Origin of the sequence: Achromobacter sp. RTa, from assembly GCF_000757485.1 — a bacterium.
Classification (GTDB): Bacteria; Pseudomonadota; Gammaproteobacteria; order Burkholderiales; family Burkholderiaceae_B; genus Achromobacter.
The window spans coordinates 1-56,955 of sequence record NZ_JPYO01000002.1 but is presented as its reverse complement, the minus strand read 5'-3'; the positions used below and the strand labels follow the sequence as shown (position 1 = coordinate 56,955).

At 66.3% G+C, this 56,955-nt stretch carries 50 protein-coding genes (1 of these 50 only partly in view); 21 read left to right on the top strand and 29 right to left on the bottom strand.

What is annotated here, in order from left to right:
* From JL37_RS01250 to panD, 5 genes are all read right to left on the bottom strand, one after another.
* Positions 1-322, bottom strand: the 5' portion of a protein-coding gene (locus tag JL37_RS01250) for a TcpQ domain-containing protein (protein WP_043541435.1). 545 nt of this gene lie to the left of the window's left edge; only the first 322 of its 867 coding nucleotides appear in the window; it begins with the start codon at positions 320-322; its stop codon lies beyond the left edge, outside the window.
* Between the two features lie 211 nt (positions 323-533).
* The gene (locus JL37_RS01245) at positions 534-1,874 is read right to left on the bottom strand and encodes an extracellular solute-binding protein (RefSeq protein ID WP_043541434.1); all 1,341 of its coding nucleotides are present in this window, start codon (positions 1,872-1,874) and stop codon (positions 534-536) included.
* A gap of 4 nt (positions 1,875-1,878) precedes the next feature.
* Positions 1,879-3,135: a D-amino acid dehydrogenase gene (locus JL37_RS01240; RefSeq protein WP_043541433.1), complete on the bottom strand. Its 1,257-nt coding sequence runs from the start codon at positions 3,133-3,135 to the stop codon at positions 1,879-1,881.
* A 188-nt stretch (positions 3,136-3,323) separates the two neighbouring features.
* Complete coding sequence (locus JL37_RS01235) at positions 3,324-4,370, bottom strand: CDP-6-deoxy-delta-3,4-glucoseen reductase (RefSeq protein ID WP_043541432.1); 1,047 nt, start codon at positions 4,368-4,370, stop codon at positions 3,324-3,326.
* Positions 4,371-4,434: 64 nt separating this feature from the next.
* Positions 4,435-4,803: an aspartate 1-decarboxylase gene (gene panD / locus JL37_RS01230; RefSeq protein WP_043541431.1), complete on the bottom strand. Its 369-nt coding sequence runs from the start codon at positions 4,801-4,803 to the stop codon at positions 4,435-4,437.
* A 208-nt stretch (positions 4,804-5,011) separates the two neighbouring features.
* Here panD and sugE point away from each other — a divergent pair, with 208 nt between their 5' ends.
* Positions 5,012-5,329, top strand: a complete 318-nt coding sequence (sugE, locus tag JL37_RS01225) for a quaternary ammonium compound efflux SMR transporter SugE (RefSeq protein ID WP_043541430.1) — start codon at positions 5,012-5,014, stop codon at positions 5,327-5,329.
* Between the two features lie 23 nt (positions 5,330-5,352).
* On the opposite strand, the gene JL37_RS01220 is transcribed toward sugE, so the two are convergent.
* The 6 genes from JL37_RS01220 to JL37_RS01195 form a co-directional block, all read right to left on the bottom strand.
* A complete protein-coding gene (locus JL37_RS01220; RefSeq protein WP_043541429.1) occupies positions 5,353-6,228 on the bottom strand; it encodes an MOSC domain-containing protein in 876 nt (291 codons plus the stop codon).
* A 156-nt stretch (positions 6,229-6,384) separates the two neighbouring features.
* On the bottom strand, positions 6,385-7,311 hold the full coding sequence (thpD, locus tag JL37_RS01215; RefSeq protein WP_043541427.1) for an ectoine hydroxylase: 927 nt from the start codon (positions 7,309-7,311) through the stop codon (positions 6,385-6,387).
* A gap of 15 nt (positions 7,312-7,326) precedes the next feature.
* Complete coding sequence (locus tag JL37_RS01210) at positions 7,327-7,731, bottom strand: ectoine synthase (protein ID WP_043541425.1); 405 nt, start codon at positions 7,729-7,731, stop codon at positions 7,327-7,329.
* Positions 7,728-9,035, bottom strand: a complete 1,308-nt coding sequence (ectB, locus tag JL37_RS01205) for a diaminobutyrate--2-oxoglutarate transaminase (protein ID WP_043541423.1) — start codon at positions 9,033-9,035, stop codon at positions 7,728-7,730. The genes JL37_RS01210 and ectB overlap by 4 nt, the downstream gene beginning before the upstream one ends.
* Before the next feature lie 123 nt (positions 9,036-9,158).
* The gene (ectA, locus tag JL37_RS01200) at positions 9,159-9,719 is read right to left on the bottom strand and encodes a diaminobutyrate acetyltransferase (RefSeq protein ID WP_043541422.1); all 561 of its coding nucleotides are present in this window, start codon (positions 9,717-9,719) and stop codon (positions 9,159-9,161) included.
* A complete protein-coding gene (locus tag JL37_RS01195) occupies positions 9,716-10,264 on the bottom strand; it encodes a MarR family winged helix-turn-helix transcriptional regulator (protein ID WP_043541419.1) in 549 nt (182 codons plus the stop codon). Before JL37_RS01195 ends, ectA begins: the two co-directional genes overlap by 4 nt.
* A 265-nt stretch (positions 10,265-10,529) precedes the next feature.
* Between JL37_RS01195 and JL37_RS01190 the strand changes: the two genes are divergently transcribed.
* The 4 genes from JL37_RS01190 to JL37_RS01175 all read left to right on the top strand — a co-directional run bounded on the left by JL37_RS01190 (position 10,530) and on the right by JL37_RS01175 (position 16,774).
* Positions 10,530-11,462, top strand: coding sequence for a MurR/RpiR family transcriptional regulator (locus JL37_RS01190; RefSeq protein WP_043541418.1), 933 nt, complete (start codon positions 10,530-10,532; stop codon positions 11,460-11,462).
* A 42-nt stretch (positions 11,463-11,504) separates the two neighbouring features.
* Positions 11,505-12,845, top strand: coding sequence for an aspartate aminotransferase family protein (locus JL37_RS01185; RefSeq protein ID WP_043541417.1), 1,341 nt, complete (start codon positions 11,505-11,507; stop codon positions 12,843-12,845).
* Positions 12,846-13,005: 160 nt separating this feature from the next.
* Positions 13,006-14,010, top strand: a complete 1,005-nt coding sequence (locus JL37_RS01180; protein ID WP_043541416.1) for a TAXI family TRAP transporter solute-binding subunit — start codon at positions 13,006-13,008, stop codon at positions 14,008-14,010.
* Positions 14,011-14,155: 145 nt separating this feature from the next.
* Positions 14,156-16,774: a TRAP transporter fused permease subunit gene (locus JL37_RS01175; protein WP_043541415.1), complete on the top strand. Its 2,619-nt coding sequence runs from the start codon at positions 14,156-14,158 to the stop codon at positions 16,772-16,774.
* Here JL37_RS01175 and JL37_RS01170 read toward each other — a convergent pair whose 3' ends face one another.
* From JL37_RS01170 to parE, 4 genes are read right to left on the bottom strand one after another with little or no spacing between them, the layout of a single operon-like run.
* Positions 16,775-17,992: a DUF418 domain-containing protein gene (locus JL37_RS01170; RefSeq protein ID WP_081954941.1), complete on the bottom strand. Its 1,218-nt coding sequence runs from the start codon at positions 17,990-17,992 to the stop codon at positions 16,775-16,777.
* A gap of 6 nt (positions 17,993-17,998) precedes the next feature.
* On the bottom strand, positions 17,999-20,329 hold the full coding sequence (parC, locus tag JL37_RS01165; protein ID WP_043541413.1) for a DNA topoisomerase IV subunit A: 2,331 nt from the start codon (positions 20,327-20,329) through the stop codon (positions 17,999-18,001).
* A gap of 35 nt (positions 20,330-20,364) precedes the next feature.
* Complete coding sequence (locus tag JL37_RS01160) at positions 20,365-20,970, bottom strand: YcxB family protein (protein ID WP_043541412.1); 606 nt, start codon at positions 20,968-20,970, stop codon at positions 20,365-20,367.
* Entirely contained in the window at positions 20,970-22,931 is a 1,962-nt protein-coding gene (gene parE / locus JL37_RS01155) for a DNA topoisomerase IV subunit B (protein WP_043541411.1), read from the bottom strand. Before parE ends, JL37_RS01160 begins: the two co-directional genes overlap by 1 nt.
* Before the next feature lie 328 nt (positions 22,932-23,259).
* On the opposite strand from parE, the gene trxA reads away from it, so the two are divergent.
* Both trxA and rho read left to right on the top strand, forming a co-directional pair.
* A complete protein-coding gene (trxA, locus tag JL37_RS01150; protein WP_006387817.1) occupies positions 23,260-23,586 on the top strand; it encodes a thioredoxin TrxA in 327 nt (108 codons plus the stop codon).
* 117 nt (positions 23,587-23,703) lie between these two features.
* The gene (rho, locus tag JL37_RS01145) at positions 23,704-24,963 is read left to right on the top strand and encodes a transcription termination factor Rho (protein WP_043541410.1); all 1,260 of its coding nucleotides are present in this window, start codon (positions 23,704-23,706) and stop codon (positions 24,961-24,963) included.
* A gap of 131 nt (positions 24,964-25,094) precedes the next feature.
* Here the strand turns inward: rho and JL37_RS01140 are convergent, their stop codons facing one another.
* Positions 25,095-28,721, bottom strand: a complete 3,627-nt coding sequence (locus tag JL37_RS01140) for a YhdP family protein (RefSeq protein ID WP_369798510.1) — start codon at positions 28,719-28,721, stop codon at positions 25,095-25,097.
* A 201-nt stretch (positions 28,722-28,922) separates the two neighbouring features.
* Between JL37_RS01140 and glnE the strand changes: the two genes are divergently transcribed.
* Both glnE and JL37_RS01130 read left to right on the top strand, forming a co-directional pair.
* A complete protein-coding gene (gene glnE, locus JL37_RS01135) occupies positions 28,923-31,703 on the top strand; it encodes a bifunctional [glutamate--ammonia ligase]-adenylyl-L-tyrosine phosphorylase/[glutamate--ammonia-ligase] adenylyltransferase (RefSeq protein WP_043541409.1) in 2,781 nt (926 codons plus the stop codon).
* 90 nt (positions 31,704-31,793) lie between these two features.
* Complete coding sequence (locus JL37_RS01130) at positions 31,794-32,468, top strand: epoxyqueuosine reductase QueH (protein ID WP_043541407.1); 675 nt, start codon at positions 31,794-31,796, stop codon at positions 32,466-32,468.
* 48 nt (positions 32,469-32,516) lie between these two features.
* Here JL37_RS01130 and JL37_RS01125 read toward each other — a convergent pair whose 3' ends face one another.
* The 10 genes from JL37_RS01125 to JL37_RS01080 all read right to left on the bottom strand — a co-directional run bounded on the left by JL37_RS01125 (position 32,517) and on the right by JL37_RS01080 (position 41,720).
* Positions 32,517-33,470, bottom strand: coding sequence for a helix-turn-helix domain-containing protein (locus tag JL37_RS01125; protein WP_043541406.1), 954 nt, complete (start codon positions 33,468-33,470; stop codon positions 32,517-32,519).
* An 80-nt stretch (positions 33,471-33,550) separates the two neighbouring features.
* Entirely contained in the window at positions 33,551-34,075 is a 525-nt protein-coding gene (locus JL37_RS01120) for a cytochrome c (RefSeq protein ID WP_052096733.1), read from the bottom strand.
* Positions 34,072-34,593 carry a methylamine dehydrogenase light chain gene (locus tag JL37_RS01115; RefSeq protein ID WP_043541405.1) on the bottom strand — a complete coding sequence of 174 codons (522 nt, stop codon included), beginning with the start codon at positions 34,591-34,593 and terminating at the stop codon, positions 34,072-34,074. The genes JL37_RS01120 and JL37_RS01115 overlap by 4 nt, the downstream gene beginning before the upstream one ends.
* A complete protein-coding gene (gene mauD / locus JL37_RS01110; RefSeq protein WP_043541404.1) occupies positions 34,577-35,215 on the bottom strand; it encodes a methylamine dehydrogenase accessory protein MauD in 639 nt (212 codons plus the stop codon). Before mauD ends, JL37_RS01115 begins: the two co-directional genes overlap by 17 nt.
* 11 nt (positions 35,216-35,226) lie before the next feature.
* Positions 35,227-35,784, bottom strand: coding sequence for a MauE/DoxX family redox-associated membrane protein (locus JL37_RS01105; RefSeq protein WP_043541402.1), 558 nt, complete (start codon positions 35,782-35,784; stop codon positions 35,227-35,229).
* Positions 35,781-36,971 carry an amine dehydrogenase large subunit gene (locus JL37_RS01100; protein ID WP_043541401.1) on the bottom strand — a complete coding sequence of 397 codons (1,191 nt, stop codon included), beginning with the start codon at positions 36,969-36,971 and terminating at the stop codon, positions 35,781-35,783. Before JL37_RS01100 ends, JL37_RS01105 begins: the two co-directional genes overlap by 4 nt.
* A gap of 31 nt (positions 36,972-37,002) precedes the next feature.
* A complete protein-coding gene (locus JL37_RS01095; RefSeq protein WP_043541400.1) occupies positions 37,003-37,884 on the bottom strand; it encodes a transporter in 882 nt (293 codons plus the stop codon).
* A gap of 72 nt (positions 37,885-37,956) precedes the next feature.
* Positions 37,957-39,468 (bottom strand): phenylacetaldehyde dehydrogenase StyD, encoded by a 1,512-nt coding sequence (gene styD, locus JL37_RS01090; protein ID WP_043541399.1) that lies wholly within the window; start codon positions 39,466-39,468, stop codon positions 37,957-37,959.
* 233 nt (positions 39,469-39,701) lie between these two features.
* Positions 39,702-40,691: a quinone oxidoreductase gene (locus JL37_RS01085; protein WP_043541398.1), complete on the bottom strand. Its 990-nt coding sequence runs from the start codon at positions 40,689-40,691 to the stop codon at positions 39,702-39,704.
* Between the two features lie 51 nt (positions 40,692-40,742).
* Positions 40,743-41,720, bottom strand: a complete 978-nt coding sequence (locus tag JL37_RS01080; RefSeq protein ID WP_043541397.1) for a DMT family transporter — start codon at positions 41,718-41,720, stop codon at positions 40,743-40,745.
* Positions 41,721-41,781: 61 nt separating this feature from the next.
* On the opposite strand from JL37_RS01080, the gene JL37_RS01075 reads away from it, so the two are divergent.
* The 5 genes from JL37_RS01075 (at position 41,782) to JL37_RS01055 (ending at position 47,556) form a co-directional block, all read left to right on the top strand.
* The gene (locus tag JL37_RS01075) at positions 41,782-42,678 is read left to right on the top strand and encodes a DMT family transporter (protein WP_043541396.1); all 897 of its coding nucleotides are present in this window, start codon (positions 41,782-41,784) and stop codon (positions 42,676-42,678) included.
* Between the two features lie 31 nt (positions 42,679-42,709).
* Positions 42,710-43,204, top strand: a complete 495-nt coding sequence (locus JL37_RS01070) for a MarR family winged helix-turn-helix transcriptional regulator (RefSeq protein WP_043541395.1) — start codon at positions 42,710-42,712, stop codon at positions 43,202-43,204.
* A 104-nt stretch (positions 43,205-43,308) separates the two neighbouring features.
* Positions 43,309-44,730: an efflux transporter outer membrane subunit gene (locus JL37_RS01065; protein ID WP_043541394.1), complete on the top strand. Its 1,422-nt coding sequence runs from the start codon at positions 43,309-43,311 to the stop codon at positions 44,728-44,730.
* A gap of 22 nt (positions 44,731-44,752) precedes the next feature.
* Complete coding sequence (locus tag JL37_RS01060) at positions 44,753-45,946, top strand: HlyD family efflux transporter periplasmic adaptor subunit (protein ID WP_043541393.1); 1,194 nt, start codon at positions 44,753-44,755, stop codon at positions 45,944-45,946.
* Positions 45,943-47,556 (top strand): DHA2 family efflux MFS transporter permease subunit, encoded by a 1,614-nt coding sequence (locus tag JL37_RS01055; RefSeq protein ID WP_043541391.1) that lies wholly within the window; start codon positions 45,943-45,945, stop codon positions 47,554-47,556. Before JL37_RS01060 ends, JL37_RS01055 begins: the two co-directional genes overlap by 4 nt.
* A 48-nt stretch (positions 47,557-47,604) precedes the next feature.
* Here the strand turns inward: JL37_RS01055 and JL37_RS01050 are convergent, their stop codons facing one another.
* From JL37_RS01050 to JL37_RS01040, 3 genes are all read right to left on the bottom strand, one after another.
* Positions 47,605-48,564, bottom strand: a complete 960-nt coding sequence (locus tag JL37_RS01050) for a hypothetical protein (protein WP_043541389.1) — start codon at positions 48,562-48,564, stop codon at positions 47,605-47,607.
* Between the two features lie 34 nt (positions 48,565-48,598).
* The gene (locus tag JL37_RS01045) at positions 48,599-49,666 is read right to left on the bottom strand and encodes a tartrate dehydrogenase (protein WP_043541388.1); all 1,068 of its coding nucleotides are present in this window, start codon (positions 49,664-49,666) and stop codon (positions 48,599-48,601) included.
* A 168-nt stretch (positions 49,667-49,834) separates the two neighbouring features.
* Positions 49,835-51,358 carry a helicase HerA-like C-terminal domain-containing protein gene (locus JL37_RS01040; RefSeq protein WP_043541386.1) on the bottom strand — a complete coding sequence of 508 codons (1,524 nt, stop codon included), beginning with the start codon at positions 51,356-51,358 and terminating at the stop codon, positions 49,835-49,837.
* Between the two features lie 161 nt (positions 51,359-51,519).
* Between JL37_RS01040 and JL37_RS01035 the strand changes: the two genes are divergently transcribed.
* The 7 genes from JL37_RS01035 (at position 51,520) to JL37_RS01005 (ending at position 56,769) form a co-directional block, all read left to right on the top strand.
* Positions 51,520-52,251 (top strand): YebC/PmpR family DNA-binding transcriptional regulator, encoded by a 732-nt coding sequence (locus JL37_RS01035; protein ID WP_043541385.1) that lies wholly within the window; start codon positions 51,520-51,522, stop codon positions 52,249-52,251.
* Positions 52,252-52,339: 88 nt separating this feature from the next.
* Positions 52,340-53,647, top strand: coding sequence for a phosphoribosylamine--glycine ligase (purD, locus tag JL37_RS01030; protein ID WP_043541384.1), 1,308 nt, complete (start codon positions 52,340-52,342; stop codon positions 53,645-53,647).
* A gap of 12 nt (positions 53,648-53,659) precedes the next feature.
* Positions 53,660-54,571 (top strand): oxygen-dependent coproporphyrinogen oxidase, encoded by a 912-nt coding sequence (gene hemF / locus JL37_RS01025; RefSeq protein WP_043541383.1) that lies wholly within the window; start codon positions 53,660-53,662, stop codon positions 54,569-54,571.
* Positions 54,568-55,155 (top strand): nicotinate (nicotinamide) nucleotide adenylyltransferase, encoded by a 588-nt coding sequence (gene nadD / locus JL37_RS01020; protein WP_043541382.1) that lies wholly within the window; start codon positions 54,568-54,570, stop codon positions 55,153-55,155. The genes hemF and nadD overlap by 4 nt, the downstream gene beginning before the upstream one ends.
* A gap of 73 nt (positions 55,156-55,228) precedes the next feature.
* The gene (rsfS, locus tag JL37_RS01015) at positions 55,229-55,633 is read left to right on the top strand and encodes a ribosome silencing factor (protein WP_043541381.1); all 405 of its coding nucleotides are present in this window, start codon (positions 55,229-55,231) and stop codon (positions 55,631-55,633) included.
* Positions 55,634-55,640: 7 nt separating this feature from the next.
* On the top strand, positions 55,641-56,111 hold the full coding sequence (gene rlmH, locus JL37_RS01010; RefSeq protein WP_043541380.1) for a 23S rRNA (pseudouridine(1915)-N(3))-methyltransferase RlmH: 471 nt from the start codon (positions 55,641-55,643) through the stop codon (positions 56,109-56,111).
* A gap of 31 nt (positions 56,112-56,142) precedes the next feature.
* Positions 56,143-56,769 carry a nucleoside triphosphate pyrophosphatase gene (locus tag JL37_RS01005; RefSeq protein ID WP_043541379.1) on the top strand — a complete coding sequence of 209 codons (627 nt, stop codon included), beginning with the start codon at positions 56,143-56,145 and terminating at the stop codon, positions 56,767-56,769.
* Positions 56,770-56,955 lie beyond the last annotated feature (186 nt).

Genomic DNA, 56,955 nt, shown 5'->3' with positions numbered 1-56,955 from the left:
GGAACGAAAGGCTGCTCCAGCCGCCAGTCAGCACCACATAGGGATCGCGCCGGAAATACGGCAAGGCGTGTTCGCCATCGCTGCCTATGCCGAAGATCGCCGGCAAGGCCTGGCCGGGAGCGAATTGCAGCCAGGTTTCCTTGCCGTCGTCGAATACCTGCATGGGCGCCACGGCCGGATCGCCGGACAACTGCCAATCGAAACGAAAGCCTTGCGCGGCCGGCCGCGCGCCTTGCCAGGATGATCCGGCAACGCCCTGGTCGGACCATGCGCAAGCCCCCAGGCAGGACAGGCCTGCCGCCATGAAGAAAAGTCGAACCATGCCTCACCGCGAACAATGGGCGCACCGGAAGCGATGCGCATGCACGCATGGTGGATGAGCGCCCCCTGCCCCGCCAGACTGGCATGTACGCATGGATGGTTTGGTCCCGCCGCGCCGCTTCCGCATTTCCGGGACGAAAAAAAACCGGTCCGAGGACCGGTTTCCTTGAAGGCCATGGCGGCGGCTCCGCCGCCAGGCCAAGCCGCCGCAATCAGCGTTGCGCGGCGATGCTGCGGGCTTGCGAGGCGGCGTTGTTCAGCGCCGCGACCGGCGGCACCTTGCCCTCGAAAGCTTCGTTGAGCTGCTGGTTGAAGACCGGCTCGATGCGCTGGTAGTTGGCCATGCGGAAGCCCCGGCTATTGGTGCCCGGCTGGGTGCGCATGGAGGCGATCAGCGCCTGGACGCCCGGAATGCGGTCGTAGAACGACACGTCCGAAGCGCGGAAGGCGGCTTCCGTCAGCGGGAGATAGCCGGTGCGCTGGTGCCATTCGGCCGCGACGACGGGCTTCGACAGCCAGGCCAGGAACTGGGCGGTGGCCTTTTCCTCGGCCTGGGGATGGCCCTCGAGCGCCCACAGCGCCGACCCGCTCACGAACGGCTTGCCGCCGTCCTTGGTGACCTGGTCGTAGTAAGGCAGCGGCGCCACGCCGAAGGACAGCGACTTGGTGTTGATGAACTGGCCGAAGGCGCCGGTGTTGGAGGTCAGCACCGCGCATTCGCCCTTGGCGAACAGCTTGTCGCTGGCGTTGTCGCCCGAGTGCGCCATGAACAGCAGCGAACGCTTCCAGCTCACCATCAGCGAGATGTGGCGCATGTAGAGCGTATCGAACTGCATGGCCGGGGCGGCGGACTTCTTGGAGACGGCGTCCAGCCCGTTGTTGTTGCTGGTGAACAGCTGGTTGTTGATGGGCGCCAGGTTTTCCAGATGGACCGACACCTGGTCGCTGGAGGCGTACGGGCAGTCGATGTTGGCCACGTCGCGCAGCTTCAGCAGCTCGCCTTGCAGGGCGGTCCAGGTACGGGCAGGCTTTTTGGGATCCAGCCCGGCCTTCTTGTAGGCGGCGGTGTTGTAGAACATCACCGGCACTTCGGCCATCCAGGGAAAGGCCAGCAGGCGGCCCTTGCTGTCGCGTGTGAAGCTGCTGGTGGCCGGCACGAACCAGTTCAGGTCCTTGATCGGATACTTGGCCAGCAGTTCGTACAGCGGCAGCACGGCCTTGTGCTGGGCAACGACTTCGGGCGAATGGTTGTCGGTCAGCTGCAGCAGGTTCGGGCCCTTCTTGGCCTTGACCGCCGACACGGCTTCCTGTTCCAGCGCCGCAGGCGAGGCGAAGCCGCGCAGCGTGACGCGGACCTGGTCCTGTTCCTTGTTGTATTGCTTGGCGAGTTTCTCGAACTCGGCCTTGTTTGCGTCGGACAGCGTGTGCCAGACCTGTATTTCGACCGCGGCGGCATTCGCCGCTCCGGCAACCGCCATCGCGGCCCCGAATACCCATGCGCGCCGGTTGGCGAACATCGCGCGGGCAATGCCCGCCAATTGCAGATTCTTCATAGGTTCACAGACCAAGAAAAGGAAATTCCGGTTCCGGCCGCCGTCCGCTGAGGAGATCGGCCAATGCCCGGCCCGAGCCAACGCCCATCGTCCAGCCGAGAGTACCGTGTCCCGTATTGACATACAGGTTGGGGATGCGGCTGCGGCCGATGATGGGCACGTTCGAGGGAGTGGACGGGCGCAGGCCCGACCAATAGCTGACACGCTCGAAATCGAGCGCATCGGGAAAAAGTTCGCGCGCCAGGCTGCTCATGGCTTCGCAGCGGCCCGTGTTCAGGCTGCGGGAATATCCCGACAGCTCCGCGGTGCCGGCCATGCGCAGGCGGTCGCCCAAACGGGAAAACACGACTTTGTGGCTGCTGTCCGTCAGGCTGACCGTGGGCGCGGCATCCGGTTTGAGCACCGGGAACGTCGCGGAATAGCCCTTGGCCGGATAGACGTTGCAAGGAATGCCCAGCGGGCGCAGCAGGCCGGGGCTGAAACTGCCCAGCGCCACGACATAAGCGTCGGCCGACAACGCGCCGTAGCGGCCGTCGGGCCCGATGAGTTCGACGCCCTGCACCGCGCCGCCGGTCGTCAGCAGGCGCGTGGCGCGGGTGTTGTAATGGAATTCCACCCCGGCGCGGACGCAATGCTCCGCCAGGGCCACTGTGAACAGGTGCACGTCGCCGCTTTCGTCCTCGGGGGTGTAGTCGCCCCCGACGATGGTCTGGCGGTGCGGGGCCAGGGCGGGTTCGATGGCGATGACCTCGTCCGTGGACACCACCCGCCGCTCTACGCCGAAATCGCGCATCAGGCCGGCCGCGCGCTGCGAATTCTCGAATTCGTGCTGGTCCCGGTAGAAGTTCAGGATGCCGCGTTCCAGGTGGTCGTACTGGATGCCGAGATCCGCGCGCATGCCGCGCAGGGTGGCTCGGCTGTATTCCGCCATACGGACCATGGCGCGGATATTGGGAGCCAGGCGGCCGGGCATGCATTCGCGCAGGAACGCCAGCCCCCACATCCATTGCCGCCAGTCGAGCTGCGGGCGGAACAGCAGCGGGGCGTTGTCCTGGAACATCCACTTGAGCAGCTTCAGGGGCGCTTGCGGATTGGCCCAGGGTTCGGCATACGAGACCGAAATCTGGGCGCCGTTGGCCAGGCTGGTTTCCTGGGCGGGACCGGTGCAGCGATCGATGACCACGACGTCGTGGCCCGCCTGGTTCAGCCACCAGGCGCTGGAGATTCCGATGATGCCGCCACCCAATACCGCTACTTTCATGCCCGCATTGCTCCTTGCGTGCCAACTCGGCTTCCGGACCCGATGTCCGCGCCCCCTGGCAGGCTGCTGCCACGGCAGTTTACCCCGGCGATTTGCCCGCGCCTACGGAATAAAAAGGGGCGGAAGTCACAAACCTTTCCAGGCCCGTTCCTTCCTCCCCTTTCGTTCATGCCCTGTTACTCAGTGACTCAGGATGCAGCTTTCGCCAGATCGGCTTCGGACGTGAAAGCGTCCGCATAGAACTCTTCCGGCGGCAGCCCGTTCTGGGCGCTGAACTCGCGCCGGGCCGCGTCCACCATCAGCGGCGTGCCGCAGGCGTAGACCTGGTGACCCGACAGGTCCGGGATATCCTGCAGAACGGCCTCGTGAACGAAACCGGTGCGGCCGGCCCAGCCATCTTCCTGGAGCGCGTTGGACACCACGGGCACATAGCGGAAATCGGGCAATTGCGCCGCCCACGATTGCGCCAGCTCATGCATGTATAGATCGCGCGGACGGCGCCCGCCCCAGTACAGGGCGACGGGACGGTTGATGTTTTTGTGGATCATGTGCTCGACGATCGCCTTGACCGGAGCAAAACCGGTGCCGCTGGCCAGCAGGACAACGGGCTTGGCGCTGTCTTCGCGCAGGAAGAAGGAGCCGAAAGGCCCTTCCAGGCGCAGGATCTCGCGCTCTTTCATCTGCGTGTCGCCCGCGCCGAACACGTGATCGGTGAAAACGCCGCCAGGCATGTGGCGGATGTGCAGTTCGAGCGGACTGCCGGTGTGGGGGGCGCCCGCCATGGAATAGCTGCGCCGGCGCCCGTCCTTCAGGATGACTTCGATGTACTGGCCGGCGTAGTAGCGGAACTGCTCGGACGCAGGCAATTGCAGCTTGATCACCGTGACGTCCGGCGCCACGCGCTCCAGCGTCTGCACGCGCGAGGGCAGCTTGCGGATCTGGATGTCGCTGGCCAGCCGGACCTCGGTGGACTCGACCACCATGTCCGAGGCGGGACGGGCCTGGCAGAACAGGGTGTAGCCGTCGGCGAGTTCCTCGGGCGAAAGGATCTGCGCCGGATACTGCCCGGCATCGAACTCCCCGGAAACCACGCGGCCCTTGCAGGTGGAACACGCGCCGTTGCGACAGCTGTAGGGCAGCACGATGCCAGCGGCCAGGGCGGCATCGAGCACGGTCTGGCCGGGCTCGACCGGGAATTGATGCTGGCTGGGTTGGATGATGACCTGGAAGCTCATGATGAAACAGTTCAGGGTTGACGCGGCGCCGGCCGGCAGGGCAAGCGCCGCGAACGGCCCGGCGTCAGGCCGGGAACTTGCGGATTTCCTTGACGCGGTTCGCGTCGTCCACCAGCACGACCTGCGGCTTGTGCACGGCCGAATCGGCTTCGGACATCGGGCCATAGGTGCAGATGATCAGCAGATCGCCGACCTGGGCCCGGCGCGCGGCGGCGCCATTCAAGGAAATGGCGCCGCTGCCGCGGGCCGCCTTGATGATATAGGTGTCGAAGCGTTCGCCGTTGGTGACGTTGTAGAGTTCGATGCGTTCGAACTCGCGCATGCCGGCAGCGTCCAGCAGGTCTTCGTCGATGCCGCACGATCCTTCGTAATGAAGGTCGGCTTCGGTGACCGTGACGCGGTGCAGCTTTGCCCGCAGCATAATGCGTTGCATGATGGGAATATCCTGGTTTCGCGGCCCGGAACGCGAAGTGTTGCAAGAGTTGATGCCCGGCACCCGGTTTTGCCGTCGGAAGCCGGTATTCTATAATTTTTGCCGCAGCGGGACGGCCCGCTGCCGCGCGCGGCCGCTCGGCCGGCACGCCCTTTTCCGGGGACGACCCCTAGGCCGGCGCTTTGCCGGCCATGCATAGGAGTCGTACATGACCTGGATCATCCTGGTACTTGCAGGCCTGTTTGAAATCGTCTGGGCGGTGGGCCTGAAGTACACCCATGGATTCACCCGCTTCTGGCCGTCCGTGATTACCGCAGGCGGCATGGCCATCAGCGTATGGCTGCTGGCGGTCGCCATGAAATCCCTGCCCCTGGGCACCGCCTATGCGGTCTGGGTGGGCATCGGCACGATCGGCGCCTTCGTTGCCGGCATCGTGCTGTTCGGCGAATCCACCAGCTGGATGCGCATCGCCAGCGTGACGCTCATCGTGCTGGGCCTGATCGGCCTGAAGCTGTCCTCGGCCTGAGCACGGTCCGCGCCGGCGGCGGGTTAGAAATCCAGCTCGATCTCCACCCCGTCGCCCACTTTCAGGCGCGCCCCTGCGGGCGCGTCGAGAATGGCGTTCTGGCCGAACACCACGCCTATTTCCAGATTGCGATAGCCCGACAGGGTGCGGCCCGGCTCGTCGTGACGCTGGGCGGTGCGCTGGTCGATATCGGGAATCGAACAGCGCGTGCACGGTTTGACGAACGCCATTTTCACGCCTGCGGCCACGATCATCGCAGTGTGATCCTCCTCGAAGGGCTCCCACTCCTCGCCCTGCACGACGATATTGGGGCGGAAGCGGTCCATCGGGACCGGCGTCTCGCCCTTGGCGCGCAGGCGCCCATTCAGCTCGTCCAGCGAGGCCTGGTTGGCCACCAGCAAGGGAAAACCGTCGGCAAAGCCGAAATGGTGATCGCCGGCAAAGCTATCGGCCAGGTCGGGGTGCGCCTCGGTCCAGCGCGACACCCAATCGAGCTTGGCCGGCCGCCGCGCGGCCGTGTCCACCTTGTACAGCCGGCACGGGGTCTTGAGGAATTCGGAGAACCAGCGGCCGGCGGCCGCGGATTCGCGCCGGGCCGCGATCGTGTCCTTCCAGACGGTGACGTCCTCGGAGCCGGGCTCCAGGCCCGAACCATCCAGGGCCACCTCCAGGTCCGGCATCCCGGGCGCGGACAGGCGCAGGGCGTCCGCCGTAAGCGCCGTGCGGATCAGCGCCATGGCCGGCCATTGGCGCTGCGTCATGAACTGCCCATCGTCGCCGATCAGCATCCAGCGGCGGTCATGGGCCAGGCCGGCGCGATCGATGGGAGATTCGGCGAGGTCGATGCCCGCGCACGATTTGAGCGGGTAGATGTGCAGGCTGAGGATGCGGGCAGACATGGCGGACCGGTTCCAAGGTAGAGGGTGCGCAAAGAATAGCAGAGGCCCGCCTCGCCGCGCGTTCGTCGCGCAGCCTTCGAAGGGGCAGCCCCCTGGGGACGGGAAGCGAAAAAAAGCCCGGGCCAGCCGGGCCCGGGCTCTTTCAACGGAGGCGGATCAACCGCCGACCAGCTTCAGCGTGTCGAGCGGCGTGACCGCCTTGAACGCCTTGCGCGTCGCGATGTGCTCGGGGCGCGGCGTCAGCCCGTACTTGGGCGGACTCAAGGTGTTCTCCATGCTGTTGTAGACCATGAACACGTTCGCGCGGGGCCACGGCGAGATATTGCTATTGGAGCCGTGCATCGTGTTGCAGTCGAAAAAGACCACCGAGCCGGCCTTGGCCGTCATGGAGCGGATGCCGCCCTGCTCCACCAGCAGCTGCAGGCTGACCGGATCCGGCACGCCGTACTCCTGCTTTTTCAGCGACTGCTTGTAGTGCTCGTTGGGCGTTTCGCCCACGCACGAGATGAACTGCCGGTGCGATCCGGGCACGAGCATCAAGGGGCCGTTGCACTCATTGTTGTCGGTCAGCAGCACCGAGCAGCTGAGCGCGCGCATCGAGGGCATGCCGTCTTCGACGTGCCAGGTCTCGAAATCGGAATGCCAGTAGAACTCCTTGCCCTTGAAGCCGGGCTTCATATTGGCGCGCGACTGGTGGATGTACACCTCGGATCCGAGGATCTGCCGCGCCACGTTTACCAGCCGCGGATCGCGCACCAGGCGCGCCAGGAAAGGATTGAGCACGTGCACCATGAAGATGGAGCGCACGGCGTTGCTGCCCGGCTCGGTAATCGATTCTTCGCGGCGGATGATCGAGGGATCGCGCGTCATGCGCTCCACCTCGGACGACAGCGCGCGGATTTCATCGTCGGTGAACAGGTTCTCCAACAGGATGAAACCGTCGCGCTCGTACTGCCCGACCTGGTCGGCGCTCAGGGCGTTGGCGTACTGGCCATTCTCGTAGACCACCGGATCCTGCCGGGCGATGATTGCGGAACTTCGATCCGTACGCGAGGCGTACGGATCCTGTGCAGGTGAGATCATGCGAACCTCCTTGTATCAGGCGACCTGGGCCTCGGCCTCGGGCAATGCATAGACGCCTTCCTTGTCATGCACTTCCTGCCCGGTCAGCGGCGGGTTGAACACGCAGATGACGCGCAGCGGTTCCTTGCCGCCGCACAGCCAGTGCTCGTCGTGCTCGTTCAGGGCGTAGACCACGCCGGGGCCCAGGTCGTATTTCTTTCCGTCGGCAATGGTCTCGATGGAGCCGTCGCCCTCGATGCACCACACCGCTTCAAGATGATTCTTGTAGTGGATATGGGTGCGGCCGCCCGGGAAGATGGTGGTTTCGTGGAAGGAAAACCCCATCCCGTCCTTTTTCAGCAGCACGCGGCGGCTTACCCAGGTATCGGTGCGGACCTCATCGGCGGTGCCGATCACATCTTTGACATTGCGTACGATCATTGACGTTTTCCTCCAAATTTCAGGATGCGGGCGGACTGCCCCTCTTCGGCGAGCGCCTCCGCGACGCTGGCCTCGATCACTTCCAGGCCCTTGGCCAGCAGCTCTTCCTCGATCGTCAGCGCGGGCAGCAGCTTCAGCACTTCGTCCTGCGCGCCCGAGGTTTCGATCACGACACCCTTCTTGAAGGCGTTCTGCGCAATGCGGTTGGCCAGGGCGGGCGTGGCATTGGATACCAGCCCCTGGATCAGGCCGCGGCCGCGCACCGACAGGCCGGCGTTGGGGTAGCTGTGCACCAGGTTCTCCAGCCAGTCGCGCACCTGGCGCTCCTTGCGCTGGATGTCGGCCGCGAAAGCGCTGTTGGTCCAGTAGGTTTCCAGCGCCTGGGTCGCCGTGACGAAGGCCAGGTTGTTGCCCCGGAACGTGCCGCTGTGGGCGCCCGGCTTCCAGACGTCCAGCTCGGGCTTCATCAGCACCAGCGACATCGGCAGTCCGAAACCGGACAGCGATTTCGACAAGGTGATGATGTCCGGCCGGATGCCGGCGGCCTCGAAGCTGAAGAACGTGCCGGTGCGGCCGCAGCCGACCTGGATATCGTCCACGATGAGCAGCATATCGTGGCGCTTGCAGAGCTTTTCCAGTTCTTTCAGCCAGCGCAGGGTGGCGACGTTCACGCCGCCTTCGCCCTGCACCGTTTCCACGATGACGGCGGCAGGCTTGTCCATGCCGCTGCTCGGGTCCTCCAGCATGCGCTCGAGGTAGGCCATGGTGTCCACGTCCGGACCGAAGTATCCGTCGTAGGGCATGAAGCTGGTGTTGCCCAAGGCATAGCCGGAGGCTTCGCGGAACTTCATGTTGGCGGTCACCGCCAGCGAACCGCCGCTCACGCCATGAAAGCCGTGCGTGAACGAAATCACATTCGGACGCCCCTTGACCTGCCGGGCGATCTTCAGCGCGGCTTCCACCGCGTTGGTTCCCGTCGGGCCGGTGAACTGCAGGGTGTACTGCCAGTTGCGTGGCTTGAGCAGCACGCGCTCCACGGTCTCCAGGAAACGCTTCTTCGCGCTGGTGGCCATGTCCAGGCCATGGACGACACCGTCCGATTGCACATACTCCAGCAGTTTTTCCTTGAGAACAGGATTGTTGTGGCCGTAGTTGAGGGTGCCGGCGCCGCTGAAGAAATCGATGTACTCGGTGCCTTCCTCATCGATCAGCGTCGAACCCCTGGCCTGGCTGAAGATCACGGGAAACGACCGGATGTAGCCCCGCACCTCCGACTCCATCCGGTCAAAGATTTTCAAGTCCATATGATTAATCCTCCCTTTCATCTCATAAGTTGACAGACGGCCAGAACCCCTCCGGGCGCGTGTGCGCGTCCGGATCGGCCAACCATCCCGGTAGTCGATAAGACCGCTGGGCTTGCGCTACCCCTAGGGGGTCGGCAAGGCGAACGGACCTATCCTCAACAACATCTCGTCGTCATGGTCCGCGCCACCGAAAAGTTGCCGGTCGAAGAACGGCTGTTCGGAGACGTGGGCGCCCAGTTCGCTGGCCAAGCCGGCGAAGCTGCGGCGCGATGCCTGGTTGTCAGGCCCCACCGTGGTTTCGAGATAGCGGACATGCTCGAGACCCTTGCGGCGCAAGAGCTCGCGAAGCATGGCGCGGCCCAACCGATGGCCGCGTGCGCGGGTGTGCACCGCGACCTGCCAGACGAACAGAACGTCGGGCCGGGCCGGGATCACATAAGCGGAGATAAAACCGTCGATACGTCCGCCGGAGCTTTCGGCCAGGACGCAGGTGTCGCGGAAGTGCTCAGCCAGGAGCAGGTACGCGTAGAGGGAATTCAGGTCGAGTGGCGGGCACTCGGAAATGAGGCGGTGGATGGCGGCGCCGTCTTTGCGGTCGGGCAGACGCATGGTATGGGTCTGCGCGCTGACCGCCGGCGCCACGGCACTTGAGAGGGTTGGGTTATCCAGTTCGTTTTTCTTCATGCGACGATTCCCGATTCTGGGGGTGCCCCGCCCGTGGGCACTTCAAGGATGGGCGACGACACATCGCCATGCGTGTCGGCGGCGGCCTGGCCGTCCTGTTCCATGAGCGCCACGATGCGCTCCAGGGACAGCGTGATGGTGGCCTGTTCGAGTTCCGGCAGCGCATTGAGCGCGTCGGCAAGGTGTTTCTGCAGCGGCGAAGGCGCGCCTTGCGCCAGTTCACGCCCCGCTTCCGTGGCCGTGACGAACACGATGCGGCGGTCTTCGCGGCCGCGCTCACGGCGGATCAAGCCTTTGTCTTCCAGGCGATCCAGGATGCCCACCACCGTGCTGGGACTGACGTGCATCTCGCGGCTGATGGCGGTGGCCGTCATGGGGCCGTTGCCGATCACGGTGCGCAGGCACATCAGTTGCGGCGCGGTGATGTGACTGACGGCGGACAGTTGGCGCGAATGCAGCGCGATCGAACGCGTGATGCGGCGCAAGGCTCGCAAAATGCGCAGGTCGTACTGCTGTGAAGGATCGGGTTTCGCTGCGTCAGTCATGAGAAAAAAGTAGCGTGGGTGAGATTCATTTCTATACGAATGATATGCGCACGATCTATTCGAGTCAAACAAAAACCCGTCTGCACGATGTAAATAAATGAATACGAATTTGCTGCGGATGACAGCAAGATTCATGGACTTGCGAACGGAGACGCAGTGGCGCACCTGCGCACGGGAAGCCTAGGGGGAAGCCCCTATAAAAAACATATGTTTTTTCATTGTTCGCAGATTTATCATGTGTTTTCTCAAAATACATGCCACTGATATGTCCCTGCCGCCGGACCTGCTTCCCGCACTCCAGGAAAGACTGGAACATCTGCCGCCGGAGCTGCAGCGGGCGGCGCGCTGGGTCGCGGCCCATCCCGCCGAAGTGGGCCTGTGGTCGATGCGGCGCCAGGCCCAGGCGCTGGGCGTCGCCCCCGCGACGATGCTGAGGCTGGCCCGGGCCATCGGGTACTCCAGCTACGAAGATTTCCGCCTCCCTTTCCAGCAGGCGCTGGCGGGAAAGGGAAAGCCGGGGCTGCGCGACCGCGCCGCCGCGCTGCAGGCTGCGGCGGGCGAGCCCGCCCCGCCCGGCCACGACGTACTGACCGACTACCAGATCCAGGCCATGAGCTCCGTTTGCGCGCTGAACCCGCCTTCCGCCTTCGACGCGGCGGTGCAGACCCTGCTGGAGGCGAGGCAGGTCGGCTTCCTGGGAACACGCTCGGCGTTCGGCATCGCCTTCCAGATGCGCTACGCCTACCAGCTGGTGCGCCGCAACAGCATGCTGATCGACGGCCTGGGCGGCGCCCCCGCGGAACAGGCAGACAACCTGGGCGTCGGCGACGCGCTGATCGTGATTTCGCAGGCCCCGTACCCCACCGCCACCGTGCAGTTGGCGCGCCAGGCTATCCAACGCGGCGTGGCGATCATCGCGCTGACCGACGACCCCTTGTCGCCCCTCGCGGTGGACGCGCGCCATACGCTGCGCTTCTCCCCGCCGGACCGCGACGGCGTGCAGGCGCGGCCTGCGCGCCAGGGCCCGGGATCGTTCTTCCATACCACTGCGGGCCTGCTTGGCCTGGCCGAACACCTGATCGCGCGCTTGACGGCCCGCGGCGGAAACGAAGTGCTCAACCGCCTGACCGAAGTCGAGCAGCGCCTGCTCAGCGACAACATCTACTGGTCCGGCGGGCAAGGCCGCCGGACCTCCTGACACCAGCATTCGTCTTCAACCCCTGCTTCGCGGAATCGCCCCATGAGCAACACTCACGTTCTGCATCGTTCCCTACGCCAGACGCCCCTTGTCGCCGTACGCGGCCAGGGCGCATGGGTCTATGACAGCGCTGGCCGCGCCTATCTCGACGGGTCGGGCGGCGCCGCCGTTTCCTGCCTGGGGCACAACCACCCCGACATCCAGGCCGCCATGCATGCGCAAATCGACGCGCTTGCCTACGCGCACACCAGCTTCTTCACGACCGAAGTCGCCGAGCGCCTGGCCGACCGCCTGGTCGCCGACGCGCCGGAAGGCATTTCGCACGCCTATTTCGTCTCGGGCGGCTCGGAAGCGGTGGAAGCGGCGTTGAAAATGGCCCGGCAGTATTTCGTCGAAATCGGCCAACCCGAGCGCCGCCACATCGTGGCGCGCCGGCAGAGCTATCACGGCAATACGCTGGGCGCCCTGGCGGTGGGCGGCAACGCCTGGCGCCGCGCGCAATTCGCGCCGCTGCTGATCGAAGTGGAACACGTCTCGCCCTGCTATGCGTACCGCGACCAGCGCGAAGGCGAAAGCGCCGAGCAATACGGCGAACGCCTGGCCCGGGAACTGGAACAAACGTTCGAACGGCTGGGCCCCGGCACAGTCATGGCGTTCGTGGCCGAGCCCGTGGTGGGCGCCACCGCCGGCGCAGTCACGGCGGTTCCCGGCTACTTCCGCCGTGTCCGCGAGGTATGCGACCGCCACGGCGTGCTGCTGATCGCCGACGAAGTAATGTGCGGCATGGGCCGTACCGGCACGCTGTACGCGGTGGAGCAGGAAGACGTGACGCCCGACCTGATCACCATCGCCAAGGGCCTGGGCGGCGGCTACCAGCCCATCGGCGCCGTCATGGCGCAGCAGCGCATCGTGCAAGCCATGCAGCAAGGCAGCGGCTTCTTCCAGCACGGCCACACCTATCTCGGCCACGCGGTCGCCTGCGCTGCGTCGCTGGCCGTGCAGGACGTGATCCGCCGCGACGGCCTGCTGGCGCGCGTGCGCGGGCAAGGCGCGGGCCTGCGCGAACGGCTCCAGCGAGCCCTGGGAGACCACCCTCACGTGGGCGATATCCGAGGCCGCGGCCTGTTCATGGGCGTGGAACTGGTGCAGGACCGCGCAAGCAAGCAAACATTCGATCCCGCGCTCTCGCTGCATGCGCGCATCAAGCGCGAAGCCATGGCGCGCGGGCTGATGGTCTATCCGATGGGCGGCACGATCGACGGCCGCCAGGGCGACCACGTGCTGCTCGCTCCACCCTTCATCGTCACGGACGACGAACTGGACCAATTGACTGAACGCCTGGCGGGCGCCATCGACGCCGCCATCGCGCAGGCGCGCTCCTAGGCGCGCCTGCCAGCGCAACGGGGGGAAATCCGCTGCGCGCCTCCGCCCGCCCCGCGCGGGCACGTGAAGATTCGCACAGGGCGTTCCGCGGCTCGCGGGATGCGCCAACCGCCGGCAAAGACCGGCAATCTCACGGGGAAATACCCCAAAAGGAGTTTGCATGACCACGTCCGTCAAACACCCCTTGGGCCTACGCAATGGCTGGTCGCTTGCCGCGGCGGGCCTGGCAACGGCATTGCTGTCCGCGGCGCCGGCTCCTGCCGCCGCTCAACAGAAGTTCGTCAGTATCGGCACGGGCGGCGTCACCGGCGTCTACTATGCCGCCGGCGGCGCCATCTGCCGCCTCGTCAACAAGGACCGCTCTTCCCATGGCATCCGCTGCTCGGTCGAATCGACCGGCGGCTCGGTTTTCAACGCCAACACCATCAAGGCCGGCGAACTGGACCTGGGCGTCGTGCAGTCCGACGTCGGCTACAACGCCTACCGCGGCGAGGGCCAGTTCAAGCAGGCCGGCCCCTTTACCAAGCTGCGCTCCGTTTTCTCGATCCACCCCGAGCCATTCACCGTCGTGACGCGCAAGGAAGCCAACATCAAGACCTTCGAGGACCTGAAGGGCAAGCGCTTCAACGTCGGCAACCCGGGCTCGGGCACCCGAGCCTCGATGGAAGAGCTGCTGGCCACCATGGGCTGGACGATGAAGGACTTCTCGCTCGCGTCCGAACTGCGCCCCGACGAGCATGGCTCCGCGCTGTGCGATGGCAAGATCGACGGCTTCTTCTATGGCGTCGGCCACCCTTCGGCCAACATCCAGGATCCCACCACCAGCTGCGGCGCGAAGCTCGTGTCGCTGACGGGCCCCGCGGTGGACAAGCTGGTCGAAAAGTACCCCTACTACGCCCACGCGACGATCCCGGCCGGGCTGTACCCGAACAACCCGGCCGAAACCAAGACGTACGGCGTGACCGCCACCTTCGTCACGTCGGCCGATGTGCCGGAAGCCACCGTCTATACGGTGGTCAAGGCCGTGTTCGATAACTTCGACGACTTCAAGAAGCTGCACCCCGCCTTCGCCAACCTTAAGGCCGCGGACATGGTGAAGAACGGCCTGTCGGCGCCCCTGCATCCCGGCGCCGAAAAGTACTTCAAGGAAAAGGGCCTGCTCTAAGGCGGCAGGACCGCTTGCCCGGCAAGCCGGAAGGGGCCGCGCCGCGCGCGGCCTCGCGGCTGCCGCTCCTTGCCCGCGGCAAACGCGCGCAAGGGCACAACGCGCGCGGTACCGTGGCGCGCGCAATGACATGTAGGGGAAATTCATGACACAAGAGCCGCACTCGCCGGCCCCGGACCTGGAACAGCTGGTCGCCGACGCCGACCGCGGAGGCCGCAACGTGCGCGGCGTCGCGGGCGCCACGCTGGCCGTCGGCGCGCTGATCTGGTCCGCCTTCCAGCTTTGGTACGCGTCCCCGCTGCCGTTCTCGCTGAACTGGGGCATTTTCAACGACACCGAGGCGCGCGCGCTGCACCTGGGCATCGCGATGTTCCTAGGCTACCTGGCGTACCCGGCCAGCAAACGCTCCGCGCGCGACCGCATGCCCTGGTACGACTGGGGGCTGGCGCTGATGGCCGCCTTTTGCGGCAGCTATCTGTACCTTTTCTATAACGAACTGGCCGGCCGCCCCGGGCAGCCCACGACCATGGACGTGGCCACGGCCGCCATCGGCCTGGTGCTGCTGCTGGAAGTGACGCGCCGCGCCCTGGGCCTGCCCATGACTGTGCTGGGCCTGGTGTTCGTTGCCTACGCGCTAGCCGGCCCCTGGCTGCCCGACGTGCTGGCCCACCGGGGCGCATCGCTGGAACGCCTGATGTCCCACATGTGGCTCACCACGGAAGGCGTCTATGGCGTGGCACTGGGCGTTTCGGTGTCGTACATCTTCATCTTCGTGCTGCTGGGCTCCATGCTGGACAAGTGCGGCGCCGGCAACTACATGATGCAGGTGTCGTTCGCGCTGCTGGGCCATCTGCGGGGCGGCCCAGCCAAGGTGGCCGTGGTGTCCTCGGCCGTCAACGGGCTGGTCTCGGCCTCGTCGGTCGCGAACGTGGTGACGGGCGGCATCTTCACGATTCCGCTCATGAAAAAGGCCGGCTACGGCGGCGTGCGCGCGGGCGCGATCGAAACCGCGTCCTCGGTCAACGGGCAGATCATGCCGCCCGTCATGGGCGCGGCCGCCTTCCTGATGATCGAGTATGTCGGCATCCCCTATACCGACATCATCCGCCACGCGATCCTGCCGGCCTCGATCTCCTACATCGCGCTCTTCTACATCGTCCATCTGGAAGCGTTGAAACTCGGGATCCAGCCCATGATGGCGTCCGGCCCCGCCCGCACGCCGCTGCAAAAGCTCGCGGGATGGGGCATGGGCATCAGTGGCACGCTCGTGGTGATGGGCGCGGTCTACTGGATCGGCACGGGCATACAGGCGGTGGCGGGCGCTGCCGCCACCTGGGTGCTGCTGGCCATCCTGGCGGCGCTCTATCTTTGGCTGCTGCGCATCGCGGCGCGCCACCCCGACCTGCCGCAGGACATCGACATCAACCATCCCGTGCGGCCGCAGCCCTGGCCCACGGTGCGCGCCGGGCTGTATTTCCTGATCCCCATCGGCATCCTGGTCTGGTGCCTGAGCGTGGAAGAGCTTTCGGCAGGCCTGTCCGCATTCTGGGCGGCGATGGCGATGCTGTTCCAGATGGTGACCCAGCGCCCGCTGATCGCATGGTTCCGCAAGCAACCCGCCGGCCCGGCCTGGCGCCAGGGCTGGCGCGACGCCATTGGCGGCCTGGAAGACGGCGCCCGCAACATGATCGGCATCGCCATCGCCTGCGGCACGGCCGGGCTGATCGTCGGCGCCATCACCCTGACGGGCCTGGGATTGCGCATGACCGCCTTCGTCGAGCTGGTGTCGATGGGGAACGTGCTGCTCATGCTGATCTTCACGGCAGTGGTGTGCCTGATCCTGGGGCTGGGCATGCCCACGACGGCCAACTACATCCTGATGGCGACATTGATGGCCCCGGTCGTGGTGGAGCTGGGCGCCCAGAACGGCCTGGTCATTCCGCTGATCGCCGTGCACATGTTCGTTTTCTACTACGGCATCATGGCCGACATCACGCCGCCGGTTGGCCTTGCCACCTTCGCGGCCGCCGCGATTTCGGGCGAGGATCCGATCAAGACCGGCATACAGGGCGTCACCTACGCAGCGCGCACGGCCATCCTGCCCTTCATGTTCGTGTTCAACCCCATGCTGCTGCTGATCGACGTCGACTACGGCTGGGAACTCGCGCTGGTCGTGGCCGGCGCCACCCTCGCCTCGCTGACCTTCGCGGCAGCCACCATGAGATGGTTCCGCTCGCGCTGCACGCTGGCCGAAGTCGGGATCCTGCTGCTGGTAACGTTCATGCTCTTCCGCCCGGACTGGTTCATGGACCATTTCGCGCCGCGCCACGAAAGCAGGCCGGCGTCGGAGATGCAAGCCATCGCCGCGGCTCTGCCCGACAACGGGCGACTCATCGTGGTGCTGCGCGGAATCAATCTGGAAGGCGACGAACTCACCAAGACCGTCGCGGTCGCCCTGCCCGAATTGACGGACAACGCAGGCGGGCAGGACGCGGGACGCAAGCGCCTGGCTGAAGCGGGACTGACGTTGATGAGCCTGGGCGACCAGACGCAGATCGGCGGCGTGCGCTTCGGCAGCCGCGCCCAGCGCGCCGGCTGGGAACAAGGCTGGGACGTGCTGGAAGTGAAGGCTCCAAACCCGCAGCGCTGGTCCGATTTCTGGGTGTACGTGCCCGCGCTGCTATTGCTGGCGGGCATGTGGGCGCGTCAGGGCCGTCGAGACGGAGGCGCCGCCGCGGGCCGGCTGCACGCCAAGCCAGTCTGATCAGCCTTCTCGCGCGCGCCGCCAGGCCGGCCAGGCGCCGATGGTGAGCGCGCGCAGGAACCACTCCACCGGGCCGTAGGCGTGGCGCCGCAGCCACCAGGCGGACAGCGGCAGCTGCGCCGCGAAGATGGCCGCAGCCATTCCGAAGGCCGCCAGCGGCGATACCGCGGCGAACAGCCGCAAGCCCCAGGCGGTAAAAATGAAGGCGCAGACCACGGACTGCATCAGGTAATTGCTCAGCGCCATGCGCCCGGCCGGCGCGAGCCAGCCGCCAAGCCGCCCGCCCAACCGCGTGCGCAGGGCCAGGAGTAACGCCGCGGCGTATGACATGCTGAGCAGCGGCGCGGTCAGCAGATCGGCCGCCAGCCCCGGCAATTCCCAGGCCGCGCCCGCGAAAGGCTGCGAAGACGTGGCATACGCCGCCGAGCCCGCGAGCCCCGGCAGCAAGCCCAGCGCGCACAGCAGGCCCAACGCGCGAGGCTGGCGCCAGGGGTCGGCCAGCGCTTCCCGGCGGCCCAGCGCGTAGCCGGCCAGGAACATGGCGAAGACGAATGGCCCCTGCACGAAGAGCACCGTGAACCAGACGGCCTCGACCAGTTCCTTCACGTGCTGGGCGATGGTCGTGCCGATGGTGCCCCGGTAAGCCTCGATGGCCGACAGCGCATCCGCCCTGTATTGCGCCGCGTAATCGGCCGGCACAGGATCCAGGAAAGCCAGCGCGCCCAGCAAGGCCCACGCCAGCGACGCCAGCACGATGAGCCACAGCGCGATGCGCAACGCTCGCGCCGGCGCCATGCGCCGGCACAGCAGCAACCCCAGGCCAAGCAGGGCGTAGGTGACCAGAATATCGCCCTGGTAGAACAGCACGGCGTGCGCGCCGCCCAACACGGCCAACCCCGCCAGCCGGCGCAGGAATCGGGGCGCAAAGGCGGCCTGGCCGCGTTCGGCCGCCGCCATCTGCAAGGTAAAGCTGTATCCGAAGAGGAACGAGAACAACAGGTAGAACTTGGTCTCGAACAGCCAGGCAATCAACCATCGCACGGCCAGGTCCAGAGGCCGCGAGTATGCCGGGTCGGCCACGCCGGCGCCATAGAACGGCGAAGCGAATACCCCGATGTTGACCACCAGAATGCCGAACAGCGCGAAGCCGCGCAGCGCGTCCACCTGCGCCAGCCGCCCGGCGGCTCCATTCACTGCAGCCGCCGGGAAAACTGACATCTTGGACTAGCCCAGCACCGGCGACAGCACCGGCTGCTTGGGTCGCACGTCCAGCGCCCTGCCCTTGCGGGCGCGCTTGCCGACGTAGAGAGCAAGCGCGTCACCGGCCAGGATGTCCTCGGTGTGCTTGTTGCGGTAGATGCCCGCGGCGCGCAGGCCGCCCGCGCCGATCGGCACGGTCTGGTCCAGCTTGTCGGAAGCGTCCAGCCCCATCAGGATGGTGCCGCGCCCGCCGCCCGACAGGCTCTTGACCTCGTCCAGGCCGAAGACCAGGAACTTGCCCTTGTGCGACAGCAGCGCGAGCTGCGTGGCGCCCGCGAACAGCGGCACCGGCCGCAGCAGCTCGTCGCCCTCTTCCAGCGTGATGAACTGCTTGCCCGCGCGCTGGCGGCTGACCATGTCGGACAGTTTGGCGGCAAAGCCGTAGCCGCCGCGCGTCGCCAGCAGCCAGCGGCTGTCGGCGGCGGCCGCGATCGTATGCACGATGCGCGTGCCCAGCCCCAGGTCGATCATGGTAGTGACCGGCTGGCCGTCGCCGCGCGCCGAGGGCAGCCCGGAGACCGGCACGGAATAGACCCGGCCGTTGTCGCCCACGGCGATCAGCGTGTCGGTGGTGCGGCACTCGAATGCCCCATACAGGTCGTCGCCCTGCTTGAAACCGAATTGGGCGGCGTCGTGGCCGTGGCCCTGGCGGGCCCGCAGCCAGCCCTTCTGCGACACCACCACGGTGACCGGCTCGTCCAGCACCTTGGTTTCGAGCACGGCGCGTTCCGCCGTCTCGATCAGCGTGCGGCGGTCGTCGCCATATTGCTTGGCGTCGGCCTCGATTTCCTTGATCAGCAGACGCTTGAGCGCGGAAGGATTGTCCAGCAGCTCCTGCAGGTTGAGCTGTTCCTTGCGCTTGTCGGCCAGCTCCTGTTCGATCTTGAAGCCTTCCAGGCGGGCCAACTGGCGCAGGCGCATTTCGAGGATGTCCTCGGCCTGCCGTTCGGACAGCTTGAAGCGTTCCATCAGCGCGGCGCGCGGCTCGTCGGATTCGCGGATGGTCTGGATCACTTCATCCACGTTCAGGTAGACGACCATCCGGCCTTCCAGCACGTGGATGCGGTCGATGACTTTGTCCAGGCGGAAGCGCGTGCGGCGCACCACGGTGTTGGTGCGGAACGCCAGCCACTCGACCAGGATGTCGCGCAGGCCCTTCTGGCGCGGCCGCCCGTCGGTGCCGATGCACACCAGGTTGACCGAAGCGCTGCTTTCCATGCTGGTCTGCGCCAGCAGCGTGTTGACGAATTCATCGCGGTCCACGCGCGAGGTCTTGGGTTCGAAGACCAGACGCACGGCGGCGTCCTTGCCCGACTCGTCGCGCACCGCGTCCAGCAGGTTCAGCATCACCGCCTTGGCCTGGGTCTGCTCGGGCGTCAGGCTCTTCTTGCCGGTCTTGACCTTGGGATTGGTAATCTCCTCGATCTCTTCCAGCACCTTCTGGCCCGACGTGCCCGGGGGCAGCTCGGTGACCACCAACTGCCATTGGCCGCGCGCCATTTCCTCGAACTGCCAGCGGGCGCGCACCTTCAGCGAGCCGCGGCCGGACGAGTAGATCTGGGCGATGTCTTCGGGCGGGGTGATGATCTGGCCGCCGCCCGCGAAGTCCGGGCCTGGGACCAGCGCATGCAGCTCGGCGTCCGGCATCTGGGGATGGCGGATGAGCGCCACGCAGGCCTGGGCCACTTCGCGCAGGTTGTGCGGCGGAATCTCGGTGGCCATGCCGACCGCGATGCCCGATGCGCCGTTGAGCAGCATCACGGGCAAGCGCGCCGGCAGCATTTGCGGCTCCTGCTGGCTGCCGTCGTAGTTGGGCACGAAATCCACGGTGCCTTCGTCCAGCTCATCCAGCAGCAGCTTGGCGATGGGCGTCAGGCGGGCTTCGGTGTACCGCATTGCGGCGGCGTTGTCGCCGTCGCGCGAACCGAAGTTGCCCTGGCCGTCGATCAGCGGATAGCGCAGCGAGAAATCCTGCGCCATGCGCACCATGGCGTCATAGGCGGCCTGGTCGCCGTGCGGGTGATACTTGCCCAGCACGTCGCCCACGACGCGCGCGGACTTCACAGGCTTGGCGCCGGCGGACAGGCCCATCGCCTGCATGGCGAACAGGATACGGCGCTGCACGGGCTTCTGCCCGTCGCCCACGTCCGGCAGGGCTCGGCCGCGCACCACGGAAACGGCGTAGTCCAGATAGGCCTGTTCCGCATAGCGCGCCAGGGTGATGGCGGCGTCGCCGTCGCCATCGCCGCCAGACGGGTTGGAATCGAACAAGCCGGGTTGATTGCTGTCGGTCATGATGTATTCAGGTAGACAATTTCATCGAAACGGCGTCAAAGCGCCTGCGCGGACGGCATCAGCTGCGTATCGGCGACATGCGCACGCAACTCGCTGCGCACCCTGTCCAGCGTGGCGGCGTCCTGCCCGCGCTTGGGGATGATCACGCCCTGCAAGGTGCCGAGAATGACATAAAGGTGTTCCGGGGTTTCCTCGACCCGGCGCACATCGGACCAGTCCATCCGCCCCGAGGCGGTGGCGGTGGTATCCGTGATGCCGTCGGGGCCGAAGTCCAGCTGATGGCGGCCCAGGAACAGCTCGTCGGGCTGCCTTTTCAGCATGCGGCGCGTGTTCATCCTGACCAGCGAGGGCAGCACGAACTCGTAGGCCAGCGCCAGCAGCGCCAGGATGCCCAGGCCCACCGCCAGCCCCTTGAAGTACACGGGCAGGATCTGCGCCCAGTTCGGCCCCTTGCCGTCCCAGGTCTGCCAGATCAGGTAGGCCAGCAGGGCCACGATCATCAGGACCGCGAAACGCAGGTGGGACCGGTAGCGGCGTCGTCGCAGCTCCGGCCGCTTGTACACGTAGACGGCGAAGTCCGCATAGTCGTCGGCCGTCATCTGGACGTCCATGCGGGCGGAGCCGGGCGCGGAAGCGGCCATCAGATGTCCAGCTCCGCCAGGTTGCCCTTCTCTTCGATCCAGGCGCGGCGCTGCGAGGACTCGCCCTTGCCCATCAGCATGTCGAACATGCGGGTGGTGTCTTCGGGCGTATGGTCGCCGTAGCCTACCGGCAGCAGGCGGCGAGTGTCCGGATTCATGGTGGTTTCCCACAGCTGCTCGGGATTCATTTCGCCCAGGCCCTTGAAGCGGCTGACCGCCCAGGCGCCTTCGCGCACGCCTTCCTTGCGCAGCTTGTCCTGCGCGGCCTCGAGCTCGCCATCGTCCAGGCAATAGATCTTGCGGGCCGGGCGCTTGCCCTGTGCGGGCACGTCCAGGCGGAACAGCGGCGGCTTGGCCACGTAGACATGCCCCGCCTCCACCAGCTTGGGGAAATGCCGGTAGAACAGCGTCAGCAGCAGCACCTGGATGTGCGAACCGTCGACGTCCGCGTCGGACAGGATGCAGATGCGACCATAGCGCAGGCCGGACAGGTCCGGCGTATCGCCGGGACCATGCGGGTCCACGCCGATGGCGACGGAAATGTCATGGATTTCGTTGTTGGCGAACAGCCTGTCGCGGTCCACTTCCCAGGAATTCAGCACCTTGCCGCGCAGCGGCAGGATGGCCTGGAATTCCTTGTCGCGGCCCATCTTGGCGGAACCGCCGGCGGAGTCGCCCTCGACCAGGAACACTTCGGTGCGCGACGCATCGCTGGATTCGCAATCGGTCAGCTTGCCCGGCAGCACGGCCACGCCGGAGCTCTTGCGCTTTTCCACCTTCTGAGCGGAGCGCTGGCGCGCCTGGGCCTGGCGGATGGCCAGTTCGGCCAGCTTCTTGCCGTACTCGACATTGCTGTGCAGCCACAGGTCCAGCGCGCTCTTGGAAAAGCCGCCCACCAGGCGCACCGCGTCGCGGCTGTTCAGGCGTTCCTTGATCTGGCCCTGGAACTGCGGATCCAGCACCTTGGCCGAGAGCACGAAACTGGCGCGCGCGAAGACGTCCTCGGGCAGCAGCTTCACTCCCTTGGGAAGCAGGCTGTGCAATTCGGCGAAGCCCTTGACCGCGCCGAACAGGCCTTCGCGCAGGCCCGACTCGTGCGTGCCGCCGGCAGGCGTCGGGATCAGGTTGACATAGGACTCGCGCACGGCGTTGCCGTCCTCAGTCCAGGCCACCACCCATTGGGCGCCCTCGCCTTCGGCGAAATTCTCGTGGTCGGCGCCCGCGTACTGCTGGCCTTCGAAGAACGGCACCATCAGCTCCGCCCCCGACAGCGCCTCGGACAGATAGCCGCGCAGGCCGTCCTGGTACTGCCAGTTGCGGGTGTCGCCCGTTTTTTCGTTGACCAGCGACACCTTGACGCCGGGCAGCAGCACGGCCTTGCTGCGCAGCAGATGCGTCAGCTCGCCCAGCGGAATATTGGGGCTGTCGAAGTACTTCGCATCCGGCCAGACGCGCACGCGGGTGCCGGACTTCTTGCGACCGCCCTGGTCGTACGGAGCCAGGGGCTCGGCGACATCGCCGCCCTTGAAGACCAGGCGGTTGACCGCGCCATCCCGCCACACCACGACTTCCAACCGCGTGGCCAGAGCGTTGGTGACGGAAACGCCGACGCCGTGCAGGCCGCCGGAAAAGGCGTAGGCGCCGCCGCCGGCCTTGTCGAACTTGCCGCCCGCGTGCAGGCGGGTGAACACCAGCTCCACGACGGGAGCGTGCTCTTCGGGATGCAGGCCGACGGGAATGCCCCGCCCGTCGTCCTCGACGGAAACGCTGCCATCCGTGTGCAGCGTGACCTGGATCTGCTTGCCGTAGCCGGCCAATGCCTCGTCTGCGGCGTTATCAATGACCTCCTGCACGACGTGCAGGGGGTTTTCGGTTCGGGTGTACATGCCCGGGCGCTGGCGCACGGGCTCCAGCCCCTTCAGGACGCGAATGGACGCCTCGGTGTAACGTGGAGTGGCCAAGTTATCCCCAACATCTGTGGAAAAAAACCGACATTTTACGGATAAGCCCAGGTTCTGCGCGGCTCCCGGTGGGATGCGCACGACCTGACCACCTTCGAATTCGGTAGGATGGTGACAGTCACAGCCGGCGCATAGGGGCCGCATGGCCCGGATCGCGACAACTGCGCCGCAACATCCTACACAAATCCGGCAAACCCTGTTGTTATTAACAGTGGTATGCCTGTTGTTATTGACAGTGGTATGCTTTAATCCATTCCACAAACAAGAAAAACGGCAAGGCGCGTCCCTTTTTTGCGCGCCTTTTGCTGCCGAACCGAGAATCACCATCATGAGCGACCAAATCAAGAACGTCAGTGACGCAAGCTTCGATGCCGATGTGTTGAAGTCCGGCCAACCTGTGCTGGTGGACTACTGGGCTGCCTGGTGCGGCCCCTGCAAGATGATTGCCCCGATCCTGGAGGAAGTCGCCACCGAATACGCCGGCCGCCTGACGATCGCCAAGCTGAACGTGGACGAAAACCAGGGCACCGCCGCCAAGTACGGCATCCGTGGCATTCCCACCCTTATGCTCTTTAAAGACGGCCAAGCCGCCGCCACCAAAGTTGGCGCGCTGTCGAAGTCGCAACTCACCGCATTCCTGGACGGCGCGTTGTAAACTGCGTGCTGTGAACGAAGGCGCCGCCCTGGTGGCGGCGCTCATTCAATACCGCGCGAGCCCGTCCGTGGCGCGCCGCCAGAACCCTCCTTTACTTTTCCCCCAACACTCACCGCGATGCACCTCAACGAACTGAAGGCGCTGCACGTCTCGCAGCTGCTGGAAATGGCCGCCGGCCTCGAAATCGAGAACGCCAACCGCCTGCGCAAGCAGGAACTGATGTTCGCCATCATGAAGCGGCGCGCCAAGCAGGGCGAGCAGATCTTCGGCGACGGCGTCCTGGAAGTCCTGCCCGACGGCTTCGGCTTCCTGCGCTCGCCCGAGACCTCGTACCTGGCCAGCACGGACGATATCTATATCTCCCCTTCGCAGATCCGCCGCTTCAACCTGCATACCGGCGACTCGATCGAAGGCGAAGTGCGCACGCCCAAGGACGGCGAGCGCTATTTCGCGCTGGTGAAGGTGGACAAGGTCAACGGCGTGGCGCCCGAGGCGATCAAGCATCGCATCATGTTCGAGAACCTGACGCCGCTGCATCCGAACCGCGTCATCCGCCTGGAACGCGACATCAAGAGCGAGGAAAACCTCACTGGCCGGATCCTCGACGTCTTCGCCCCCATCGGGATGGGGCAGCGCGGCCTGATCGTCGCCAGCCCCAAGTCCGGCAAGACCGTGATGATGCAGCACATCGCGCACGCCATCACCACGAACTACCCCGACGCGGTCATGATCGTCCTGCTGGTGGATGAACGCCCCGAGGAAGTGACCGAAATGCAGCGCACGGTGCGCGGCGAAGTGGTGGCGTCGACCTTCGACGAACCCGCCACCCGCCACGTGCAGGTCGCCGAAATGGTCATCGAAAAGGCCAAGCGCCTGGTCGAAATGAAGAAGGACGTCGTGATCCTGCTGGACTCGATCACCCGTCTGGCCCGCGCCTACAACACCGTGGTGCCGGCCTCCGGCAAGGTGCTGACCGGCGGCGTGGACGCCAATGCGCTGCAGCGCCCCAAGCGCTTCTTCGGTGCGGCTCGCAACCTCGAGGAAGGTGGTTCGCTGACCATCCTGGGCACGGCGCTGATCGAAACCGGCAGCCGCATGGACGAGGTCATCTACGAAGAGTTCAAGGGCACCGGCAACTCCGAAGTCCACCTCGAACGCCGCCTGGCTGAAAAGCGCGTCTACCCCTCGATCAACCTGAACAAGTCGGGCACCCGCCGCGAAGAACTGCTGATCGCGCCGGACCTGCTGCAGAAGGTCTGGGTGCTGCGCAAGTTCATCCACGACATGGACGAGGTCCAATCCATGGAATTCATCCTGGACAAGATGCGCGCCACCAAGACCAACGCCGAATTCTTCGACATGATGAAGAAGAAGTGATCCCCCCGGAAGCGCTGCGCGCTTCCTCCCCGGGGGGGGCGCCGCTACGGACCGGCTGAGCCGGCTCCGTGCGGCCTGGCTCTTGGAGCATCCTCTTTTTATTGCCTTGGGACCGGCGCTCGATCGAGGGCTTAGTTCCCGAGGAAGTCTTCCAGCTTGCCGGGCGCCTCGGGGCGCTTGGTCTGCTTGTCCGCGGCCACGGGCTTGCCGCCCGACTCGATCGGTTCGATCTTGGGATCATCCCAACTGCCGGTCACCGCATATTCCATGGTCATGGCGCGCGCCAGCGGCTGCTTGAGCAGCCATTGGGTCACGAACGCGCCCAGGCCGATCAGCGGATTGACCGCCAGGGCGGTCACCATGGCCGCGCCGCTGGCGTCCAGATTGGGGATCACCACTGCCTTCAGGTCCCAGCGCTCACGGATGATGTTCACGCCCCCCGCCAGCACGATCGCGGCAACGGGCCCGTTGATCTTGTAGCCCTCGGTGGACGCCACGCCGTCCTTGACGTTTACCCGGCCGCGGATCGTGTCGAAGGGAAAGCCGTCTCGCAGCAGATTGGTCGGGTTCACGTCCAGCCTCGCCAGCCGTTGCAGCGACTGCAGGGACAACAGTTCCAGCAGCCGGGCCGTGCGGGAATTGACGTGCATGAAGCGGCCCTTGTCCAGGCTGACGTCGACCTCGCCCGCCAGGTCCTCGATCTTGTGGGTCCAGGGCAGGTTGCGCCACGTCGCCTTGCCTTTCATCGTGCCCTGGCCGCCGGAGACCACCTTTTCGAAGCCGATGCGATCCATGAATTTGCCGATGTCCTCGTATTTCACCGACGCATCCACGGTCAGCCCGCGGTCCGCGCCCTCCAGCCGCCAGTTGCCGGTGGCGTTCAGCGAGGCCGCCTCATTGACGATGGAAAGCTTGTCCAGCCGCCATTGGTGGCCGCGCTCGAGGTTGGTTCCCAGCACCTGGAGCTCACCCAGGTTCTTGCCGTAAAGCCTGAATTCCTTGGCTTGCAGGTCTATCGCGGGTATATCCGACAGGTCGCTGCCGGACGACAGCGCCTCATCGGCGTCGTTGGTGTCGCCCTCGCCGCCCAACGACAGGTGTTTCAGGCGCGCGGTGATCTGCCCGGCGATGGCTCCGGACGCTTCCCGCCACTCCAGCGAACCCGCAGCCTGGCGGGATTGCAGGTCCACACGCCATTGCGCCGGCCCGGGCCGCGTGGCGTAGACGGTCAGATCGTTGAGCGTATAGCCGCTGGTGCGCAGCGTCCCCGCCGCCAGGCTGATGCGTTCGGCCTCGGGCAACATGGGCCGCGCGGCGGCCCTGCTTTTCGCCCCGCCCTTGCCGGGAACCGGGCTGAACCCGTCGGACACTTTTTCCCAAGCGTCCAGGTCCAGTTCCGGCAGGCTGGCGTTCAGGCTGAGCCCCCGCTCCGGCAAGCTGGCCGGCCGGCCGATTCCCAGCGCGCCGCGCGTGAAATAGGAAGATACGCCCTCGGAGGGGGCGCGCTCGAACAGCGCATTGACGCCGTCACCCAGGCTGACGGTAAGCCAGCGCCTGTTCTGGGCGCCCCGGTTCTGGGCAGGGCCCCATTGCACCTTCAGCGCTTGCGAGGCCTGGGCGGGCTTGCCGACCGGGGCGGGCATGTCGATCGCCATGCCCACCAGATCAGACTCGACCGAGATATCCACCGCGCCGCCCCGCTGATAGCCAACCTTGCCCCTGTAGGCGGCCCTGCCCGAAAAGCGCGACATGGACGGCGTGTTGCTCAATTGCGTCAGCGCCGGCCCGGCCAGCGTGCCCTCGAACCGCAGCGCATCCGACCCCTGGGCCAGCCGGCCGGAGATCCTGGCCGGCCCGCCCAGGAATTGGGCCCGGATCTCCTTGGTCTCGACGCCCTTCTCCGAAAACGCCAGGTCGCCGCGCATCTGGCTGAGCATGGGCATTTCCGGCATGAAAGTGAAACTGTTGTCCGCGAACCGGATGCTGCCCTGGACCTCGGTGTCGTCCGTGTTCAGCAGGGGCACCTTCAGCTTCAAGCCCACTCGCCAGTCCCCGGTTCCCCGGGCCTCGTCCAGGGCGCCGTCCAGCAACTCGCCCAGGGGCGAGTTCGCCGACAGCGCCAGGTAGGCCGGCACGCTGCCGGACGTGTCCCCGGTCAGCAGCAGTTCGGAGTTTTCCTCCATATTGGGGATGCTGGCCGACACGGCTCCAAGCGTCACCGTCTGGCCGGCCCCGACGTGGGCCACCGCGCCGCCCGCGCTGTCCAACGCCAGGCTGACCTTGTCGATGCGGAAATTGCCGGACAGGTTCTCCAGCATCGGCCACCCCTTGCGGTGCCCGCGGGCCGGCGCGTAGTCGACCTTGGCGCCGGCATACGCGCCCGCGATGACGAACTCGCCCTGCGAGGCGGGATCGCCATAGGGAAAATCATCCAGGTCGCCCTTGAGGGTGATCGAGGCGGATTGCATCTCGCCGGCCGGCAAGCCGGTCGCCAGCCATTCGCGCGCATCCGCATTGACGTCCAGCGGCAGATAGCGATGAATGGCAGGCATGGAGCCGCGCACCATCGTGCCGCGCATATCGACGCTGCCCGCCGCCGTCTTGCCCTCGCGCTGCCATTGGCCTTGGAAGCGGACGTCGATATCGTCGTTTTCCAGTCGCAACTGGGCAACGTCCACGAACCAATGTTTCGCATCCGGCCCTTTGATGCTGGCGTCCAGCGCGACGTGGCGCGCCCTCACCGTCGGGTCTTCGAACACGCCCGGCAGCGTCACCGCCAGTTGCTCGGCCTTCCCGCTGATGGACACGTCCGCAGCGCCCGGGCTGCGCGCCAGCGGCACGCCATCAAACTGGATGAAATCGCCGGGCAGCCCCTGGATGCGCGCCTGCGCATAACCGGCGTTGAAGCCGGGCCCATCCGCCGCGGCGGACCAGCGCGCGCCCCGCACCGCGGTATCCGCGGTCAGTTCCGTGAACTTCCCCCGCTCCAGCTGCAGCCATGCGCGCGCGCTCACGCGGCCCGCCACCGGAGGCAGATCGAACCAGGGCGCCCAGGCGAGAGGCTCGGCGTCGTCCACTTGCGCATAGAGTTGCCCGCTCCAGTTGCCCGGATTCGCCGAATTCACCGCGAACAGATTGCGGTTGAACTCTCCGCGCAGATCGACGTTGCGCGCCAATGCCTCGCCCGCCCTGGCGCGGAGCACGAAGCGATGCGACAGGCTGCCGTTGCGCGCCAGGAAGTCCACTCCCGAAAGCGTCAGCTCGGGCGCCTGGCGCAGTTCGTCCTGCCAGCGGATGGTGGCGCCGCGGACCCGCAGCTCGCGCTGCGCGCCCAGCCAGCGCAGGGCGGGATGGTCCAGATCCGCTCCATGATCGCTGGCGTTCAGGTCTATGTCCTGGCCGGCGACCCACAGATGGTTGGAGGCGTCGCGCCGCAGCGAAATATCGGGCCGCTCGACCTGCAGGCTGACCAGCTTCGGAGACAGGGCCAGGATGCTGCGCCAGCCCAGCACCGCGGAAACGGACGGCAAGGTCAGCACCGGGGCGACCTCGTCGTCGTAGACCTGGACGGAAGTGAGATCGAGCCGGGGATTCAGCCCTTGCCAGTTCGCATCGATGGCCCCGATCTCGACGCGCGAACCCAGCGCCTGGCTGGCGTACGCTTCGATCTGCGGGCGCCATTGATCTATTCTTGGAAGAACCCAGTACCGCACGCCCAGCACCCCCGCGGCCGCAACGCCGTAGATGGCCAGCGTCACCCAGAACAGGCAACAGAGCGCTTTTCTTGCCGCCGGGCCCGCCCAGGACGAACGGCCCCCTTGGGGGGCGACAGGCCCGCATTGCGGGTCCGGCGTGGAGTCCTTTTTTGAAACAGACACGGATCGGTGGGCAGGAGAATTGTCTTGCGGTATCGTCCCCACTTATACCTGAAACGCGCCCATTCCGCCGCCCCTTTCGCCATGTCCACGCCCTCTCTGCTCGCCCCCGCCCTTGCCTGGTCCGGCCATCTGCGCCGCCGACTGGATGCCCATCCGGACCTGGCCGCCTGGCTCGAACAGGCCGTGTCCCAACCGGTCACGCCCGCCCGCCTTGCCGACTGGCACGCCGAGCTGGCCGGGCCGGACGCTCCCGACGTGCTGCCGGTCGACACCTGCCGCATGGTGTTGCGCAAATTGCGCGAGCGCGTCTTCAATGTGCTCATCGTCCGCGACCTGGCTGGCCAGGCTCCGCTCGAAGAGGTCGTGGGCGCCATGACCGCCCTCGCCGATACCGCCGTGGCCGCGGCATACCGCAGCGTGGCGGCCGAACTGGCGGCCGTCCACGGCGTGCCTCGGGACCCGGCCACCGGCAAGCCGCAGGAAATGTTGATCGTGGGCATGGGCAAGCTCGGCGGCTGCGAACTGAACGTGTCCTCCGACATCGACCTGATCATGCTGTACGGCGAAGAGGGCGAAACCGACGGCCCGCGCCGCATCAGCCATCACGAGTTCTACGGCCGCCTGACGCGGCGCATGATGCCCGTGCTGTCGGAAGTGGACGCCAACGGGCAGGTCTTCCGGACCGACCTGCGGCTGCGCCCCGATGGCGACTCGGGCCCGCTAGCCTGGAGCCTGGACGCGCTCGAGCACTACCTGATCGGCCAGGGCCGCGAATGGGAGCGCTACGCCTGGCTCAAGGCGCGCCTGATTCCGGCCCAGGCGTTCGAAGGCAGCGACAGCGCCGCCCAGGCGCGGCAGCTGGAAAGCCTGCGCGTGCCCTTCGTCTACCGCAAGTATTTCGATTTCGATGCCCTGGCCGCCCTGCGCGCCCTGCGCGAGCGCATCCGCCAGGACTGGCAGCGCCGCGCCCACGCGCGCAGCGGCATCGACAGCGCCAACAACATCAAGCTGGGAGACGGCGGCATCCGCGAAATCGAATTCGTGGTGCAGCTTGCGCAATTGATCCGCGGCGGCCGCATGCCGGCCCTGCAAAAGCGCGGCCTGCTCGAAGCGCTCCATGCAGAGAGCGTCGCGGGCCTGATGCCGGAGGAAAACGCCCGGCGCCTGGAAGAAGCCTACCGCTACCTGCGGCGCACCGAGCACGCCCTGCAATACCGCGAAGATGCGCAGACCCATCTGCTGCCCGGCGATCCCACCCAGCGAGCCGGCCTGGCCGCCGCGCTTGGAATGAGCCCCGAAGACTTCGAAAGCACGCTGGCCGAGCACCGCGAATTCGTCTCGCAGACTTTCCGCAACGTGTTCCGCATCATGGGCATGGGCGAGACCGAGGAGCCGTCGCCCGCGCCGGGCTCCGTGCCGGCCCCGTCCACCGATGACGATCCGGACGACAACTGCGAACTCGCCGCACAGATCAGGCAGGCGTTCGGCGAGTCCGCCCAGGACCTCTTGCGCCGCACCGAAACCCTGCTCAACAGCCACCGGATACGCAGCCTGCCCGAGGGCAGCCGCAAGCGCATGGACGTCCTGCTGCCCGCCGCCCTGCGCGCCGCCCTGCAAACGCCGGCTCCGCTGGAGGCCGCCGTGCGCCTGTTCGACCTGATCGAAAAAATCGCGCAGCGCAGCGCCTACCTGGCCCTGCTGGCCGAATACCCCGACACCCTGGCCCGCGTGGCCCGCATGGTCGCGGCCAGCCCCTGGGCCGCCCAGTACCTGACGCAGCACCCCCTGCTGCTGGACAGCCTGATCGACTGGCGCACCTTGTTCGAGCCGCTGGACTTCGCCCAGATCGCGCGCCAGCTGACCGCGGACCTGGACGCATGCAAGCTGCCCGACGGCGAGCCGGACATCGAACGGCAGATGAACCTGATGCGCGACGTGCAACGCCAGGCCAGCTTCCAGCTGCTGGCGCAGGATCTGGAAGGCGAGCTCACGGTAGAGAAGCTGGCCGACCAGTTGTCCGCGCTGGCCGACCTGCTGCTGACCGAAACCATCCGCCGCGCCTGGCCGCTGGTGAACCGCCAGAAAGGCGCCGATCCACGCTTTGCCGTGATCGCCTATGGCAAGCTGGGCGGCAAGGAGCTCGGCTACGCGTCCGACCTGGACCTGGTGTTCCTGTTCGACGACCCGCGCGAGGATGCCGCCGAGGTCTATGCCAAGCTGGGCCGGCGCATGACCTCCTGGCTTTCGACCATGACCTCCTCGGGCCGCCTGTACGAGGTGGACCTGCGCCTGCGGCCGGACGGCGATGCCGGCCTGCTGGCCGTGTCCGTGGAAGCCTTCGAGCAATACCAGCACAAGCATGCCTGGGCCTGGGAGCACCAGGCGCTGACCCGGGCGCGCCATGCCGCCGGCGACGGAGACATCGGAGCCCGGTTCGAACGTATCCGCGAGGACATCCTCGTGCTGCCCCGGGACGCCGCGGCGCTGCGCGAGGAAGTGCTTGCGATGCGCGAAAAGATCAACGCGGGCCATCCCAATAACAGCCAGCTGTTCGACCTGAAACACGACCGGGGCGGCATGGTCGACGTGGAATTCGTCACCCAGTACCTGGTGCTCTGCCATTCGGGCACGCATCCGGAACTGGTGCGCAACCTGGGCAACATCGCCCTGCTGCGCCTGGCGGGCGAAGCGGGCCTGATCGCGCCGGAGCTCGCCGCCCGCGCCGGCGACGCCTACCGCACGCTGCGCCGCGCCCAGCACCAATTGCGCCTGCAAGGCGTGGAAAAAGCGCGCGTGCCGCCGGACCAGCTGCAGGAGGAGCGGGCCGCCGTGCGCGAGCTCTGGACGGCGGTGCTGGGATGAGTCCTTTCCAGGGGCCGCGCGCGGCAGCGCCGCGCTTGCGGCAACTCGTCGTAAAATAAGGACTTTTCCGCTTTTTCCTGCCTGTCAGCCATGTCCGATCTCGTGCGCCCCAAACTCGACCTGCCCGCCGGCCGCAGCAAAGTGCTGCTGCACTCGTGCTGCGCGCCCTGTTCCGGCGAAGTCATGGAAGCCATGACGGCGTCGGGCATCGATTACTCGATCTACTTCTACAACCCGAACATCCATCCGGTCAAAGAGTACGAAATCCGCAAGCAGGAGAACATCCGCTTCGCCGAACAGCACGGCATCGAATTCATCGACGCCGACTACGACATGGACAACTGGTTCGACCGCGTCAAGGGCCTTGAAGATTCGCCTGAACGCGGCGAACGCTGCACCGTCTGCTTCGACATGCGTTTCGAACGCACCGCGCTCTACGCGCACGAGCATGGTTTCGACACCATCACCAGCTCGCTGGGCATCTCGCGCTGGAAGGACATGAACCAGATCAACGGCTGCGGCGAACGCGCCGCGGCGCGCTACGACGACCTGGTCTACTGGACCTACAACTGGCGCAAGGGCGGCGGCTCCGCCCGCATGATCGAAATCAGCAAGCGCGAGAACTTCTACCAGCAGGAATACTGCGGCTGCGTCTATTCGCTGCGCGACACCAATCGCCACCGCCGGTCGCAAGGCCGCGACCGCATTCACATCGGCGTGAAGTTCTACGGCAAGGAAGACCTGATCAACGACGAGCAGCTCTGACCAGCCGCCGCCGGGGCGGCCCATTGAGCCAGCCGCCCTGTGCAGGCGCTAGCGTTCCTGGCGCCGGCATTCCGACGGCGACACGCCGAAACGCTTGCGGAACGCATGGCTGAAACGCGCGGCGTCTGAAAAGCCGAATCGATAGGCGATGTCGCCTATCGGCCGCGCCGACTGCGCCGCATCGCAAAGCGTGTCGCGGCAGCGCTCCAGCCGGGCGCTGAGGATGAAGTCCGCAGGCGTGGTGGACGCTTGCGCGAACAGGTTGTACAGATACCGCCTGGATACCCGGAAGGCCGCCGCCGCGCTGGCCGGCGACAGCGCCGGATCGTGCAGGTTCTCGAGTATGTGCTGCTGCACGCGGCGCAATTGCGCCTGGCGCAGCTCGGCCTGGTCCTGTTCGGCCAATGCGCCGGCCTGCTCGCTGATATTCAGCCCCATCATCTGCAATATGGCGTTCGCCGCGTCGCGCGAAGCGCTTTCGGACAGGTGCGCGTGCTCGGTCAGCGCCACGCGCAGCAGGTCCATGGCCATGCGCCCGCAACCCTGGCGGGCGCTGAAGCGGCGGGCCACGGCGTTCTGCATGAAGGGCTGCCAGGCTTCGACGTGCTTGCCCGGCACTTGCATCACCAGAAAATGCGCGCCGTCGTCCACATCGACCTCGTACGGCCGGGTCGTGTCGTAGATGCCCCATTCGCCCGGCATCAGCAAGGCGCTGCGCCTGGCCTGGCGGATTTCGCTGCGGCCCGACAACTGCAGCGTCACCTTGTAGCCCGCCGCCATGGACTGGTCGGCCTGCAGCTTGCTGCGGCGCACGCGCTGCGCGCTGCTGCGCAGTTCGCTGACCTGCATCCAGCCCAACGAGTCCACCGCCACGCTGTTGCGGAAACGCGCGGGAAAAACGGCGGACACTTCCAGGGGAACGAAGGTATCGCTGACACTTTCCTGCCAGCTTGCGCAATCCAGGAAATGCCTGGGAGCGCTGCGCAAAAGGGATTGGGACATGGCGACTCCGGAATGCTGACTCTTTCTAGCACCGGGCGGCGGGGCGGAGTATCGGTAACAACCCCTAAGTTGCCGTCCTGCTAGGGTTTTCTGTCGCTGCCATAGGAATAATCAGCCAGATTGAACCCTTGGTCCGACAGCGCCTTCGCCAGCCCGTGCCGCACCGGCACCACGTCTTCGTAGCGGCGCGGCCTGGCAGCCTCGACCTCCTGCTCGGTGTATGGACGGAAATCCGCGGGCAGCTGCGCCGGGCTGAACTCCTCCAGCACCCAGTTCAATACGGCTGCGAGCTCCGCGTTGTCCAGCTGCGATTGTGCGGCGCCCGGCACCCGGATCAGGTATTCGCGGCCCGCCGGCAGGCGCGCGAAGGCGCCGACGGAATCGCGGAAGTCCGGGATCCCGTGGCGGCTGCTGCCGCGGCCGTCCACGCGATGGCAGCCCGCGCACTGCAAGACGTAATCGGCGCGCACGGCCTGCCGCAATTGCGCGGCTGAAGAGCCGTCAGCCGCGCCCTCTCCCGCCACGGCCCGCGTTGCGCAGAGCAGGATGGCGGCGGCCCAACGCCGCCGCCATCCCTTCCCCGCCAGCCGCATGCCGCGCGTCATGGCTTCGGCTTCGCCTTGGCCAGCCCCACGATCACCGAGGTGGTGCAGTGAAAGATGGAGGACTCGTTGGACATGCACCAGTTCACGTCGTTGTGCAGGAACATCTGATAGCCGGGGCGTTCGCGCTCGGCCGACGCGCACATGCATTTGCCGCAGGCAGCCTTGCCGCAGCAGTCGTTGTAGCTGATGAGGTAGTCCTTGCCATCCAGCGGATTGTGGCAGGTTCCCACCCACGACACCGCCGACGGCGAGGTGCCCGGCGGGCAGGAAGTCATGCTGCCGCCGCAGCAGGAACACAGGAAGCCGTCCACCGCGCAATAGCGCCAGTAGTCGCAGGCGGTATCGTCCATCTGCGGCTTCTTGGCGTCTGCGGGCGCCGAACGCGCCACCGGCAGGACGGGCATCAGGAAGGCCGTTCCCACCAGCGCCTTGCCGATGCGGTTGAGCACGCTGCGCCGGGACGTGGCGTGCGCGACGGAGCGCGTGGCGCGCTCTCCAAGTTTATCCAGCCAGTGCATTGCCGCTCTCCTTGCGGGAAATCCGGGTTTCGTCCAGCGGGCCGGCGGCCAGGAATTCCTGCACCGACGCCACGCCCAGTTCCTTGGCCGTGAACAGGCTTTCCAGCTGTTCGCGGGAATTGATCAGGCCCTTTGCGCGCAAGGTTCCCGTCTCGTCGATCAGCACCGCGTAAGGCAGCTTGCTGATCTGGAACTTCATGCCCAGCTCGGCCGAAAGCAGATACGGAAAGCGTTCGAGTCCGGCCTGTTTGTAGAAGGCCAGGTGCTCGGGCATTTCGCCGTCGCTGGCCAGGACGATGCGCAGCCACGCGCTTTCGGTGCCGGCCACCGACTTCAGGATGGGCAGCAGCTTCTTGCAGACCGGGCACGTGGGCGAGAGAAAGAACAGCAGTTGGCTGTGCTGCCCGCGTTCGCCGACGGTGATGCGGCGCCCCAGCAAGTCCGCGAGCTCGAAGTGCGGCGCGGGCTCGCCCACGCCGGGCCCCTTGTCCATCGTCAGCGCGCCCATCGGCGCCACGCGCTCGTAAAGCACGCCGATCTGCCGGGACAGGGCCAGGATGACCAGCACCAGGCAGAGCACCACGCCCCAGAGCAGGAAGTTGGAAATGATCAAGGCATCCATGTGAAACTCCTTCAAAGATTCCGCAGCTTGAGATGCGAAGCCAAGAGGTGATTGGCGATGAAGTACAGGCCCACGGCGGACATCGCAAACCCGAAGACGGCTGCGCCGTCCACCCATTGCAGGCCACGGGAACCGTCCGCAGCGGCGAAGAGCGCGGGCGCCGCCCACGACGCCAGGACCGCGTTGCGCAAGACCAGCCACCAGGACAGTCCCCCGCCCTGCCCGTTGCGCCCGAGGCCGCCGGACGCCGGGCCTGAGCAGCCGCAATCGATGTCGCGGAGGCCGCGAGACAGGTTGAACGCCAGCGCCGCGGTGGCCGCCGCCAGCACGAGGAGGGCCAGTTGCGCGCCCGCCGCCTGGCGCGACGGCGCCAGCAGCAAGGCTCCGGCCGCGGCCTCGGTCAGCGCGTAGGCCCACGCGAAGCCGCGGCTCCACCCCTCCGGCAGGATGCGATAGGCCGCCACCGCAGCGGTGAATCCGGCCATGTCCTTCAGTTTTTCCAGCGCACCGAGAAGCAGCACGCAGGCCAGCGCCGCACTCGCGGCATAGAGTAGGACGGGATCGTTCATGGCGCCCTCCACGGCTGGGGTTCGACCTGAAGCGCGGTCTCGCCCGCGGCCTCGATCGTGCCCTGGAGCGCGGGCGCGGGCGGCGCCGCGTCGTAGATGTTGACGTTGCCGCCGTCCAGCGTGTACAGGCGCGGATGCTCGTCCTGCGACACCGACATCGATAGCGCATTCCTGCCCGGCACCCGCGCCACCCGCTTGTGCGTGGCCAGGTCGTAGACCCAGATCTCGGAAGCGGGCGTCTTGTGCGAGCCCTCCGCGCCATTGGGATGCATGCCCACGTAAAGCCGCTTGCTGGCCTGGTTCACGGCCAGCAGGTTGTAGCCGCCGGGCCGCCAGCCCTGATCCTTGCCGGAGGCGTCCTGCAGCGGCCAGGGCTTACCGAAGACGGCTTCCTTGCCGCTGAAATCGGCGCTGTAGACATTGCCGTTGTAGGAGACGAAATAGAAGGTATTGCCGAGGCTCTCGGTGTGCGTGAAGATCGGATCCTTCTCCGGATCGAACATCGGCTGGCTGCGCTGCTGGCCCGCGGGCTTGCCTGCCGCATCCAGGTCGACGGTAAGCAATGCTCCGTCGCCGCAGATGCTTGCGAAGCTGCGCGGACGCGAAGGCAGGACGATGATGCTCCAGCATCCGGCGGCAGCTGTGATTTCGTCCGCGAATTGCCGCGTCTTCAGGTCCACCACTGTGACCGAGGACGCAGGCGTGGCGTTCTGCACGAACAGCAGCCCGCCATCGGTGCTCTGCCGCAGATAGTTGCGGTAGTTCAGCGCCTGCGCGCGCTTCTGCGGAATGGGCACCTCGAACTTGGGCGTGAGCGTCTCGGCGTCCCAGGCTTCCACCAGGTCGGTCCGTTTGCCGCGGTTGAGCCGCTCGTAGTAGGTCGTCATCACATAGATGTCCTTGCCGTCCGCGGACACGGTCATATGGCCGTTGAACGACGTGGGCACCATCCCCAGGAATTTCCGGGTGTCGCCGTCGTAGATGTTGACCCGGCTGTCAACCAGGTGGTTGAAGACGGCGTCCATCACGTACAGCCTGTGGGGCGTGGCCGGCGGCAGGCGGGTGCCGCCCTTGAGCTCCTCCACGGGCAGGTCCGCCCGGGCAAGCCCGGCCGAGGCGGCCAAGGCGGCGCACAGCGCCCATCGCCCGGCCCGCGATGCGCGTGATCTGGCACGAAGCGCATTCATCGATAGTCTCCTGGTCTCATGATCCGATTTCCTAGAATGCGTAGACGTAGCGCAACTGCACGCCACGCATCCGCGGCCCGTTCTCGACCTTCAGGTCGTGGATGTACTGCATCTGAATCTGGTTGGCGTCGTTGATCTGGTGCGTGAGCTCGACGGCCAGCTGGTGATTGCGCGCCCGGGTGGCGACGGTTTCGCCCGAGGACGTTTCACGGCCACCGGTCTCGTAGCGGTAGCGCACCCCGGTATAGGTGTCGGGGGTCAGGTTGGTCGAGGCCAGGGCGAAGAAGCGGAACGATGGATCCTTCTTCAGCGTCTGCCCGTACCAATCCGTGTTGCGGCCGTAGATTTCCACCTCCGCGATGGCTTCCAGATAGGTGGATTCGCCTATCCCTTTCACGAAGGAAAAATCCTGGATGGTGGACCAGCGGTTCTTGCCGGGCGACACATCGGGGCGCGAGCCGTCGTAGCGGCCCACCGGTGCCACGATGAACGGCTCCCAGGCAAACCAGGTCTTGGTCTGCTCGTTGTTGACGAACCAGATCGCCGTGCCCAGGGTCAGGTCGCCGATGCCCGTCTGGTGGTCGCCCGGCACGCCGGGCAGATCCAGCGAGGTCCGGTACATCGGCAGGATGAATTCGAGCTGCACCGTCTTGCCGTGGAAGTCGCGATAGTGCATCTGGCGGTACACCAGCGCGTTCACGTCGACCGAGGCGCCATCCACGCGATTGCCTTCGGAATACAGCCCCGACGAGCGCAATCCCGCCAGGTATCCGGCGATGAGATTGGTGCCCACCGGCGCGGGTATCCAATCACGCGCGCTGGGATCTCCCGCCCATGCCGCCTGCGACGCTCCCACGCATGCCAACAACAACATCGCATGTCGCCGGATGCGGCGAACCGTCTTGCCTGCCATGCCTTTCCCCTTGGTTCCATGACGGCGCGCCCGCCGGTATCTCCCGGCTTGGGCCGCGCTGCCGTTCCAGTGCTAGTACGCCATGCAAACGGACTTCTTCTCCAGATACAGGTCCAGCACGGCGCGGCCATGCTCGCGGCCGATACCGGATTGCTTGAACCCGCCGAAAGGCATGTTGGGGTCCAGCATGTTGTGCGTGTTCACCCAGATCGTTCCGGCGTCGATGCTCGGGATCAGGCTCTGGACCCGCGCAAGATCGTTGCTCCAGAGGCTTGCGCCCAGGCCGAAGGCGCTGTCGTTGGCCAGCCGCACAGCGTCGTCCAGCGTGTCGAAGGCCTGCGCCACGACGACGGGCCCGAAGATCTCTTCGCGCGCGATCCGGGCGTCCTGCCGCAAATCGGCGAACACGGTGGGCTGCACGAAATACCCCGCGCCCTCGACAGCGCCGCCTCCCGCCAGGACGCGCCCGCCTTCGGCGCGCCCTATCCCGATGTAGTCCATGACCCGCTTCTTGTGGCGCGCCGATACCAGCGGACCGATCTGCGTGGCGGGATCGAACCCCGAGCCCAGCTTCATGCCGGCGGCGAGATCGGCCAGCCCCTGGACGACCTTGGCGTAGAGGCCTTTCTGCACATACAGGCGCGAGCCGGCCGTGCATACCTGGCCCTGGTTGAAGAAAATGGCGGCGGCGGCGCCTTGCACCGCGCGATCGACATCGCAGTCGTCCAACACGATGACCGGCGACTTGCCGCCCAGTTCCAGCGATACCCGCTTCATGCCGTCCATCGCGGCGCGGCCGATCAGCTTGCCCACTTCGGTAGAACCGGTGAACGCGATCTTGTCGATGCCGGGGTGCGCGACCAGCGCCGCGCCGGCCGTCTCGCCCCGGCCCGTCACCACGTTGACCACCCCGGGCGGAAAGCCCGCCTGCAACACCAGTTCAGCCAGGCGCAGCGCGGTCAGGGGAGTTTCCTCGGCGGGCTTGAGCACGACCGTGCAGCCGGCGGCCAGGGCCGGCGCAATCTTCCAGATCGCCATCAGCAGCGGAAAATTCCAGGGAATGATCGCCCCGACCACGCCCACGGGCTGCGGCAGGGTTTGGGCGCTGTAGCGCACGCCTGGCGGAAACGGAATGGATAGCGACAGCGTGTCGCCGGTGATCTTGGTAGCCCAGCCGGCCATGTACCGCAGCCACTGCGCGCCGGACCCGACCTCCAGCCCCTGCGCCACGCCCAGCAGCTTGCCGTTGTTCAGCGTTTCCAGCCGGGCCAGTTCGTTGCCGTGCTGCTCGAGCAGGTCCGCCAGCTTCAGCAGCAGGCGCTCGCGCCCGGCGGGCAGCATGTTGCGCCAGGGCCCGGAATCGAATGCCCGCCGCGCCGCCTGCACGGCCAGGTGGACCTGGGCGGGGCCGGCATCGGGCTGATGCGCGATGACCTCTCCGGTGGCGGGATCATGCACGGCGATGGGTTCGCCCTGCCCTTCGCGCACCGGCTTGCCGTCGATGAGCATGGACTCGCGGATGGCACCCAGTTCCGGGCGGTCGGCCCCGGCGGGGCCGGTGGAGGAAGCGCTTGCAGCAGGCATTCGGAACTCCAACGAATAGGTCGGAGCCAGAATAGCAACGGCGCCCGCCGCTGGCTTGTCGGGCCGTGCATGGCGATTTGTCATTCTGCGCATGGGTGTTGGCCCCCACGCTGCGCATGCTACGCATGCTTGCTGCCCCGCGCACCGCGCCAGGCAAAAAAAGCCCGGCGCGGGCTACGCGCCGGGCCAGGCCGTGCGCGGCTCCGTTCCCGGGGCGCGCCGCGCCTCGCCGATCAGTCCAGCATCAGCACCGTGGCGCCGGTCGTCTTGCGCGACGCCAGGGCGGTCTGGGCCTCGCCGGCCTGCGCCAGGGGATAGCGCTGGTCGATACGCACCTTGATCTTCTTCTTCAGCACCAGATCGAACAACTCTTCGGAAGCGGCCTGCAGCTTTGCCAGCGTGTTCACGTGGATACCCAGCGACGGGCGCGTCACGTACAGGCTGCCCTTCTGGTTCAGCGTCGCCAGGTTGACGCCCGCCACCGGGCCGGACGCGTTGCCGAAGCTCACCATCAGGCCGCGCGGCTCGATGCAGTCGAGCGAGGTTTCCCAGGTGTCCTTGCCCACGCCGTCATACACCACCGGCACCTTCTTGCCGCCGGTGAGCTCCTGCACGCGCTCGACCACGTTTTCGCGCGAATAGTCGATGGTTTCCCAGGCGCCGTTGGCCCGCGCCAGCTCGGCCTTCTCCGGGCTGGAGACGGTGCCGATCAGCTTCACGCCCAGCGCCTTGGCCCATTGGCAGGCGATCAGGCCCACGCCGCCTGCGGCCGCGTGGAACAGGATGGTCTCGCCGCCCTGCAGCCGATAGGTCTGGCGGAACAGGTACTGCACCGTCAGGCCCTTGAGCATCAACGCGGCGGCCTCGTCGAAACCGATGCCCTTGGGCACCTTGACGACCTGCGCGGCCGGCACGTTGCGGGCTTGGGCATAGGCCCCGATGGGGCTCTGGCCGTAGGCGACGCGATCCCCTTTCTTCAGGTGCTTGACGTCGGCGCCCACGGCGGTCACGACGCCCGCGCCCTCGAAGCCCAGGCCATGGGGCAGCGGATGGGGATACAAGCCCGTGCGGAAATAGATATCGATGAAGTTCAGGCCGGCGGCGTGCTGCTGGATCGTGACTTCATTGGCGGCGGGCGGAGGAACTTCCACCTCGACCAGCTTCAGGACTTCGGGACCACCGTGTTGCTCGATACGAATTGCCTTGACGAGATTGCTGGCCATACTGGCCTCCTTTCTATTGGAAATAATGCGGACTGAGCGGGAAAACCGGATTCAACGAGGCGGCCGCGCCGCGCCTTGCCTGGCGGACACCGGCCTGCCGGCCCCGCCCCCCATCAATGCGAATACGCCAGCCAACACCAATGCGGTCCCTGCCATCTGCCACACCGTGATGGGCTCATGCAGAAACCACGACGCCAGGAACAGCACCGACACCGGCCCCACCATGCCCAGCAGCGACGCGGTGGGCGCGCCAATGAGCGCCACCGCCCACATCAGCATGAACACCGGAACCACGGTGTTCAACGTGGCGTGGATCACGGAATATCCGTAAACCCCGGCAGGCTGGAGCAGCATCGACGGCGGATGCACGGCAAAGAACTGAATGATGCAGGCCACGCAGGACACCAGCATGGCATAGGCAACCAAGCGCGTCGCGCCCACCCGCTTGATCAGTTCCCCTGAACAAATCAGGTACACAGAATAGCTTGTGGCCGACCCGAAAACGAATAAAGACCCTAACAGCACCTCGCTTCCGCCGAAGGACAGGTCATGGGCGAACACCAGCACCACGCCTGCGTAGGACAGCACCATGGCCATCCATTGGCGCCGCTCGACCGGACGCTTGAACCAGAACGCCGACAGCAGCACCACGAGCGACGGGGAAAGGAAAAGGATCAGCCGTTCGAGGCTGGCGGTGACGTAGCGCAGCCCCAGGAAATCCAGGAAGCTGGACAGGTAATAGCCCAGAAGCCCCAGCACGCAGACTTGCAGGCGCTCCTTGGCCGTCAGGACGGCGATCTCGCCGCGCGAGGCTCGGCGCGACTGATGCCAGGCCACGGCCGCGAAGAACGGCATGGCGAACAGCATGCGAAAGGCGATGAGGGTGACCGCGTCGATGCCGTAGCGATACGTGAACTTGACCACGATGGCCTTGGCCGAAAACAGGACTGCGCCCAGGGTCGCCAAGAAAAATCCAGCCGCGCGGCTGGAGGAACGGAATAACGGCAAAAGCTCGGCGAGGCGATTCATGCGATGATTTTATGTTCAGTGCAAAAATAAATGCACGCCTCGCCCTTTGCTTCCCCTACGCATGACTCGACACCGCGCCCTGACCTACATCCACATTGCCGCCGTGCTTTTCGGGCTGACCGGCGTATTCGGGGAACTGATCCAGGCCAGCGCCGCCGTGATCACCCTGGGGCGTGCCGCATTCGCAGTCGTTTCGCTGGGCCTCTTCGCCCGCATGCGCCGCAAGCCGCTCCTGGGCGCCCTGACGCCGGCGCAGCTGTTCGTGCTGGTCGTGGCGGGCGCCCTGCTGGCGGGGCATTGGGTCACGTTCTTCATTTCGGTCAAGGTCGGCGGCATCGCCATCGCGACGCTGGGGTTCGCCAGCTTCCCGGCCTTCATCACTCTGTTCGAGGGCCTGATCTTCCGCGAACGCATCCGCCTGGCCGAATGGCTGTTGCTGGGGCTGGTGACCGCCGGGCTGGTGCTGGTCACCCCGTCGTTCGACCTGGCCGACCAAGGCACCATCGGCCTGGCCTGGGGCCTGCTGTCCGGCTTGAGCTTCGCGCTGCTGGCCTTGAGCAACCGGCGCTCGGCCTCGGGCATGGACCCGATGCAGGTGGCGTGCTGGCAGAACCTGGTCGTAGCGCTGGTGATGCTGCCCTTCGCCGCCGGCCAGTTGCCCGCGCTGCCGGCCCTGGACCTCTTCTGGCTGGCGCTGCTGGGCATCTTCTGCACCGGCCTGTCCCATTACCTGTTCGTGTCCAGCCTGACCCGGCTCAATGCCCGCAGCGCCGGGCTGGTCATCGCCTTGGAGCCGGTTTACGCCATCGCCTTCGCCTGGGCCCTGTTCAGCCAACAGCCAACGCCGCGCATGATGGCGGGCGCCGCCCTCATCGTGGCGGCCATCGTCTGGTCGGGCCTGCGCAAGCAGGCGCCGGCCAGTCCCCCGCCCCAGGCCGCGACGAAGATACAGCCTTGACAATAACTGACTAGGCAGTAAAATTCGGCGCATGAATGCCGCGCCTCCCCCCTCTACGTCCGATACGCCCGATACGCCCGTCCATTACCGCAGCGACGCCCGCTGCATGATGGAAGACAACGCCGGTTTCCTCATCAAGCAGGTCTACAACTCCCTGAACCGGATGCTGGAGCAGGAAATGGCCCCGCTGGACCTCACCGCCATGCAATGGCGGCCGATCGCCATGGTCTTTCTCGGCCGCGCGGACACGCCGGCCGAACTGGCCCGGCTCAACGGCATGGACACCGGAGCCATGACCCGCGCCCTGGACCGGCTGGAAGCCAAGGGCTTGCTGCAGCGCAGCCGCAGCAAGGAAGACCGCCGCGTCGTCAAGATCGAACTCACCGAGCTGGGCGAGGCGAAGGCGCGCGAAATCCCCGCCAATATCGCCCGTTCGCTGAATCGCCACCTGCGCGGATTCTCGACCGACGAAGTCTCCCAGCTCATGCACTTCCTGCGCCGCATGCTCGCCAACGGTTCGGGCTGAAACGCGCTTCCGACGCCCTCCGCCCCATCCCATGGGGTTTTATTTGGCATAATAATTGCCTAGGCAAATACAGATTAATCAATTACTTTCAGCAAACAGTCAGGATGAAACGCCTTCTTTCTACCGTATTGGTGCTGGCCCTGAGCGGTTGCGCGCTGATGGATCCCGGGCCCGAACCCGTGGCGCAGCTGAATGCGTCCAAGCTAGGGCTGACCGGCCAGGACACCGCCTGGCCCACCACGCAATGGTGGCAGCGTTATGGCGATGCGCAGCTCAACGCGCTGCTGGACGAGGCCCTGGCGAACAACCCCTCGATGAGCGCCGCACAGGCCCGCCTGGCCAGGGCCAACGCCGCGGTCAGCACCGCCCGCGCGCCGCTGCTGCCGCGCGTGGACGCCAACTACTCGCTGACCCGCGAACACCTGTCCAAGGACTATGTCTACCCCGCCCCGATGGGCGGTTCGGTCGTCAGCGATAACCGGCTGGCCCTGGACTTCAGCTACGAGCTGGATTTTTGGGGCAAGAACCGCTCGCGCCTGAAATCGGCGGTGTCGGAACAGCAGGCCGCCGCGGCCGATGCGCAAGCGGCGCGCAACCTGCTGGCCAGCGCCACGGTGCGCGCCTACCTGAACCTGCAGAACGCCTTCGCCCAGCGCGACGTCCTGAACCGGGTCCTGGCCCAGCGCGCGGAAGTGCTGTCGCTGACCCAGGGTCGCTACAAGGCCGGGCTGGACACCCAGGTCGAGGTCAAGCAGGCGGAATCGTCGCTGGCCGCCGGCAAGGTGGAACTGACCCAGACTGAAACCACGCTGGCACAATTGCGCAACCAGGTCGCCGCGCTGGCCGGCGCCGGGCCGCAGCGCGGGCAGTCCCTCCAGCCGGTGGCGCTGACCGCGCCTGCCGGCGGCGTGCCCGCCAGCGTGCCGCTGGACCTGCTGGGCCACCGCCCCGACGTGGCGGCCGCGAAATGGCGCGCCGAGGCCGCCCGTCACGCCATCGACAGCGCCAAGGCCGAGTTCTACCCCAACGTGAACCTGGTGGCGTTCGCCGGCTTCCAGGCCATGGGCACCGGCAATCTGCTGGGCCCCGACGCCCGCATGGCCGGTATCGGCCCCGCCATCACGCTGCCGATCTTCCATGGCGGCGAGCTGAACGCCAATCTGGCGGGCCGCCGCGCCGACGCGGACCTCGCGGTATCGGACTACAACCAGACCGTGCTGGACGCCGTGCGCCAGGTGGCCGATGCGCTCGACGGCCTGCGCCTGCTGGACCAGGAAAAGGCCGAGCAGCGCCAGGCCCGCGAAGCGATCGACGCGGCCTACGACCTGGCCGTCAAGCGCTACAGGGCCGGCATGGGCAACTACATATCCGTGCTCATCGCGCAGACCGGCGTGCTGACCCAGGCCCGCCTGGACACCGACCTGCGCATCCGCGCCTATCAGCTCGACGCCAGCCTGGCGAATGCCCTGGGCGGCGGCTATGTCCCCGCGACCGGATCCGAGCCCGCCACGAACCCCACCCATTGAACGATCCCCGGATTCAGACGTCATGAACGCTGCTACCCCCGCCACCAACCCCGCCCGCAAACGCCTGCTGCTGCTGGCCACCGGGGCTTTCATTCTTGTCGCAATCGCATACGGCATCTGGTGGGCCCTGTTCGGCGCCCACTTCGAAAGCACCGACGACGCCTACGTGCACGGCAACCTCGTGCAGATCACTCCCCAGGTGCCCGGCACGGTCGTCGCCATCGAGGCCGACGACACGGAAACCGTCACGGCCGGCCAGCCGCTGGTGCGCCTGGACCCCGCCGACACCGACGTGGCCCTGCAACAAGCCCAGGCCAAGCTCGCGCAGACGGTCCGCCAGGTGCGGACGATCTATGTCCAGAACGATGCGCTGGCCGCCGACGTAGACCTGCGCAACGCCGACATCCTGCGCGCGCAGGCCGAACTGACCCGCGCGCAAAGCGACGTCAACCGCCGCCAGCAGCTGGCCAAGTCCGGCGGCGTCAGCGGCGAAGAAATCCTGCATGCCGAAGCCGCCCTGAAGTCGGCCCAGTCTGGCCTTGCCCAGGCCCGCGCGGCGCTCGCGGCCTCGCGCGCCAAGCTCGCCACGAACGAGGCGCTGACCCAGGGCACCACGGTGGCCGACCATCCCGACGTGCGGCAGGCGGCGGCAGGCCTGCGCAATGCCTGGCTTGCGCAGTCGCGCACCGTGCTGCCCGCCCCGGTGGGCGGCGTCGTCGCCCGGCGCAGCGTGCAGGTCGGCCAACGCGTCGCCCCCGGCTCCGCTCTCATGACGGTCGTGCCGCTCGACCAGGTCTGGGTGGAAGCGAACTTCAAGGAAGGCCAACTGCGCAAAATGCGTATCGGCCAACCCGCCACACTGGTGGCCGATCTGTACGGAAGCTCCGTGACCTATCACGGCACGATCGCCGGGCTGGACGCCGGCACGGGCAGCGCCTTCGCGCTCCTGCCGGCACAGAACGCCACCGGCAACTGGATCAAGGTGGTGCAGCGCGTGCCCGTGCGCATCGCGCTGGATCCCGAAGACCTGAAGAAGCACCCGCTGCGCGTCGGCCTGTCGATGGACGTGGAAGTCGACGTGGGCAAGCAGGAAGGCGAGCCGCTGACGCAGGCCGAGCGCAAGGAACCGGCCTGGTCGACGCGCGCCTTCGAGCCCGCCCATGACGAAGTCGACGCCATGATCGCCAAGATCATCCAAGCCAATCTCGCATCATGAACGCGACCGCCCAGCCCGCGAACGCGGGAGCGCCCTCCCAACCCTCCAGGCCGCCGGGCACTCACCCGCCGCTGGAAGGCGCAACCCGCATCATCGGCTCCATCGCGCTGTCCACGGCGGTCTTCATGAACGTGCTGGACACCTCGATCGCGAACGTGTCCATCCCGACGATCTCGGGCGACCTGGGCGTCAGCACCAGCCAAGGCACCTGGGTCATCACTTCCTTTGCCGTCGCCAACGCGATCACGGTGCCCCTCACGGGCTGGCTGACGCAGCGCTTCGGGCAGGTGCGCCTGTTCCTGATTTCCACGCTGCTGTTCGTGCTGGCGTCATGGCTGTGCGGCTTTTCCCCGTCGCTCGAGGCGCTGATCGCGTTCCGCGTGCTGCAAGGCGCGGTCGCCGGCCCGATGATCCCGCTGTCGCAGGCGCTGATGCTGGCCAGTTTTCCCAAGTCCAAGGCGGGCATGGCGCTGGCGGTCTGGTCCATGACCACGCTGGTCGCGCCGGTCGCCGGCCCCCTGCTCGGCGGATGGATCTCCGACAACTACACCTGGCCCTGGATTTTCTACATCAACGTGCCGGTGGGCCTGCTGGCCGCATGGATCACTTGGCGCATCTATGGCGACCGGGAATCGGTCACGCGCAAGCTGCCGATCGACAAGGTCGGCCTCGCGCTGCTGGTGGTCTGGGTGGGCGCGCTGCAGATCATGCTGGACAAGGGCAAGGAGCTGGACTGGTTCGCCAGCCCCACCATCATCGCGCTGGCGGCGATCGCCTTCGTGGCATTCGTCTTCTTCCTGATCTGGGAATTGACCGACGCCCATCCCGTGGTGGACCTGCGCCTGTTCAAGATCCGCAACTTCACGGTCGGCGCCCTGACGCTGGCGGTGGCCTATGGCGTTTTCTTCGGCAACGTCGTGCTGCTGCCCCTCTGGCTGCAAAGCAATATGGGCTATACGGCCACGTACGCCGGCCTGGTGACCGCGCCGGTGGGACTTCTGGCGATCCTGCTGACGCCCATCGTGGGCAAGATGCTGGCCACGCGCGACCCGCGGCAGCTCGTAACGGTGGCGTTCCTGATCTTCGCCGTGGTGTGCTTCATGCGATCGGGGTTCAATACGCAGACCGACGTGCGCACGCTGATGATCCCGACCATCATCCAGGGCGCGGCCATGGCGGCGTTTTTCGTGCCGCTGACCTCCATCACCTTAGCCGGCATCGAACCATGGCGCATTCCCGCGGCCTCGGGCCTGTCGAACTTCCTGCGCCTGACGGCGGGCGCCTTCGGCACATCGATCGCCACCACGCTCTGGGAAAACCGCGCCACGATGCACCACGCCCAGTTGACCGAAGCGGCCAAGCCCGGACAGCAGGCGTTCGACCACACCCTCAACACGCTGCAGAATGGGCTGGGCATGACCCACCAGCAGGCCTTGAGCACCGTCGACGCCATGATCAACGGACAGGCCTTCACCATGTCGGCGGTGGATGTGTTCTACGCCTCCGCCATCATTTTCCTGGCGCTGACGGGTCTGGTGTGGTTCGCCCGGCCGAGATCGGGCAAGGCGGACGGCGGCGGCGCGGCCGAAGCGGCGGCCGGCGCGCACTGACACGCCGCGCGGACACCGCCGGGCGCATTGCGCGCCTGGCGGATCCTCTTATTCCTTCAGCAGCGCCTGCCAGTCCAGGCGCTCGATGATGTCGGCCGACAGCGCGCTGATCGGCGACAGGTTGAAAACGGACACGCCGCGAGTGCGCCATTGCGCGGCGGCGAACCGGAAGGACGGCTCGATCAGTTGCGAGAAATTGCGCGCCAGCCTGCTGGCCTGGGGAGTCGGCCCTTCGTCGTAGAAGCGCAGGCCGTTCTGCAGCGTCAGGTCCAGCCCATGCACATACACGTTGCGGGCCCCTCCCGACACCAGCACCTGCAAGGCCGCATAGGCCACGGTGTCGGCATCGAATACGCCCAGCGCCACATCAAAGCTATATCCCAGCCCTTGTTTGGCATCCAGCAGCTTCACGTCGGGCGTCGCCGCCGCCATGCGCTTGAGGACGGCCGGCGCGACGCTGCGCTGATAGGCGCGTTCTGAGATCAATTCGATGATGCAGATGCGGCAGCGGATGAACTCCTGCGGAATGCCCTGCATGATGTAGCGCAGCACTTCGGGCAGCACATACAGGGTCAAGTCGCGCGATACGATCTCCCGCACCAGATCGATGCGGTCCCTGACGAAATTCTGGTCGATGATGCAGTAATACTTGAACGGCAGGTCGAACTTGCGCGCCAGCGCGATCGCGCCATTGACGCCCATCGCCGCGCGGATATCGAGGCGGTCGTAGGGAATCTGGGCGACCGACGGGCCGCTCAGGATCAGGTGCACCTCTTCGTCGGCCGGATCGTAGCCTTCTTCCAGCGGCGTAATGGGCAGCGAACGGCCAAATGCGCGGAATCCGCAAATTGCGCCCGAGCGGTCCCGCCAGATCCTGACGAAAGGCCACAAATGCTGGTTGTGCCTCTGCGTGCGCGAGCGCAACAAGCGGAACAGCTTGCGCACAAAACGATCGGCCCGCCCGCCGCCCACTTGGGCGACGGGGGAGGAAAAAGCTGAATCTTCCATCTACTAGCCTGACAGGCCTTAACCGAGAATTGCCTTAGCCAGCCGCGATCAACGACGCGATCGCGCTGCCGACGTCGGAGGTGGAGGCGTTGCCCTGCATGTCCTTCGTGCGCGGGCCTTCCGCCAATACCGTTTCGATGGCTTTCACGACGGCAGCCGACGCGTCGGGATAGCCCAGGAAATCGAGCATCAAGGCGCCGCTCCAGATCTGCCCGATCGGGTTGGCGATGCCTTTGCCATAGATATCCGGCGCGGAACCGTGCACCGGCTCGAACAAGGACGGGAACTTGCGGTCCGGGTTCAGGTTCGCCGAAGGCGCAATGCCGATCGTCCCCGTGCAGGCCGGCCCCAGATCGGACAGGATGTCGCCGAACAGATTGGAGGCCACCACGACAGCGAACCAAGCGGGATGCTGCACGAAGTGCGCGCAAAGGATATCGATGTGGTATTTGTCCCAGCGCACGTCGGGATAGTTCCCCGCCACGTCCGCCACGCGCTCGTCCCACCACGGCATCGAAATGGAAATGCCGTTCGACTTGGTGGCCGCCGTCAGGTGCTTGCCGCGCTTTTGCGCCAGTTCGAACGCGAACTTGAGGACGCGGTCGGCGCCGATGCGCGTGAACACGCTTTCTTGGATGACCACTTCGCGCTCGGTGCCGGCAAACAGGCGGCCGCCGCTATTGGAATACTCGCCTTCGGTATTCTCGCGCACGATGAAGAAATCGATTTCGCCGGGCTTGCGGTCCTTGAGAGGCGACGGCACGCCGGGCATCAGGCGCACAGGGCGCAGATTGATGTACTGATCGAATTCACGGCGGAACTTGAACAGCGACCCCCAGAGCGCCTCGTGGTCGGGCACCGTGGCGGGCCAGCCGATCGCGCCGAAGAAAATGGCTTCATGCTGGCCGATCTGCGCCTGCCAGTCGTCCGGCATCATCTTGCCGTGCTTGGCGTAATAGTCGCAGCTCCAATCGAAATGATCCCACTGGAAATCGATGCCGAATCGCGCCGCGACGGCATCCAGTACCTTCAAGCCCTCCGGGACCACTTCCTTGCCGATCCCGTCCCCGGGAATTACTGCAATCTTATGCTTTTTCGCCACGCGTCTTCCTCTTTTTCTCTGGGGATGCACAACCCGAAATCATAGGCATAAACAAGCCTCGCGCAACACCCGATCTTACAAATATATACGATCCAGACACCCGCAGTTACCGATAAGCCGGCTATGTAACAGCCGTTTTTCTTCGGCGCCGAACCCGCCCAAATCCGCTCAGCGCCGGCCCTTCGAACCCAGCAGGGAACCCAAGATTCCGCGAGTCAATTCACGCGCGATGGAACGGACCGTGCTCTTGGCCATGGTCTGCACGACCCCGTCGCGCTTGCCGCCACGCGGCCCCGTCGAACCGAACAAGACCTCGTTCAGGCTGTCCATCAGCCCCCCGCCGGCATTGTCGGCCGGCTGGCCTGCGGCCTCGCCCGACGCATTCTTTCCCGCCCCGTCCGGATCCGCCGGCCGGGCCGCGCGCCCCGCCAGCACCTCGTAGGCCGATTCCCGGTCGATGGTCTTTTCGTATTTGGAGGCCAGCGAATTGCCCTGGCGCAGGGACTGCCGCTCTGCATCCGTCGCGGGGCCGATACGGCTGGCCGGCGGGAGGATGTAGGCGCGCTCCGTGGGCATGGGCCGGCCCTTGGCGTCCAGCAGCGACACCAGGGCCTCGCCTACGCCCAATTCGGTAATGGCCGCCTCGATATCCAGGCCCGGATTGGGCCGCATGGTCTGGGCCGCCGTCTTCACGGCCTTCTGGTCGCGCGGCGTGAAAGCCCTGAGCGCGTGCTGGACCCGGTTGCCGAGCTGCCCCAATACCGTATCGGGAATGTCCAGCGGATTCTGCGTCACGAAATAGACGCCCACGCCCTTGGAGCGGACCAGCCGCACCACCTGCTCTATTTTGTTCAGCAGCGCGGGCGGCGCATCGTTGAACAGCAGGTGGGCCTCGTCGAAGAAGAACACCAGCTTGGGCTGGTCCATGTCGCCCACTTCGGGCAGCTTCTCGTAGAGGTCCGCCAGCAGCCACAGCAGGAAAATCGCGTACAGGCGCGGCGCCTGCATGAGTTTGTCGGCGGCCAGCACGTTGACCATGCCGCGGCCCTGCGCATCGGTGCGCATCAGGTCGGCCACGTCCAGCATGGGTTCGCCGAAGAATTTTTCCGCACCCTGGGACTCCAGGGCCAGCAGGCCGCGCTGGATCGCGCCGATGCTGGCCGAGGAGACGTTGCCGTAGCGCGTTTTCAGCTCCGCCGCGCGGTCCGCGACGTTCTGGAGCATGGCGCGCAGGTCCTTCAGGTCCAGCAGCAATTGCCCCTCGTCGTCCGCCACCTTGAACACCAGGGCCAGCACCCCTTCCTGGGTGTCGTTCAGCTCCAGGATGCGGGAAAGCAGCAATGGCCCCATATCCGACACGGTGGCGCGGACCGGCAGCCCCTGCTCGCCGAAGACGTCCCAGAGCGTTACGGGGCTGGCGGCCCAGGCGGGCTCGTCCAGGCCCAGGTTCTTCAGGCGCTCCAGCAGCTTGGGACTGGCCGTTCCCGCCTGGGAAATGCCGGTCAGGTCGCCTTTGACGTCGGCCATGAACACCGGGGTGCCAATACGGGAAAAAGATTCGGCCAGGACCTGCAGCGTAACCGTCTTGCCCGTGCCGGTGGCCCCGGTTATGCACCCGTGCCTGTTGGCCAGGGCTGGCAACAGGGCCAACTCGGTCTGTGCATTCTTGGCGATGACGATGGGGTTGGGCATGTGCAGCTCTCCGGACCAGGGAATCGAATGGATGCCCAAGTGTAGAGCCTGCCGCCTCGATTGTGCGCGTGGCAAGAAGGACACATACGGAGCCCGCCCGGACGCATGGCCCGCCGTCACGGTAAAATGCCGCTTTTGCAGACAATTTCTCCTGGGAAGCCATGGCCGGACACAGCAAATGGGCCAATATTCAGCACCGCAAAGGGCGCCAAGACGCCAAGCGCGGGAAGCTCTGGACCAAGATCATTCGTGAAATCACCGTGGCGGCGCGCGCCGGCGGCCCCGATCCCGACAGCAATCCGCGCTTGCGCATGGCCTGGGACAAGGCAACCGACGCCAACATGCCCAAGGACAACATCCAGCGCGCCATCCAGCGCGGCGCGGGCGGCGCGGACGGCGACGCCTACGAGGAAGTGCGCTACGAAGGCTACGGCATCGGCGGCGCGGCGGTGATCGTCGACTGCATGACCGACAATCGCACCCGCACGGTCGCCGAAGTGCGCCACGCCTTCGCCAAGAACGGCGGCAACCTGGGCCAGGAAGGCTCGGTGGCCTTCATGTTCAAGCATTGCGGCCAATTCGTGTTCGCGCCCGGCACCTCGGAAGACAAGGTCATGGAAGCCGCCCTCGAGGCCGGCGCCGAAGACGTGACGACCGACGAGGAAGGCGTGATCGAAGTCGTGTGCTCGCCGGCCGACTACGCCGCGGTGCGCCGCGCCTTCGACGATGCCGGCCTGAAGGCCGAAGTCGACGGCATCGTGATGAAAGCCCTGAACGAAACCGAACTGGCCGGCGAAGACGCCGTCAAGATGCAGAAGCTGCTCGACGCCCTGGAAGGCCTGGACGACGTGCAGGAAGTCTATACGACCGTCGTTTTCGACGAAGCGCAGTAAATCCTCCTGCCCCGGCGCCTGGGCGCCGGGGTGTAAATTGGGGCCGGGCCATCCCGGCCCCGAGTGGCAACCTTCAGAATCACCCAACATGAAACTCCTGGTAATTGGCTCGGGCGGCCGCGAACATGCCCTCGCCTGGCGGCTGGCCCGCTCCCCGCGCGTACACAAGGTGTATGTCGCCCCGGGCAACGGCGGCACGCAGCGCGCCGAGCAGATGGAGAACATCGCGCTCACCAATGCCGAGGAATTGGCCGACTTCGTGCAGCGCGAAGGCGTCGCCCTGACTGTCGTCGGCCCGGAAGCGCCGCTGGCAGCAGGCGTGGTGGACGTATTCCGCGCCCGCGGCCTGAAGATCTTCGGTCCGACCAAGGCCGCCGCGCAGCTGGAAAGTTCCAAGGACTACGCCAAGGCCTTCATGGTCCGGCACAACATCCCCACCGCCCGCTACGAAACCTTCACCGATCCGGCCAAGGCGCACGCCTATATCGACCAGGAAGGCGCTCCCATCGTGATCAAGGCCGATGGCCTGGCCGCGGGCAAGGGCGTCGTGGTCGCGGCAACGCTGGACGAAGCGCATGCCGCGGTGGACGCCATGCTGGGCGACGGCTCCATGGGCGCAGCCGGCGCCCGCGTCGTCATCGAGGAATGCCTGGTGGGCGAAGAAGCCAGCTTCATCGTCATGTGCGACGGCCGCAACGTGCTGGCCTTGGCAACCAGTCAGGACCACAAGCGCCTGCAGGACGGCGACCAAGGCCCCAACACCGGCGGCATGGGAGCCTATTCGCCCGCGCCCATCGTCACCCCGGAACTGCACCACCGCATCATGCGCGAAATCATCCTGCCGACCGTGCAGGGCATGGCGCGCGACGGCATTCCGTACACCGGCTTCCTGTACGCCGGCCTGATGATCGCGCCTGGCGACGACCCCGACCGCGAAATCAAGACCCTGGAATTCAACTGCCGCATGGGCGATCCGGAAACCCAGCCCATCATGATGCGCGTGAAGAGCGACCTGCTGGACGCCCTGGAACACGCGGTCGACGGCACGCTCGACCAGGCCGACATCACCTGGGACCGCCGCACCGCGCTGGGCGCCGTGCTGGCCGCGCACAACTACCCGAATACTCCCCGCACCGGCGACGTCATCCGCGGCCTGCCCGCCGACGCCGAGGACTGCATGGTGTTCCATGCGGCCACCAGGATCGACGGCGACGAAACCAAGACCACCGGCGGCCGCGTGCTGTGCGTCACGGCGCTGGGCGACTCCGTCAAGATGGCCCGCGACCGCGTCTACGAAGCGATCAACGGCATCCACTTCGACGGCCGCCAATACCGTAGCGATATCGGCTGGCGCGCGCTCAAGCCCTCGCAGCAGAAGCCCAAGTCCACCCCCTAGACGGAACCGCCAATGACCGCCTTGCCCGTTTCCGCAGTCAGGGATTACCTCACCGGCTTGCAGGCCCGCATTGTCGGCGCCCTGGAAGACGCGGAAGGCTCCGCCTTCCGCGCCGATGAATGGGTGCGCCCCGAAGGCGGAGGCGGCCTGTCACGGCTGCAGGAAGGCGGCGAACTGTTCGAACGGGCCGGCGTGCTGTTCAGCCACGTCCAGGGATCCAAGCTGCCGCCTTCGGCCAGCGCGCACCGTCCGGAGCTTGCCGGGCGCTCCTGGGAAGCCATGGGCGTCTCCATGGTGCTGCATCCGCGCAATCCCTATGTGCCTACCACGCACATGAACGTGCGCATGTTCGTCGCGGCCGCCCGCCCCGGCCACGACGAAGCCGACGTCTTCTGGTTTGGCGGCGGAATCGACCTGACCCCGTATTACCCCTTCGAGGAAGATGCCCGCCACTTCCACGCCGTGTGCCGGGACGCGCTGGCCGGCCATGGGCCCGACTACTATCCGCGCTACAAGCGCTGGTGCGACGAGTATTTCTTCCTCAAGCACCGCAACGAGACGCGCGGCATCGGCGGCGTCTTCTTCGATGACCTGAACGCCCCCGGCTTCGACGCCTCGTTCGCCCTGACCCGCTCGGTCGGCGACGCTTTCCTCGGCAGCTACATGCCGATCGTGGAGCGCCGCCGCGGCCTGCCCTATGGCGAACGCGAGCGCGATTTCCAGGCCTATCGCCGCGGCCGCTATGTCGAATTCAACCTGGTTTTCGACCGCGGCACCCTGTTCGGCCTGCAATCCGGCGGGCGCACCGAATCGATCCTGCTGTCCATGCCTCCGATAGCCCAATGGCGCTACGACTGGCATCCTGAAGCCGGCACGCCCGAGGCCGAACTGGCCGCCTACCTCAAACCGCGGGACTGGGTTTGAAGCGCATCGGGCTCCTGGGCGGCAGCTTCGACCCCGTCCACGTTGCGCACATCGCGCTCGCGCAAACCGCGCTGCAGGCGCTGCGCCTGGACGAGGTGCAACTCATCCCGGCGGCCAATCCGTGGCAGCGCGCAGCACTGCACGCCACGGCGGAGCAGCGCCGCCACATGTTGCAACTGGCGATCGCCGGCCACGCCGGCCTTGCCGTCAATCCTATTGAAATCGAGCGCGGCGGCGCCACCTACACGATAGACACGCTGCGCGCCCTGCCCCAGGACGCGCGCTACGTCTGGCTGCTGGGCGCCGACCAACTTGCCAATTTCTGCACCTGGCGCAACTGGCGCGAAATCGCCGGCCTGGTGGACCTGGCCGTCGCCACCCGCCCCGGCACGCCGCTCAGCGCTCCCGCGGAGCTCGCCGAACATCTGCGCGCGCAGGGCCGCGAACTCCAGGAACTGCCTTTTGCCCCCATGCCGGTGTCGGCGTCCGACATACGCCAGCGCCTCGCGCGAGGCGAGCCCACCGAGGGCCTGCTTACCGCTCCCGTCGCTGCGTACATTGCGGCGCACCATCTTTATCGATAACCCCACCCGCCAGGCGCCGAAAGCGCCTCGGAGCCAGCATCCTGCTGACCGCGCGCGGGTTATATTTGCAATTATGGATATACAAAAACTCCAACGCGCCGTCATCGACGCCCTCGAAGACGTCAAAGCGCAAGACATCAAGGTTTTCAACACCACGCATCTGACCAGCCTGTTCGATCGCGTCGTGATTGCAAGCGCCACTTCCAACCGCCAAACCCGCGCCCTGGCCTCCAGCGTGGCTGACCGCGGGCGCGCGCTCAATCTCTCCGGCATCACCATCGAAGGCGAAGACACCGGCGAATGGGTCGTCGTCGACCTGGGCGACGTAGTCGTGCACATCATGCAGCCCGCCATCCGCCAGTACTACAACCTCGAAGAGATCTGGGGCGACAAGCCGGTGCGCGTGAAGCTCCTGCCCGAATCCACCCGCCCCGCGCCCATCGGCGGCGAGACCGCCTACGACGGCACGGATTACTGAGCGCGCCGTGAAGCTCATCGTCGTGGCCGTGGGCACGCGAATGCCGGATTGGGTGCAGACCGCCTGGGACGACTACGCCAAGCGCCTGCCGGCCGATTGCGCGCTGGAACTGCGCGAGATCAAGCCCGAACCCCGCACTACCGGCAAGACGCCCGCACAGATGATGGCGGCGGAAGCCAAGCGCATCGAAGCCGCGCTGCCCGCCAGCGCGCTGCGCCTGGCGCTGGACGAGCGCGGGCGCGACCTCACCACCATGGCGCTGTCGCAGAAGCTTGAGCAATGGCGAGCGGGCGGCCAGGACGTCGCCTTCCTCATCGGCGGCCCCGACGGCCTGGACGCCGGCCTGAAAGCGTCATGCAGCGGCCAGTTGCGCCTGTCTTCCCTTACCTTGCCTCATCCCATGGTCCGCGTGGTCCTGGCCGAGCAGCTCTACCGCGCCTGGGCCATCATGACCAACCACCCCTACCACCGCGCCTAGCCGGCCGGGCCGGCGCCCATCCCACTCCCGCATGACCGACACCGCCGCCACCCAAGCCTCACCCGTTCGCCTCTATCTGGCCTCGGCCAGCCCAAGGCGGCGCGAATTACTGACGCAGATCGGCCTGGCCCACGAAGTGCTGCTCGTGCCCGCCCCTCCCGGCGAGGACGAACCCCAGCACCCCGGCGAGAGCGCCGCCGACTACGTCCAGCGCACCGCCCGTGACAAGGCCCTGCGCGGCCGCGACTGGATCGGCGAGCGCGAATTGCCGCGCCTGCCCCTGCTGGCCGCCGACACGACCGTGATCCTGGCTGGCCAGGTGCTGGGCAAACCCGCGGACCGGGACGACGCCATGCGGATCCTGCGCGCGCTGTCCGGCACGGCGCACGAGGTGCGCACGGCCGTCGCGGTATGGACGGGCGACCGCCTCCTCGAAGACGTTTCCATTACCGAAGTCCGCATGCGTGAACTGGCGGACGACGAAATCGGCCGCTATTGCGATAGCGGCGAGCCGTTCGGCAAGGCCGGCGCCTATGGCATCCAGGGCCTTGCCGGCACCTTTATTTCGCGCATTGCCGGCAGCTACACCGGGGTGATGGGCCTGCCCGTGTTCGAAACCGCCAATTTGCTGCGCGCGGCGGGGATCCAGACGCCCTAAGGCCATCCCCAAAAAAAACCCGCGGCCGTTTGTGGTCCGCGGGTTTTTTTATGTCCTGCCCTCAGATTCGTAAACGGCAAAAACAAAACCCCTCGCGGGCTGTCCCGGCGAGGGGCTTTTCATGATCGGGGCGGCGGCGCCATTGCGGCGCCCCAAAAACAAAACCCCACAGGATGTACCTGTGGG

What these genes read in the sequence shown, in the direction of transcription:
- JL37_RS01245 (WP_043541434.1), bottom strand. Translation starts at nt 1,874, where the DNA reads ATGAAGAATCTGCAATTGGCGGGCATTGCCCGCGCGATGTTCGCCAAC.
- JL37_RS01240 (WP_043541433.1), bottom strand. Translation starts at nt 3,135, where the DNA reads ATGAAAGTAGCGGTATTGGGTGGCGGCATCATCGGAATCTCCAGCGCC.
- JL37_RS01235 (WP_043541432.1), bottom strand. Translation starts at nt 4,370, where the DNA reads ATGAGCTTCCAGGTCATCATCCAACCCAGCCAGCATCAATTCCCGGTC.
- panD (WP_043541431.1), bottom strand. Translation starts at nt 4,803, where the DNA reads ATGCAACGCATTATGCTGCGGGCAAAGCTGCACCGCGTCACGGTCACC.
- sugE (WP_043541430.1), top strand. Translation starts at nt 5,012, where the DNA reads ATGACCTGGATCATCCTGGTACTTGCAGGCCTGTTTGAAATCGTCTGG.
- JL37_RS01220 (WP_043541429.1), bottom strand. Translation starts at nt 6,228, where the DNA reads ATGTCTGCCCGCATCCTCAGCCTGCACATCTACCCGCTCAAATCGTGC.
- thpD (WP_043541427.1), bottom strand. Translation starts at nt 7,311, where the DNA reads ATGATCTCACCTGCACAGGATCCGTACGCCTCGCGTACGGATCGAAGT.
- JL37_RS01210 (WP_043541425.1), bottom strand. Translation starts at nt 7,731, where the DNA reads ATGATCGTACGCAATGTCAAAGATGTGATCGGCACCGCCGATGAGGTC.
- ectB (WP_043541423.1), bottom strand. Translation starts at nt 9,035, where the DNA reads ATGGACTTGAAAATCTTTGACCGGATGGAGTCGGAGGTGCGGGGCTAC.
- ectA (WP_043541422.1), bottom strand. Translation starts at nt 9,719, where the DNA reads ATGAAGAAAAACGAACTGGATAACCCAACCCTCTCAAGTGCCGTGGCG.
- JL37_RS01195 (WP_043541419.1), bottom strand. Translation starts at nt 10,264, where the DNA reads ATGACTGACGCAGCGAAACCCGATCCTTCACAGCAGTACGACCTGCGC.
- JL37_RS01190 (WP_043541418.1), top strand. Translation starts at nt 10,530, where the DNA reads ATGTCCCTGCCGCCGGACCTGCTTCCCGCACTCCAGGAAAGACTGGAA.
- JL37_RS01185 (WP_043541417.1), top strand. Translation starts at nt 11,505, where the DNA reads ATGAGCAACACTCACGTTCTGCATCGTTCCCTACGCCAGACGCCCCTT.
- JL37_RS01180 (WP_043541416.1), top strand. Translation starts at nt 13,006, where the DNA reads ATGACCACGTCCGTCAAACACCCCTTGGGCCTACGCAATGGCTGGTCG.
- JL37_RS01175 (WP_043541415.1), top strand. Translation starts at nt 14,156, where the DNA reads ATGACACAAGAGCCGCACTCGCCGGCCCCGGACCTGGAACAGCTGGTC.
- JL37_RS01170 (WP_081954941.1), bottom strand. Translation starts at nt 17,992, where the DNA reads ATGTCAGTTTTCCCGGCGGCTGCAGTGAATGGAGCCGCCGGGCGGCTG.
- parC (WP_043541413.1), bottom strand. Translation starts at nt 20,329, where the DNA reads ATGACCGACAGCAATCAACCCGGCTTGTTCGATTCCAACCCGTCTGGC.
- JL37_RS01160 (WP_043541412.1), bottom strand. Translation starts at nt 20,970, where the DNA reads ATGGCCGCTTCCGCGCCCGGCTCCGCCCGCATGGACGTCCAGATGACG.
- trxA (WP_006387817.1), top strand. Translation starts at nt 23,260, where the DNA reads ATGAGCGACCAAATCAAGAACGTCAGTGACGCAAGCTTCGATGCCGAT.
- rho (WP_043541410.1), top strand. Translation starts at nt 23,704, where the DNA reads ATGCACCTCAACGAACTGAAGGCGCTGCACGTCTCGCAGCTGCTGGAA.
- glnE (WP_043541409.1), top strand. Translation starts at nt 28,923, where the DNA reads ATGTCCACGCCCTCTCTGCTCGCCCCCGCCCTTGCCTGGTCCGGCCAT.
- JL37_RS01130 (WP_043541407.1), top strand. Translation starts at nt 31,794, where the DNA reads ATGTCCGATCTCGTGCGCCCCAAACTCGACCTGCCCGCCGGCCGCAGC.
- JL37_RS01125 (WP_043541406.1), bottom strand. Translation starts at nt 33,470, where the DNA reads ATGTCCCAATCCCTTTTGCGCAGCGCTCCCAGGCATTTCCTGGATTGC.
- JL37_RS01120 (WP_052096733.1), bottom strand. Translation starts at nt 34,075, where the DNA reads ATGACGCGCGGCATGCGGCTGGCGGGGAAGGGATGGCGGCGGCGTTGG.
- JL37_RS01115 (WP_043541405.1), bottom strand. Translation starts at nt 34,593, where the DNA reads ATGCACTGGCTGGATAAACTTGGAGAGCGCGCCACGCGCTCCGTCGCG.
- mauD (WP_043541404.1), bottom strand. Translation starts at nt 35,215, where the DNA reads ATGGATGCCTTGATCATTTCCAACTTCCTGCTCTGGGGCGTGGTGCTC.
- JL37_RS01105 (WP_043541402.1), bottom strand. Translation starts at nt 35,784, where the DNA reads ATGAACGATCCCGTCCTACTCTATGCCGCGAGTGCGGCGCTGGCCTGC.
- JL37_RS01100 (WP_043541401.1), bottom strand. Translation starts at nt 36,971, where the DNA reads ATGAATGCGCTTCGTGCCAGATCACGCGCATCGCGGGCCGGGCGATGG.
- JL37_RS01095 (WP_043541400.1), bottom strand. Translation starts at nt 37,884, where the DNA reads ATGGCAGGCAAGACGGTTCGCCGCATCCGGCGACATGCGATGTTGTTG.
- styD (WP_043541399.1), bottom strand. Translation starts at nt 39,468, where the DNA reads ATGCCTGCTGCAAGCGCTTCCTCCACCGGCCCCGCCGGGGCCGACCGC.
- JL37_RS01085 (WP_043541398.1), bottom strand. Translation starts at nt 40,691, where the DNA reads ATGGCCAGCAATCTCGTCAAGGCAATTCGTATCGAGCAACACGGTGGT.
- JL37_RS01080 (WP_043541397.1), bottom strand. Translation starts at nt 41,720, where the DNA reads ATGAATCGCCTCGCCGAGCTTTTGCCGTTATTCCGTTCCTCCAGCCGC.
- JL37_RS01075 (WP_043541396.1), top strand. Translation starts at nt 41,782, where the DNA reads ATGACTCGACACCGCGCCCTGACCTACATCCACATTGCCGCCGTGCTT.
- JL37_RS01070 (WP_043541395.1), top strand. Translation starts at nt 42,710, where the DNA reads ATGAATGCCGCGCCTCCCCCCTCTACGTCCGATACGCCCGATACGCCC.
- JL37_RS01065 (WP_043541394.1), top strand. Translation starts at nt 43,309, where the DNA reads ATGAAACGCCTTCTTTCTACCGTATTGGTGCTGGCCCTGAGCGGTTGC.
- JL37_RS01060 (WP_043541393.1), top strand. Translation starts at nt 44,753, where the DNA reads ATGAACGCTGCTACCCCCGCCACCAACCCCGCCCGCAAACGCCTGCTG.
- JL37_RS01055 (WP_043541391.1), top strand. Translation starts at nt 45,943, where the DNA reads ATGAACGCGACCGCCCAGCCCGCGAACGCGGGAGCGCCCTCCCAACCC.
- JL37_RS01050 (WP_043541389.1), bottom strand. Translation starts at nt 48,564, where the DNA reads ATGGAAGATTCAGCTTTTTCCTCCCCCGTCGCCCAAGTGGGCGGCGGG.
- JL37_RS01040 (WP_043541386.1), bottom strand. Translation starts at nt 51,358, where the DNA reads ATGCCCAACCCCATCGTCATCGCCAAGAATGCACAGACCGAGTTGGCC.
- JL37_RS01035 (WP_043541385.1), top strand. Translation starts at nt 51,520, where the DNA reads ATGGCCGGACACAGCAAATGGGCCAATATTCAGCACCGCAAAGGGCGC.
- purD (WP_043541384.1), top strand. Translation starts at nt 52,340, where the DNA reads ATGAAACTCCTGGTAATTGGCTCGGGCGGCCGCGAACATGCCCTCGCC.
- hemF (WP_043541383.1), top strand. Translation starts at nt 53,660, where the DNA reads ATGACCGCCTTGCCCGTTTCCGCAGTCAGGGATTACCTCACCGGCTTG.
- rsfS (WP_043541381.1), top strand. Translation starts at nt 55,229, where the DNA reads ATGGATATACAAAAACTCCAACGCGCCGTCATCGACGCCCTCGAAGAC.
- JL37_RS01005 (WP_043541379.1), top strand. Translation starts at nt 56,143, where the DNA reads ATGACCGACACCGCCGCCACCCAAGCCTCACCCGTTCGCCTCTATCTG.